Annotated in this window: 45 protein-coding genes, 1 tRNA gene, 3 rRNA genes, 1 pseudogene and 1 riboswitch (1 of these 51 only partly in view); of the genes and pseudogenes, 29 read left to right on the plus strand and 21 right to left on the minus strand. The window is 55.7% G+C overall.

All coding sequences use genetic code 11. The features are described from left to right. From NNL38_RS01450 to metA, 6 genes are all read left to right on the plus strand, one after another. Positions 1-2,048 (plus strand): 23S ribosomal RNA (locus tag NNL38_RS01450) (it extends 847 nt beyond the left edge of the window). A 127-nt stretch (positions 2,049-2,175) separates the two neighbouring features. After that, positions 2,176-2,291: ribosomal RNA gene (gene rrf / locus NNL38_RS01455) — 5S ribosomal RNA — on the plus strand. Positions 2,292-2,453: 162 nt separating this feature from the next. Continuing rightward, a tRNA-Thr gene (locus NNL38_RS01460) sits at positions 2,454-2,529 on the plus strand. A gap of 8 nt (positions 2,530-2,537) precedes the next feature. Further along, positions 2,538-2,653: ribosomal RNA gene (gene rrf / locus NNL38_RS01465) — 5S ribosomal RNA — on the plus strand. Positions 2,654-3,255: 602 nt separating this feature from the next. Then, positions 3,256-4,548 (plus strand): group II intron reverse transcriptase/maturase, encoded by a 1,293-nt coding sequence (gene ltrA / locus NNL38_RS01470; protein ID WP_369414610.1) that lies wholly within the window; start codon positions 3,256-3,258, stop codon positions 4,546-4,548. Positions 4,549-4,794: 246 nt separating this feature from the next. Continuing rightward, positions 4,795-5,736 carry a homoserine O-acetyltransferase MetA gene (gene metA / locus NNL38_RS01475; protein WP_255389269.1) on the plus strand — a complete coding sequence of 314 codons (942 nt, stop codon included), beginning with the start codon at positions 4,795-4,797 and terminating at the stop codon, positions 5,734-5,736. Positions 5,737-5,809: 73 nt separating this feature from the next. On the opposite strand, the gene NNL38_RS01480 is transcribed toward metA, so the two are convergent. Next, positions 5,810-7,090, minus strand: coding sequence for a cation:proton antiporter (locus tag NNL38_RS01480; protein ID WP_255389270.1), 1,281 nt, complete (start codon positions 7,088-7,090; stop codon positions 5,810-5,812). A 199-nt stretch (positions 7,091-7,289) separates the two neighbouring features. Here NNL38_RS01480 and metH point away from each other — a divergent pair, with 199 nt between their 5' ends. Then, the gene (gene metH / locus NNL38_RS01485; RefSeq protein ID WP_255389271.1) at positions 7,290-10,967 is read left to right on the plus strand and encodes a methionine synthase; all 3,678 of its coding nucleotides are present in this window, start codon (positions 7,290-7,292) and stop codon (positions 10,965-10,967) included. A gap of 77 nt (positions 10,968-11,044) precedes the next feature. Here metH and lysC read toward each other — a convergent pair whose 3' ends face one another. Beyond that, positions 11,045-12,415 carry a lysine-sensitive aspartokinase 3 gene (gene lysC / locus NNL38_RS01490; protein WP_439651364.1) on the minus strand — a complete coding sequence of 457 codons (1,371 nt, stop codon included), beginning with the start codon at positions 12,413-12,415 and terminating at the stop codon, positions 11,045-11,047. Positions 12,416-12,527: 112 nt separating this feature from the next. Further along, a riboswitch (Lysine riboswitch) is annotated at positions 12,528-12,706 on the minus strand. A gap of 270 nt (positions 12,707-12,976) precedes the next feature. On the opposite strand from lysC, the gene NNL38_RS01495 reads away from it, so the two are divergent. Further along, a complete protein-coding gene (locus NNL38_RS01495) occupies positions 12,977-14,095 on the plus strand; it encodes a pyridoxal-phosphate-dependent aminotransferase family protein (RefSeq protein WP_255389272.1) in 1,119 nt (372 codons plus the stop codon). Between the two features lie 147 nt (positions 14,096-14,242). Here NNL38_RS01495 and NNL38_RS01500 read toward each other — a convergent pair whose 3' ends face one another. Next, positions 14,243-16,021 carry a PglL family O-oligosaccharyltransferase gene (locus NNL38_RS01500; RefSeq protein WP_255389273.1) on the minus strand — a complete coding sequence of 593 codons (1,779 nt, stop codon included), beginning with the start codon at positions 16,019-16,021 and terminating at the stop codon, positions 14,243-14,245. A gap of 70 nt (positions 16,022-16,091) precedes the next feature. After that, entirely contained in the window at positions 16,092-18,950 is a 2,859-nt protein-coding gene (gene uvrA, locus NNL38_RS01505; RefSeq protein WP_255389274.1) for an excinuclease ABC subunit UvrA, read from the minus strand. 331 nt (positions 18,951-19,281) lie between these two features. On the opposite strand from uvrA, the gene NNL38_RS01510 reads away from it, so the two are divergent. After that, complete coding sequence (locus tag NNL38_RS01510; RefSeq protein WP_255389275.1) at positions 19,282-19,830, plus strand: single-stranded DNA-binding protein; 549 nt, start codon at positions 19,282-19,284, stop codon at positions 19,828-19,830. A gap of 625 nt (positions 19,831-20,455) precedes the next feature. Then, positions 20,456-21,748, plus strand: coding sequence for a group II intron reverse transcriptase/maturase (gene ltrA, locus NNL38_RS01515; protein WP_369414611.1), 1,293 nt, complete (start codon positions 20,456-20,458; stop codon positions 21,746-21,748). Positions 21,749-21,818: 70 nt separating this feature from the next. Here the strand turns inward: ltrA (NNL38_RS01515) and NNL38_RS01520 are convergent, their stop codons facing one another. Then, a complete protein-coding gene (locus tag NNL38_RS01520; protein WP_255389276.1) occupies positions 21,819-22,700 on the minus strand; it encodes a LysR family transcriptional regulator in 882 nt (293 codons plus the stop codon). A 263-nt stretch (positions 22,701-22,963) separates the two neighbouring features. Between NNL38_RS01520 and csrD the strand changes: the two genes are divergently transcribed. The 10 genes and pseudogenes from csrD (at position 22,964) to tldD (ending at position 36,051) form a co-directional block, all read left to right on the plus strand. Next, complete coding sequence (csrD, locus tag NNL38_RS01525; protein ID WP_255389277.1) at positions 22,964-24,892, plus strand: RNase E specificity factor CsrD; 1,929 nt, start codon at positions 22,964-22,966, stop codon at positions 24,890-24,892. Between the two features lie 107 nt (positions 24,893-24,999). Continuing rightward, positions 25,000-25,131 (plus strand): annotated as a pseudogene (locus NNL38_RS01530) (hypothetical protein); the annotation flags it as partial. 134 nt (positions 25,132-25,265) lie between these two features. Next, positions 25,266-26,309, plus strand: coding sequence for a rod shape-determining protein MreB (gene mreB / locus NNL38_RS01535; RefSeq protein ID WP_005303629.1), 1,044 nt, complete (start codon positions 25,266-25,268; stop codon positions 26,307-26,309). A gap of 40 nt (positions 26,310-26,349) precedes the next feature. Beyond that, the gene (gene mreC / locus NNL38_RS01540; RefSeq protein ID WP_255389279.1) at positions 26,350-27,198 is read left to right on the plus strand and encodes a rod shape-determining protein MreC; all 849 of its coding nucleotides are present in this window, start codon (positions 26,350-26,352) and stop codon (positions 27,196-27,198) included. A gap of 5 nt (positions 27,199-27,203) precedes the next feature. Further along, entirely contained in the window at positions 27,204-27,686 is a 483-nt protein-coding gene (gene mreD / locus NNL38_RS01545; protein ID WP_255390533.1) for a rod shape-determining protein MreD, read from the plus strand. 90 nt (positions 27,687-27,776) lie between these two features. Next, on the plus strand, positions 27,777-28,355 hold the full coding sequence (locus NNL38_RS01550) for a Maf family protein (RefSeq protein ID WP_255389280.1): 579 nt from the start codon (positions 27,777-27,779) through the stop codon (positions 28,353-28,355). A gap of 8 nt (positions 28,356-28,363) precedes the next feature. After that, positions 28,364-29,833 (plus strand): ribonuclease G, encoded by a 1,470-nt coding sequence (gene rng / locus NNL38_RS01555; RefSeq protein WP_255389281.1) that lies wholly within the window; start codon positions 28,364-28,366, stop codon positions 29,831-29,833. A gap of 20 nt (positions 29,834-29,853) precedes the next feature. Continuing rightward, the gene (locus tag NNL38_RS01560; RefSeq protein WP_255389282.1) at positions 29,854-33,720 is read left to right on the plus strand and encodes a YhdP family protein; all 3,867 of its coding nucleotides are present in this window, start codon (positions 29,854-29,856) and stop codon (positions 33,718-33,720) included. Between the two features lie 46 nt (positions 33,721-33,766). Further along, positions 33,767-34,609, plus strand: a complete 843-nt coding sequence (locus NNL38_RS01565) for a carbon-nitrogen hydrolase family protein (RefSeq protein WP_255390534.1) — start codon at positions 33,767-33,769, stop codon at positions 34,607-34,609. After that, positions 34,606-36,051, plus strand: coding sequence for a metalloprotease TldD (gene tldD / locus NNL38_RS01570; RefSeq protein ID WP_255389283.1), 1,446 nt, complete (start codon positions 34,606-34,608; stop codon positions 36,049-36,051). The genes NNL38_RS01565 and tldD overlap by 4 nt, the downstream gene beginning before the upstream one ends. A gap of 84 nt (positions 36,052-36,135) precedes the next feature. Here the strand turns inward: tldD and yjgA are convergent, their stop codons facing one another. Continuing rightward, positions 36,136-36,660, minus strand: a complete 525-nt coding sequence (yjgA, locus tag NNL38_RS01575) for a ribosome biogenesis factor YjgA (RefSeq protein WP_255389284.1) — start codon at positions 36,658-36,660, stop codon at positions 36,136-36,138. A 225-nt stretch (positions 36,661-36,885) separates the two neighbouring features. Between yjgA and pmbA the strand changes: the two genes are divergently transcribed. Beyond that, entirely contained in the window at positions 36,886-38,229 is a 1,344-nt protein-coding gene (pmbA, locus tag NNL38_RS01580) for a metalloprotease PmbA (RefSeq protein WP_255389285.1), read from the plus strand. A 100-nt stretch (positions 38,230-38,329) separates the two neighbouring features. On the opposite strand, the gene mgtE is transcribed toward pmbA, so the two are convergent. The 12 genes from mgtE to NNL38_RS01640 all read right to left on the minus strand — a co-directional run bounded on the left by mgtE (position 38,330) and on the right by NNL38_RS01640 (position 47,812). Beyond that, on the minus strand, positions 38,330-39,688 hold the full coding sequence (mgtE, locus tag NNL38_RS01585) for a magnesium transporter (RefSeq protein WP_255389286.1): 1,359 nt from the start codon (positions 39,686-39,688) through the stop codon (positions 38,330-38,332). Positions 39,689-40,002: 314 nt separating this feature from the next. Beyond that, positions 40,003-40,278, minus strand: a complete 276-nt coding sequence (locus NNL38_RS01590) for an HPr family phosphocarrier protein (RefSeq protein ID WP_255389287.1) — start codon at positions 40,276-40,278, stop codon at positions 40,003-40,005. Then, on the minus strand, positions 40,275-41,126 hold the full coding sequence (rapZ, locus tag NNL38_RS01595; RefSeq protein WP_255389288.1) for an RNase adapter RapZ: 852 nt from the start codon (positions 41,124-41,126) through the stop codon (positions 40,275-40,277). The genes NNL38_RS01590 and rapZ overlap by 4 nt, the downstream gene beginning before the upstream one ends. A 43-nt stretch (positions 41,127-41,169) precedes the next feature. After that, positions 41,170-41,619 carry a PTS IIA-like nitrogen regulatory protein PtsN gene (gene ptsN, locus NNL38_RS01600; RefSeq protein ID WP_255389289.1) on the minus strand — a complete coding sequence of 150 codons (450 nt, stop codon included), beginning with the start codon at positions 41,617-41,619 and terminating at the stop codon, positions 41,170-41,172. 2 nt (positions 41,620-41,621) lie between these two features. After that, a complete protein-coding gene (gene hpf, locus NNL38_RS01605) occupies positions 41,622-41,909 on the minus strand; it encodes a ribosome hibernation promoting factor (RefSeq protein ID WP_075762396.1) in 288 nt (95 codons plus the stop codon). Between the two features lie 30 nt (positions 41,910-41,939). Continuing rightward, complete coding sequence (gene rpoN / locus NNL38_RS01610) at positions 41,940-43,415, minus strand: RNA polymerase factor sigma-54 (RefSeq protein WP_255389290.1); 1,476 nt, start codon at positions 43,413-43,415, stop codon at positions 41,940-41,942. Positions 43,416-43,528: 113 nt separating this feature from the next. Then, positions 43,529-44,254: an LPS export ABC transporter ATP-binding protein gene (gene lptB / locus NNL38_RS01615; protein WP_255389291.1), complete on the minus strand. Its 726-nt coding sequence runs from the start codon at positions 44,252-44,254 to the stop codon at positions 43,529-43,531. Positions 44,255-44,265: 11 nt separating this feature from the next. Then, positions 44,266-44,769 (minus strand): lipopolysaccharide transport periplasmic protein LptA, encoded by a 504-nt coding sequence (lptA, locus tag NNL38_RS01620; RefSeq protein ID WP_255389292.1) that lies wholly within the window; start codon positions 44,767-44,769, stop codon positions 44,266-44,268. Continuing rightward, positions 44,750-45,313, minus strand: coding sequence for an LPS export ABC transporter periplasmic protein LptC (lptC, locus tag NNL38_RS01625; protein ID WP_255389293.1), 564 nt, complete (start codon positions 45,311-45,313; stop codon positions 44,750-44,752). Before lptC ends, lptA begins: the two co-directional genes overlap by 20 nt. Beyond that, complete coding sequence (kdsC, locus tag NNL38_RS01630; RefSeq protein WP_255389294.1) at positions 45,310-45,861, minus strand: 3-deoxy-manno-octulosonate-8-phosphatase KdsC; 552 nt, start codon at positions 45,859-45,861, stop codon at positions 45,310-45,312. The genes lptC and kdsC overlap by 4 nt, the downstream gene beginning before the upstream one ends. Continuing rightward, entirely contained in the window at positions 45,861-46,832 is a 972-nt protein-coding gene (locus tag NNL38_RS01635; protein WP_255389295.1) for a KpsF/GutQ family sugar-phosphate isomerase, read from the minus strand. Before NNL38_RS01635 ends, kdsC begins: the two co-directional genes overlap by 1 nt. A 14-nt stretch (positions 46,833-46,846) precedes the next feature. Further along, the gene (locus tag NNL38_RS01640; RefSeq protein WP_255389296.1) at positions 46,847-47,812 is read right to left on the minus strand and encodes a calcium/sodium antiporter; all 966 of its coding nucleotides are present in this window, start codon (positions 47,810-47,812) and stop codon (positions 46,847-46,849) included. 332 nt (positions 47,813-48,144) lie between these two features. On the opposite strand from NNL38_RS01640, the gene mlaF reads away from it, so the two are divergent. The 7 genes from mlaF (at position 48,145) to murA (ending at position 52,842) form a co-directional block, all read left to right on the plus strand. Then, positions 48,145-48,957, plus strand: a complete 813-nt coding sequence (gene mlaF, locus NNL38_RS01645; RefSeq protein WP_439651383.1) for a phospholipid ABC transporter ATP-binding protein MlaF — start codon at positions 48,145-48,147, stop codon at positions 48,955-48,957. A gap of 80 nt (positions 48,958-49,037) precedes the next feature. Further along, the gene (mlaE, locus tag NNL38_RS01650) at positions 49,038-49,820 is read left to right on the plus strand and encodes a lipid asymmetry maintenance ABC transporter permease subunit MlaE (protein ID WP_255389297.1); all 783 of its coding nucleotides are present in this window, start codon (positions 49,038-49,040) and stop codon (positions 49,818-49,820) included. 40 nt (positions 49,821-49,860) lie between these two features. After that, entirely contained in the window at positions 49,861-50,337 is a 477-nt protein-coding gene (gene mlaD / locus NNL38_RS01655) for an outer membrane lipid asymmetry maintenance protein MlaD (protein WP_255389298.1), read from the plus strand. A gap of 11 nt (positions 50,338-50,348) precedes the next feature. Beyond that, positions 50,349-50,993: a phospholipid-binding protein MlaC gene (mlaC, locus tag NNL38_RS01660; RefSeq protein ID WP_255389299.1), complete on the plus strand. Its 645-nt coding sequence runs from the start codon at positions 50,349-50,351 to the stop codon at positions 50,991-50,993. Beyond that, positions 50,986-51,297, plus strand: a complete 312-nt coding sequence (locus NNL38_RS01665; RefSeq protein ID WP_255389300.1) for an STAS domain-containing protein — start codon at positions 50,986-50,988, stop codon at positions 51,295-51,297. Before mlaC ends, NNL38_RS01665 begins: the two co-directional genes overlap by 8 nt. A gap of 19 nt (positions 51,298-51,316) precedes the next feature. Then, on the plus strand, positions 51,317-51,574 hold the full coding sequence (ibaG, locus tag NNL38_RS01670; protein WP_255389301.1) for a BolA family iron metabolism protein IbaG: 258 nt from the start codon (positions 51,317-51,319) through the stop codon (positions 51,572-51,574). Between the two features lie 11 nt (positions 51,575-51,585). Continuing rightward, the gene (gene murA, locus NNL38_RS01675; RefSeq protein WP_255389302.1) at positions 51,586-52,842 is read left to right on the plus strand and encodes a UDP-N-acetylglucosamine 1-carboxyvinyltransferase; all 1,257 of its coding nucleotides are present in this window, start codon (positions 51,586-51,588) and stop codon (positions 52,840-52,842) included. A 75-nt stretch (positions 52,843-52,917) separates the two neighbouring features. Here murA and degS read toward each other — a convergent pair whose 3' ends face one another. The 3 genes from degS to zapG all read right to left on the minus strand — a co-directional run bounded on the left by degS (position 52,918) and on the right by zapG (position 56,096). Continuing rightward, positions 52,918-53,985: an outer membrane-stress sensor serine endopeptidase DegS gene (gene degS, locus NNL38_RS01680; protein WP_255389303.1), complete on the minus strand. Its 1,068-nt coding sequence runs from the start codon at positions 53,983-53,985 to the stop codon at positions 52,918-52,920. Between the two features lie 176 nt (positions 53,986-54,161). Beyond that, the gene (locus NNL38_RS01685) at positions 54,162-55,529 is read right to left on the minus strand and encodes a Do family serine endopeptidase (protein ID WP_255389304.1); all 1,368 of its coding nucleotides are present in this window, start codon (positions 55,527-55,529) and stop codon (positions 54,162-54,164) included. 129 nt (positions 55,530-55,658) lie between these two features. Beyond that, positions 55,659-56,096, minus strand: coding sequence for a Z-ring associated protein ZapG (gene zapG, locus NNL38_RS01690; RefSeq protein WP_255389305.1), 438 nt, complete (start codon positions 56,094-56,096; stop codon positions 55,659-55,661). Between the two features lie 236 nt (positions 56,097-56,332). Between zapG and zapE the strand changes: the two genes are divergently transcribed. After that, a complete protein-coding gene (gene zapE / locus NNL38_RS01695; protein WP_255390536.1) occupies positions 56,333-57,436 on the plus strand; it encodes a cell division protein ZapE in 1,104 nt (367 codons plus the stop codon). Positions 57,437-57,671 lie beyond the last annotated feature (235 nt).

A 57,671-nucleotide genomic window follows, 5' to 3' on the forward strand; every position in this document is an offset into this window, starting at 1 on the left:
AGAGCACTGTTAAGGCTAGGGGGTCATCCCGACTTACCAACCCTTTGCAAACTCCGAATACCAGTAAGTACTATCCGGGAGACACACGGCGGGTGCTAACGTCCGTCGTGGAGAGGGAAACAACCCAGACCGCCAGCTAAGGTCCCAAAGTTATCGCTAAGTGGGAAACGATGTGGGAAGGCTCAGACAGCCAGGATGTTGGCTTAGAAGCAGCCATCATTTAAAGAAAGCGTAATAGCTCACTGGTCGAGTCGGCCTGCGCGGAAGATTTAACGGGGCTAAGCGATACACCGAAGCTGCGGCAATGCATTTTATGTATTGGGTAGGGGAGCGTTCTGTAAGCCGTTGAAGGTGTGCTGTAAGGCATGCTGGAGGTATCAGAAGTGCGAATGCTGACATGAGTAACGATAAAGGGGGTGAAAAACCTCCTCGCCGGAAGACCAAGGGTTCCTGTCCAACGTTAATCGGGGCAGGGTGAGTCGACCCCTAAGGCGAGGCCGAAAGGCGTAGTCGATGGGAAACGGGTTAATATTCCCGTACTTCTTGCTATTGCGATGGGGGGACGGAGAAGGCTAGGTGGGCCTGGCGACGGTTGTCCAGGTTCAAGGGTGTAGGCTGGTGATCTTAGGCAAATCCGAGACGCCTTTTACAAAGAGGCTGAGACCTGATGTCGAGCCGCTACGGCGGTGAAGTCATTGATGCCATGCTTCCGGGAAAAGCCTCTAAGCTTCAGATAGCAAGGAATCGTACCCCAAACCGACACAGGTGGTCGGGTAGAGAATACCAAGGCGCTTGAGAGAACTCGGGTGAAGGAACTAGGCAAAATGGTACCGTAACTTCGGGAGAAGGTACGCTGCCGGCGGTAAAGAGACTTGCTCTTGGCGCTGCTGGCAGTCGCAGATACCAGGTGGCTGCAACTGTTTATTAAAAACACAGCACTGTGCAAAATCGAAAGATGACGTATACGGTGTGACGCCTGCCCGGTGCCGGAAGGTTAATTGATGGGGTTATCTTCGGAGAAGCTCTTGATCGAAGCCCCGGTAAACGGCGGCCGTAACTATAACGGTCCTAAGGTAGCGAAATTCCTTGTCGGGTAAGTTCCGACCTGCACGAATGGCGTAATGATGGCCACGCTGTCTCCACCCGAGACTCAGTGAAATTGAAATCGCAGTGAAGATGCTGTGTACCCGCGGCTAGACGGAAAGACCCCGTGAACCTTTACTACAGCTTGGCACTGAACATTGACCCTACATGTGTAGGATAGGTGGGAGGCTTCGAAGCAGGTACGCCAGTATCTGTGGAGCCGTCCTTGAAATACCACCCTTGTAGTGTTGATGTTCTAACGTCGGCCCCTTATCGGGGTTGCGGACAGTGCCTGGTGGGTAGTTTGACTGGGGCGGTCTCCTCCCAAAGCGTAACGGAGGAGCACGAAGGTGGGCTAATCACGGTCGGACATCGTGAGGTTAGTGCAATGGCATAAGCCCGCTTGACTGCGAGAATGACGGTTCGAGCAGGTGCGAAAGCAGGTCATAGTGATCCGGTGGTTCTGAATGGAAGGGCCATCGCTCAACGGATAAAAGGTACTCCGGGGATAACAGGCTGATACCGCCCAAGAGTTCATATCGACGGCGGTGTTTGGCACCTCGATGTCGGCTCATCACATCCTGGGGCTGAAGTCGGTCCCAAGGGTATGGCTGTTCGCCATTTAAAGTGGTACGCGAGCTGGGTTTAGAACGTCGTGAGACAGTTCGGTCCCTATCTGCCGTGGGCGTTGGATGATTGAGAGGGGCTGCTCCTAGTACGAGAGGACCGGAGTGGACGAACCGCTGGTGTTCGGGTTGTGTCGCCAGACGCATTGCCCGGTAGCTAAGTTCGGAATCGATAACCGCTGAAAGCATCTAAGCGGGAAGCGAGCCTCAAGATGAGTCATCCCTAAGGCTTTAAGCCTTCTGAAGGGTTGTCGTAGACTACGACGTTGATAGGCAGGGTGTGTAAGCGCTGTGAGGCGTTGAGCTAACCTGTACTAATTGCCCGTGCGGCTTAACCATACAACACCCAAGGGGTTTTGTTTACGAAGTACGGACTCCGCAAGCACTTGAATGACGTGTTTGAGAATACTGGTCAGATTTTCCGAGATTGTATCTTCCGCCGAAGGCGCAAGATAAACAGAATTTGCTTGGCGACCATAGCGTTATGGACCCACCTGATCCCATGCCGAACTCAGCAGTGAAACGTAACAGCGCCGATGGTAGTGTGGGGCCTCCCCATGTGAGAGTAGGACATCGCCAGGCTTGATTTGCCTATCTTGGTTATTGCCTGCATCTTTTGATACTTGCGATGCTCATGTGCTAACGCACACTGCGCTTCTCAGGTCAAAGTCTGCATCGCATAACACAAGATATCCTAAACAAAGCACTGAAGGGTAAGACTTTGTTTGGCACACAGAATTGCGTGCTGGTATAGCTCAGTTGGTAGAGCGCACCCTTGGTAAGGGTGAGGTCCCCAGTTCAAATCTGGGTACTAGCACCACTATTTTGTTCAGCGACAACAGCGCAATGGTACCACCTGATCCCATGCCGAACTCAGAAGTGAAACGTTGTAGCGCCGATGGTAGTGTGGGGCCTCCCCATGTGAGAGTAGGACATTGCTGAACACCTATTTTTAAACCCAGCCGAAAGGCTGGGTTTTTTCGTTGTGCGCCGAGCATGGCGTTGTTCTAGGAGGTGAAAGTCCTCTACGGGCTCAGTCGAGCGAGAACCGTTAGCCTATGCAAGGGTGCCCACCGTGAGGTGGGATCTGAAGGAAGCAAACGGCAAAACTTGGGTGTGACGAACAGAAACCTGATAGTAGGCCAGTACAACTTGGGTAACCTAGCAATATATAGAACAGCCCAATGCCTCGACGGGAAGTGTGTACGGGTAAATCAGGCACAGCCAAGGGAAAGAACAACGTCTTACCTCGGGAGATCTTACGACCTGTCTCGGATGAGACTAATACAACAGTGATGTTGTGTGACGGGGAATAAGAAGTCAGCAGAAGGCATAGTACCTTGGGGAAGTACAACCCAAGGGAAGGCCGGAACTGAATATATCAAGAAGCAGTCACTAGACACTCAATCATGTGGGGTCATAGCAAGATGAACAACATCTCTACGTACTACTGGGCAACACCGCAAGTGACGCTCATGGCCACGAAGAATGACAAGCATGATCGACGTAGACAGGAGGACGAGTCTTGGTGACCTCAACTCAGTTGATGGAGCGGATCTGCTCCTCAACAAATCTGAACCAAGCCCTGAGAAGAGTGAAGAAGAACAAGGGATGTGCTGGGGTTGATAAACTCGACATAACAGCGACTATCTCGATGCTTCGGCAGTCTTCTAATGGGCAAGCGCTCCGCCAGAGCCTTCTGGACGGGAGCTACCAACCCCAACCCGTTCTGGGTGTAGAAATTCCCAAACCTAGCGGGGGAGTGAGGCAGCTAGGTATCCCAACTGTACTTGATAGGGTAGTCCAACAGGCCATTACCTCAGTACTGACAGATATCTACGAACCTCAGTTTTCAAGCAACAGTTATGGGTTCAGGCCTAACCGCAGTGCCCACCATGCATTGGTGGCAGCAAGCCACTACATCAGGGAGGGGCGGGGTTATGTAGTCGACATAGACCTGGCGAAATACTTCGATACTGTGAACCACGATAGACTGATGCACAGGCTATCGGAGGACATCACAGATAAACGGGTCCTGAAGCTGGTCAGGTCATACCTACAGGCAGGCATAATGCGAAACGGGTTAGTTGAGCAGAGGCAACGAGGGACGCCACAGGGTGGACCATTATCTCCGCTGCTATCAAATATCGTATTAGATGAGTTGGATAAAGAGCTTGAGCGAAGAGGGCATAAGTTCTGCCGATATGCAGACGACTGCCAAATCTACGTGCACAGTGAGGAAGCCGCCAATCGAGTAAAAGCCTCAATCACGGAGTTCTTGGAGCAGAAACTGAAACTCAGGGTTAACCGTGAGAAAAGTGCGGCAACGAGAGTGACAGAGCGGACTTACCTAGGCCATCGCTTTCAACGAGATGGAAGCATCCATATCTCGAAGACAGCACAAACTCAGATGAAGAAGCGAGTGCGTCAAATAACGAAGCGGAATCGAGGGCGAGAGTTGAAGACAGTCATAGTCGAACTCACTCAATACCTAAGAGGTTGGCAACACTACTTCAAGCTTGCCATACGGAAAAGCGCGATGCAGCGCTTGGATGAATGGATAAGGCGGCGCTTACGGTGCTATCGCCTCAAGCAGCGCAAGCGCAGATACAGCATAGCGACATGGTTACGCCAAGAGGGTGTAAGCGAACGCAATGCGTGGAAGCTGGCGATGTCAGATAAAGGGTGGTGGCACTTGGCTTTATCGCCCCAGCTCAATCAGGCCATGCCAATGAAATGGTTCAAGGAGATGGGTCTGTACTCGTTGCGAGATGGGTACGAGTCACTGAAAATATATTCGGAACCGCCGTATGCGACCCACGCTTGTACGGTGGTGTGAGAGGACGGAGGCCGTGAGGCCTCCTCCTACTCGATTTCAGAGCAACAACTTTATGAGAATTTCTCAACATCCCTCCTTTTCGCTCAATTCTTTTTAACTGCTTTTCCTTGCGCCTTGGCTAAATTTTATATAGTTTTATTTAGAAATCTGGACGTCTAAACATCCTGGCTGTGTATAAAACCATAGAAGTGGTAGCATGAAAAAGACGCCAGGTCGTTCGGTATAACGTTGAAGGAGCAAACCAAGATGCCGATAAAAATTCCTGACCAACTCCCTGCAACGGACATTTTGCGCAGCGAGAACATTTTCGTGATGTCTGAGGCGCGTGCGGCGAGCCAGGAAATACGTCCCCTGAAAGTGCTGTTATTGAACCTGATGCCAAAGAAGATCGAGACGGAAACTCAGTTTCTTCGCTTGCTGTCGAATAGCCCACTTCAGGTGGATGTTGAGCTGCTGCGAATTGACAACCGTCCGACCAAGAATACCCCGACGGAACATTTAGATACCTTTTACCGCCAGTTTGATATGGTGAAGGGGCGCAACTTTGATGGCCTGATTGTTACCGGGGCGCCATTAGGGTTAGTTCAGTTTGAAGATGTGCTGTATTGGGAAGAGATCCAGACCATTATGAACTGGGCCAAAGCACACGTGACCTCCACCCTGTTCGTCTGCTGGGCGGCACAGGCGGGGCTCAAGCTGCTGTATGATTTGCCGAAACGAACCCGTAAAGAGAAGCTGTCCGGGGTGTATTATCATCAGATCCACGATTGTCACCACCCGATGCTGCGCGGCTTTGACGATACCTTTCTTGCTCCGCATTCTCGTTACGCCGACTTTTCACCGGAGTATTTGGCCGAGCATACGGATCTCGATATCCTGGCAACTTCAGAACAAGCCGGGGTGTATCTGGCGGCGACCAAAGATAAGCGGAACGTGTTTGTCACCGGGCATCCCGAGTATGATGTCAACACTCTGCATCACGAGTATTTAAGAGATTTAGGTGAAGGCATGGAGCCGAATATCCCGGTGAACTACTACCCCGGGGATAATCCGGAGAATCCACCGGTCGCCAGTTGGCGCAGCCATGGTCATTTACTGTTTTCCAATTGGTTGAACTATTGTGTCTACCAGCAAACGCCTTACGATTTGGAGCATTTCTCGGAAGATAACTTTACCCGGGATGATTAGTATCAGCGCATCAAAAGACCTGCCTTGGCAGGTCTTTTGGTTTTTGTGTTTCGGAGAGGGGGGGAAGAGCGGCTTATTTGTTTTCGGCTTCCCACTGTTTGGCTTTTTGGATCATCGGGGTAATGGTTGAGCCCTGGATCAGGATGGAGAACACCACCACTGCATAGGTCATGACCAGGATCATTTCCCGAACATCAATATTTTTTTCCGGGATCACGATGATGCCGGCCGGAATAGCCATCGCCATCGCCAATGCCAGCCCGCCACGCAGGCCACCCCAGGTCAGGATCTTTACTGAGTGCGGGTTATAGTCACGATAGCGCTGGAAGCCGAAGTAGGACAACTGGATGCTCAGGAAGCGGCTGAGCAGGACGAGCGGTACGGCGATGACCATCAGGATCCAGTCTTCTTCGTGGAAGCTGAACTGTAGCATGCTCAGGCCAATCAACAGGAATAGCACCCCATTGAGGAACTCATCGACCAGCTCCCAGAAATGGTCCAGATGATCTTCACTCTCTTTCGAAAAGCCGATAAAACGGGTCCAGTTGCCAATCATGATCCCGGAGACCACCATCGCCAGCGGACCGGAGACATGGATCAGATCGGCAAAGACATAACCGGCTGTTGGGACACCAATGGTCAGCAGTAGCTCCATGGAGTGATCGTCTGTGGCACTGATGAGGTAATGGAACAGTAACCCGAGGAAGAACCCGTAGGCGATGCCGCCAATGGCTTCCTGGATAAACAGCTGGCCGACGCCTAACACGGTTGGTGCTTCGTTACCGAAGGCGATGGTGAACAAGGTGACGAAAATGACCAGGCCAAAGCCATCATTGAAGAGGGACTCGCCTTCAATCTGGGTGGAAATACGGCGCGGTGCATTGAGCTTTTTCACGATGGCCAGAACGGCGATGGGGTCGGTCGGGGAGATAAGGGAGCCGAAAATCAGGCAGTAGATGAGGTCAAAATCAATCCCGATCAACTGGCACATGCCCCAAAGTGAGAAACCGATGAAGAAGGTGGAGAACAGTGTAGCGGCCAGGGCCAGGACGGTGATTTCCCACTTTTGATCTTCCAGGTTGGGGAGCTTGATCCCGAGCCCGCCGGCGAACAGCAAAAAGCCTAAAATCCCTTTGAGCAAAAATGATTCGAAGTTGATTTCACCCAGCTGGCTGGCTGCGATTTCTTCTAAATGAAACCATCCGTTTTGACCGGCGATCACGATGCCTAAAGACAAAATCAGTGCGCCGGCCGTGATTGCAATTGTTGTTTGCATTTTCCCTATTTTGCTGTTGATAAATGCAATAATCATTGCAGCAGCAGCAAGAAAGCAAAGGGTGCTATAAACGGACATCCATGAACCTCGATATAAGCTGAAAAGTAAAGCGACAAATTGTGTCAAAATATAAAGCCATCATGCGTTGATAGCTACTGAAAACTTGTCAATATTGAGCCTTACCCTGGAAACAATAATTCTTTTGGACGTCTAGATTTCCATCTAACCTGTGGTAGGATGTTATTCAGCTGTAAAAATGAGATAAGGAAGTAGTGCGGTGGGAAAGGGCAAGGAATTATTACAAGCGCAGTTGGCGCAGCAAATCCTGATCATTGACGGCGGGATGGGCACAATGATCCAGGGGTACAAACTGGATGAAGCAGATTATCGTGGTGAACGGTTTGCTGACTGGCATTCTGACCTCAAGGGCAATAATGATTTATTGGTGCTCACTCAGCCTCAGCTGATCCGGGATATTCACAGTGCTTACTTGGAAGCGGGCGCCGATATTCTGGAAACTAATACCTTTAACGCCACGACGATTGCCATGGCCGATTACGACATGGAATCGCTCAGTGCCGAGATCAACCGTGAAGCAGCCCGGCTGGCACGCCAGGTGGCCGATGAATGGACAGCAAAAACACCGGACAAGCCGCGCTTTGTTGCCGGGGTGCTCGGCCCGACCAACCGCACTTGCTCAATTTCACCGGATGTGAACGATCCGGGTTACCGGAACGTTACTTTTGATCAGTTGGTTGAAGCCTATGCCGAGTCGACGCATGCCCTGATTGAAGGCGGCGCCGATATCATCCTGATTGAAACCATTTTTGATACCCTGAATGCCAAGGCGTGTGCTTTTGCCGTCGACCAGGTGTTTGACGAACTGGGGATCACCCTGCCGGTGATGATCTCCGGGACCATCACCGATGCTTCCGGACGGACCCTCTCCGGCCAGACGACCGAGGCTTTCTATAATTCCCTGCGCCATGTCCGGCCAATCTCGTTCGGCCTGAACTGTGCCCTCGGTCCGGATGAGTTTCGCCAGTATGTGGAAGAGCTGTCACGTATTTCTGAGTGCGCGGTTTCTGCCCACCCCAATGCCGGCTTGCCGAATGCTTTCGGAGAATATGATTTATCACCAGAGGATATGGCTGAGCATATTGCAGAATGGGCCGAGTCTGGTTTTCTGAACTTGGTCGGCGGCTGTTGCGGAACTACGCCGGAGCATATTCGCCAGATGGCCGAAGTGACAGCAGCAGTGAAACCGCGTCCGTTGCCGGAGCTGCCGGTGGCCTGCCGGTTGTCGGGGCTGGAGCCGCTGAGCATCGAGAAAGACACGCTGTTTGTCAACGTGGGTGAGCGGACTAACGTCACCGGCTCAGCCCGGTTTAAGCGACTGATTAAAGAGGAGCTGTATGACGAAGCCCTGGAAGTGGCCCGTCAGCAGGTGGAAAACGGTGCCCAGATCATCGATATCAATATGGATGAAGGGATGCTTGATGCCGAAGCCTGCATGGTGCGCTTCCTGAATTTGTGTGCCTCTGAGCCGGAAATTTCCAAAGTACCGATCATGGTCGACTCCTCAAAGTGGGAAGTGATTGAAGCCGGCCTGAAATGCATCCAGGGCAAGGGGATCGTCAACTCGATCTCGCTTAAGGAAGGCAAAGACAAGTTTATTGAGCAGGCTAAGCTGATCCGCCGCTACGGCGCAGCGGTGATTGTGATGGCCTTCGATGAAGTTGGCCAGGCGGATACTCGCGAGCGCAAGCTGGAGATCTGTACCAACGCTTATCAGATCCTGGTTGATGAAGTCGGCTTCCCGCCGGAAGACATTATTTTTGACCCGAATATCTTCGCCGTCGCGACCGGGATTGATGAACACAACAACTATGCGGTTGACTTTATCGAAGCGGTGGGAGACATCAAGCGGGATCTGCCTCATGCGATGATCTCCGGTGGGGTGTCGAATGTGTCCTTCTCCTTCCGCGGTAATAACTATGTCCGTGAAGCGATCCACGCCGTGTTCCTTTACCACTGTTTTAAGCGCGGCATGGATATGGGGATCGTCAATGCCGGTCAGCTGGAAATTTATGACAATGTGCCGGAGAAACTGCGTGAAGCGGTGGAAGATGTGGTCCTGAACCGCCGGGATGATGCGACCGAGCGCTTGCTGGATATGGCTGCGGAATATGCCAATAAAGGCGTTGGTAAAGAGGAAGATGCTTCAGCACTGGAGTGGCGTACCTGGCCGGTGGCGAAAAGGTTGGAGCATGCGCTGGTCAAAGGGATCACCGAGTTCATTATTGAGGATACCGAAGAAGCGCGCGCTAATGCCAGCAAGCCGCTGGAAGTGATTGAAGGGCCGCTGATGGACGGGATGAACGTGGTCGGCGATCTGTTCGGCGAAGGGAAAATGTTCCTGCCCCAGGTCGTGAAATCCGCCCGGGTGATGAAACAGGCGGTGGCATACCTCGAACCGTACATCAATGCCGAAAAGCAGGTCGGAAGTTCAAACGGTAAGATCCTGCTGGCAACGGTCAAAGGAGATGTTCACGATATCGGCAAGAACATTGTCGGGGTGGTTCTGCAATGTAATAACTACGAGATCATCGATCTCGGGGTGATGGTGCCGTGCGAGCAGATCCTCAAGGTTGCCAAGGAAGAAAACGTCGATATTATCGGGCTGTCTGGCCTGATCACCCCGTCGCTGGATGAAATGGTCCATGTGGCCAAGGAAATGGAACGTCAGGGCTTTGACCTGCCACTATTGATTGGCGGTGCCACCACCTCGAAAGCGCACACGGCGGTGAAAATTGAGCAGAATTACCACCAGCCGGTGGTGTATGTGAATAATGCCTCGCGGGCGGTGGGGGTGTGTACCTCGCTGCTCTCTGATGAGCTGCGTCCGGCCTTTGTCGAAAAACTTGATGCTGATTATGTGCGGGTGCGGGAGCAGCACAGCCGCAAAAAGCCGCGTACCAAACCTGTCACTTTAGCGCGGGCAAGAGCCAACAAAGTGGTGATTGACTGGGCGAACTATACGCCGCCAGTTCCGGCGAAACCGGGTACTCATGTGTTTGATGATTTTGAGGTAGCCACCCTGCGTCAATACATCGACTGGACGCCGTTCTTTATGACCTGGTCGCTGATGGGCAAATATCCGGCGATATTGGAGCACGAAGAAGTGGGCGAGGAAGCGCGCCGCTTGTTTGCTGATGCCAATGACTGGCTGGATCGGATTGAGCAGCAAGGGCTGATGAAAGCGCGCGGTATGTGTGCCCTGTTCCCGGCCAACAGCATCGGGGACGATATAGAAGTCTATACCGATGAGTCCCGCACTCAGGTTGCCCAGGTGCTCCACAACCTGCGTCAGCAGACGGAGAAGCCGAAGGGATACAACTACTGCCTATCGGACTACATTGCGCCGAAAGACAGTGGCAAGCCGGACTGGATTGGCGCCTTTGCCGTCACCGGCGGGATTGGTGAGCGGGAGCTGGCCGATGCGTTTAAAGCCAAAGGGGACGATTACAACGCGATCATGGTGCAGGCGGTCGCCGACCGGCTGGCAGAGGCCTTTGCCGAATACCTGCATGAGCGGGTGCGCAAGGAGATCTGGGGCTATTCGCCGGAGGAAGATTTGTCGAATGATGATCTGATCCGGGAGAAATACCAGGGGATCCGCCCGGCACCGGGGTATCCGGCCTGTCCGGAACACACCGAGAAAGGCACCCTGTGGGAGCTGCTGAAGGTGGAAGAAACGATCGGGATGTCGCTGACAACCAGCTACGCCATGTGGCCGGGCGCCTCGGTGTCGGGTTGGTACTTCTCCCACCCGGACGCCCGCTACTTTGCAGTCGCCCAGATCCAGGAAGATCAGCGTGACAGCTATGCCGAACGGAAAGGCTGGGATCTGATTGAAGCGGAGAAATGGCTGGGGCCGAACCTGTCGGCTTAATCCCATCTTTGAAAGGACCACTATAAACAAGGGCGCCTCAGGGGCGCCCTTGTTGTTTCTGTCATTTATTGCGAGGCTCAGGCTTCCAGGATCTGGCGGTGCAGCGACTGGACCACCGACTTGGCATCCTGCTCCTGAACCAGAAAGCAGAGGTTATGTGGGCTGGCGCCGTAGCAGATCATGCGCAGGTTGTAGTCATCCAGCGAGCCGAAGATTTCCTTGGCGGAACCCTTGGTTTGGCTCATCCGGTTGCCGATCAGCGCCACCAGACACAGGCCCTGTTCGACCTCGACCCGGCACAGCTGGCTGAGTGCTTCAACAGCCGCTTCAGGCAGTTGCGGCGCGCCACCGCCGGTATTGGTTTGATCCAGGGTCAGGGACACGCTGACTTCGGAGGTGGTGATCAGATCAACCGAGATCTTGTGCTCGGCCAGGATCCGGAATACTTCTGCCAGAAAGCCGTAGGCATGGAACATGTTCAGGCTGGTGAGGGTGACCATGGTCTGGTTACAGCGCAGGGCCAGGGCGCGGAACAGCGGCGCGTCGCTGACCCGGTCGCGGATCCAGGTTCCGCCTTGCTCCGGCGCCCGGGAAGAGCCGATAAATACCGGGATCTGCTGGCGGATCGCCGGAACCAGGGTGGACGGATGGAGGATTTTGGCACCGAAGTTAGCCATCTCGGAGGCTTCGCTGAAACTGATCTCCCGGATCGGTTGTGCGGCTGCTGTGATCCGCGGATCTGTGGTGTACATGCCCGGGACATCGGTCCAGATCTCCAGGGTGGAGGCCCGGATTGCTTCGGCCACCAGCGCTGCGCTGTAGTCGCTGCCGCCACGGCCCAGGGTGGTGGTGTTCCCGTGCTGATCGGCGCCGATAAAGCCCTGGCTGACCACCACTTGCTGAGTCAGCAGCGGCTCAAGATGTTTTGTTGCCAGCGCGCGTATGCTGTCCGGTTGCGGGATGGCTTTGCCGAACTGGCTGTCGGTACGCATGATATCGCGGATATCGATGCGCACCGCGTTTACCCCCAGCTCACAGAGGATCTGGGTAAACAGGTAGGTCGAGAGGAGTTCGCCATTGGCAACCAGTTGATCGGTTAGCTGAGCGCCGGGCTGGGTAGCCGCCTGCGCTGCCAGGGTTGCAACGCTGTCCAGCAGGGCATTGATCGCCGGCGTGATCGGGTCCGGTGCATCCAACTCATTGAGCACGGCGTAGTGGATATCGTTCAGCTGGGTGAGCAACTGCTGGCGGCGGGCTGGATCCGGCACTCCGCCGGCCAGCTCGACCAGTAAGTTCGTCACTCCTGAACATGCGCTGATCAGCACCACCCGGGCCGCCGGGTTATGTTTGATGATCATCGCACTGCGGTGCATGGCGGTAAAGTCAGCGACGCTGGTGCCGCCAAATTTGGCGACGGTGAGGGCGGCAGCGTTATCTACAGGGTTCAAAGCAAGTCTCCCAATATCAGTAATAGTGATGAACGTAGGGATTGACTCGGGAGGTTCATTCCCGACATCCAATAGTCAGGAGAGCAAATCGGTGAGACGGATAGATCGCGCTACAACCAGAAGCTCCCCACCTTTCGCAATGAAAGGTGACAGCCAGAAGGATTCAGCCTTGCTGGCCGACACTGCCGATCCCCTGTCCGGCAGTATCTCGGCGTTACTCCCCCTTGCCAGGATGCCTTGGGGTGGGGCCCCGCATCCTGGTTACCTGGGTAACGCTCCTCTTCTGTTTTTTCCTAATGACAGTTTGATCATCAGGGTGAACAAAAAACGTTCTTCATTGAAGCGGATTTAACGGTGGCTTGTCAATGGCCGAATGAAAAATTATGCGGGGAAAATGCAATTGCTGTCGCCGAAAGGTGGCAGGGTTGCGTCCGGGAGCAATTCCCTGAATACTGGGCTATTCCCTGACGCTGCCCGTTTCCGGTGGACGGTTTTTGACAACCGTGAGAGGTTGCGGGTACTGCTCAGAGAGTCATGAACGCTTACCCAGGAGATATAATAATGACAATTGGTAGTTTTTACCCACCACAACGTACCCTGATGGGCCCGGGCCCGTCGGATATCTACCCGCAGGTATTGCAGGCGCTGAGCCGCCCAACCGTCGGTCACTTGGATCCCTTGTTCATCGGCATGATGGATGAGCTGAAACAGCTGCTGCAGTATGCCTTCCAGACCCAGAACCCGTTTACCATTGCCGTCTCCGCGCCGGGGAGTGCCGGGATGGAAGCCTGTTTTGTCAACCTGGTCGAGCCGGGCGAGAAAGTGATCGTCTGCCGTAATGGCGTGTTTGGCGATCGGATGCGGGAAAATGTTGAGCGTTGCGGTGGTGAAGCCGTCATGGTCGAGAATGCCTGGGGTGAGCCGGTCGACCCGCAGCTGGTGGCTCAGGCTCTGGAAGCCAACCCGGATGCCAAAATCGTGGCTTTTGTACACGCCGAAACCTCGACCGGGGCCTTGAGCGATGCAGAGGCGATTGCCAAGCTGGCCCGCCAGCATGATTGCCTGACGATCGTTGATGCGGTGACCTCGCTTGGCGGAGTGCCGCTGCTGGTGGATGAGTGGCAACTGGATGCTGTGTATTCGGGCAGCCAGAAGTGCCTGTCTTGTGTGCCGGGTCTTTCCCCGTTGACTTTTTCTGAGCGTGCGGTCGCGAAAATTCAGCAGCGTCAAAGCAAGGTCCAAAGTTGGTTCCTCGATCAGAGCCTGGTGCTGGGGTACTGGAGCGGAGAAGGCAAGCGCAGCTATCACCATACCGCGCCGGTCAACAGCCTGTATGCCCTACATGAGGCGCTGGTACTGCTGAAAAATGAAGGGCTGGAAAGTGCCTGGCAGCGCCACCGGGATGCGCACCGTGAGCTGCGTGACGGGCTGGAGAAGCTCGGGATTGAATTTGTGGTCGATGAAGCCTACCGCTTGCCGCAGCTCAATGCGGTGTATATCCCAGAAGGTGTCGATGATACACAGGTGCGCCAGACCTTGCTGGAGCGTTATAACCTGGAAATCGGCGCCGGGCTGGGTGCCCTGGCCGGCAAAGCGTGGCGGATCGGCCTGATGGGCTATGCGGCGCGCAGTGAAAATGTGGCGTTGTGCCTGAAAGCCCTGGAATCGACACTCAAGTAAGTTAATCCTAAGGCGGCGCATTATCGCAGTATCAAAAAACGGCTACCTCGGTAGCCGTTTTTTGTTGGCAACTTTTTACGGCATCGGCCCGGCTTATTGTACGATTTCCTCAAGTCACCCATGCATCAACACTCGCTCAGGCACACATTAAGGTCGGGCTGGCGTGGCCGTCAGACTCTGGCTGACCGACTGCCAGTTGGCCTCGAAAATAGGCTCGAGGGTGGTCTGGCTGAAATCATGGGCTGGAAACAGGTATGCGGCTTCCTGGCGGATGTGCTCTGCCTGGACAGGATTGTCCAGCAGCTGGTAAGCAGCGATCAGATTCTGGTAAAGCGCTGGCCGTAGCCATTTCCGGGCCTTGGTATTGGCCCAGTCGATATAGTGCTGGATCTGGACCGGGTTGTTGGTTGCCGCGCCCAGATGCAGCTGGGTAACCGCTACATCCCATTCAAAGCGGTTTTCCCAGGCCCACGGGTTGTTGACGCGCTGCAGGTAGCTGATCTCCAGCGGGCGCGAGGTCTCGAACTGGGTCAGCCAGTAACCCGAATAGAGCGTGGTGATCATATAAGTACTGATTAGCAGCGGCAGTAACAGCGTGCTCAGCCGAAGTGCCAGGACATACTGGAGTTTCCGCTTATAGTACTTGGCGGTGAGGTTGTCGACCCAGTAGATCAGGATGATAAAAATCACCCAATGGACGAGCGAGTGATAGAAGGGGTACTCGAGCTGGGTGTGCAGGGTGAGGGGGAAGAATAGCCCGACCAGGGCCAGTCGGGTGCCCGGCGGTGCTTTGCGCACTTTCAGGAATACGGCAGCTGCCGCGAGCAGCAGGCCGAACAATGGCAGGGTGCCGCCTTCGACGGCCCAGAACAAGAGTTCATTATGCGGGTGATCCAGCGCCGCCAAGCCGTGCGGTTGGGTCGGGTCGGTATGATGCCAGCGGGCGGTTTCGGTGAGGTAGGCCGATTCAAAATTGCCGTAACCATAGCCGAGCAGCGGGGCTTTCTGATACATCTCCCAAGCCTGTGGCAGATGGATACTGCGCGCGCTCTGCAGGCTGACGCGATCCTCGGCCGGAGCCCAATGAGCGGTGGTACTTAAGTACCAGGACAGGCTCAGGCCGAGGGCAACCATCAACAGCCACATCCGTGACTGTGCTTTGGCGGCAAAACGGCACAGATAGGGCAGGATTAGCACAGTGCCGATGAATGCGCCTAGCCATCCGGTCCGCGAGCTGACGAATACCAGGATTGGGATGGTAACCACCGGGGTGAGCAGCAATCCGGCTTGGCGGAGGGACCATTGGCCCCGGTACATCGGCAGGCGGGCGAGCAGGTAAGCCGACAGGACCAAGCCGGTCGCGAGGAAGCTGGCCATCACATTCGGTTGCTGGAAAATGCCGTATGGGCGGTTGGCGACGGTGTCGTAGCCGATGGGGTTGTCAGCCTCCAGGCCGAAGAACTGATACCAGCCCAGCAGAGCCTGGAGCCAGACGGCAGTGAGGATCAGCCACAGTAGGTGCTGGCGTTGCTGGAGGCTGAACGAAAATTGCTGCAGGGCAACAAAGAAAAGAAATCCGGCCCACAGCCCCAGTAACCGGCCTGCTGCGGCACTGCCTTCGGCATTCGGATAGAGCACGGGCAGGGTGAGTAACACGCAGCAGGCAAACAGCAGCAGGGTTAACCGCGAATAGCGCCAGATCTTCTGTCGGCAGATCTCAAACAGGCCGAAGGCAATCGCGAAACTGAGCGGGATCCAGCTGGCCACGTTGAAAGAGAGCGCCAGCCCGGACCCTCCCGGGTTGTGCTGGAAGTAGTGCATGGCAAAAAGGAACAACACGCTGAGCGTGGTCATAAAGGGCTTGATCACCGGCTTACTGATGGTTGCTTGGGCCAGCCGGGTGCCTTGTACATGTAACAATGTCATGGTTGTTTTCCGCCTGTTGCGCTGCTCGCCTGATGTGGCGCCGGCTGAGCGCACTCGGCCGGCGCTGGGATTACCTGGTCTGGGCCAGCTCAGCCTTATTGACGGCTGGTAACAGTGGCTTGAGGAAGCGCGCGGTATGGGAGCCGTCGACCAGAGCCACCTGCTCCGGGGTCCCGGTGGCAATGATCTCACCGCCGCCGCTGCCGCCTTCCGGCCCGAGATCGATGATCCAGTCTGCGGTTTTGATCACATCCAGGTTGTGCTCAATTACTACGATAGTGTTGCCGTGATCCCGCAACCGGTGCAAGACGGTCAAGAGCTGCTGGATATCGTGGAAGTGCAGACCTGTGGTCGGCTCATCCAGAATATACAGGGTCTTGCCGGTATCGCGCTTGGACAACTCACGCGCCAGTTTGACCCGCTGGGCCTCGCCGCCGGACAGGGTGGTCGCGGCCTGGCCCAGTCGGATATAAGATAAGCCAACATCCATTAGGGTTTGCAGTTTTCTCGCAATTGCGGGAACTGCATCAAAAAATTCCCGGGCATCTTCGACTGTCAGTGCCAGCACTTCATCAATGCTCTTGCCTTTATAACGGATCTCCAGGGTTTCGCGGTTATAGCGCTTCCCTTTACAGGCATCACAGGGCACGTAGACATCCGGCAGGAAGTGCATCTCGACCTTGAGTACCCCGTCACCCTGGCAGGCTTCACAGCGCCCGCCCTTGACGTTGAAACTGAAGCGGCCCGGCTTGTAGCCACGGGAGCGGGACTCCTGGGTGCCGGCAAACAGCTCGCGGATCGGGGTAAAGATGCCGGTATAAGTGGCCGGGTTGGAGCGCGGTGTGCGGCCAATCGGGCTCTGGTCGATATCGATCACCTTGTCACAGTGCTCCAGATTACGGATCTCGCGATAAGGGGCGGCATCACCGGCCGTCGCGCCGTTGAGCTGGTGGTGGGCGATCTTGAAGAAGGTATCGTTGATCAGGGTCGATTTCCCGGAGCCGGACACCCCGGTGACACAGGTCAGCAAGCCGACCGGAATGTCGACATCGACGCTTTTCAGGTTATTGCCGGTTGCCCCGAGTAGTTTGATGGTCCGTTCGGGATCCATGGCGTTCCGTTGCTCCGGCACCGCGATCATTTTCTTGCCGCTGAGGTACTGGCCGGTCAGCGAGGTTTCTGTGGCCAGGATATCTTCCAGGGTGCCTTCGGCAATCACGTTGCCGCCGTGGACTCCGGCCCCCGGGCCGATATCGATCACATGATCGGCGGTGCGGATGGCATCTTCATCATGCTCAACCACGATCACCGTGTTGCCGAGATCCCGCAGATGAGTCAGGGTATTGAGCAGGCGTTCGTTATCGCGCTGGTGGAGGCCGATTGACGGCTCATCGAGCACATACATCACCCCGACCAGGCCGGCCCCAATCTGGCTGGCCAGACGGATCCGCTGGGCTTCGCCGCCGGACAGGGTCTCGGCGCTGCGCGACAGGTTGAGGTAGTTGAGGCCTACATTGACCAGAAAATGCAAGCGATCGGAGATCTCTTTCAGGACTTTCTCCGCAATCTTGGCCCGCTGGCCGACCAGCGACAGGCTGCTGAAGAAGGTCAGCGCCTCGTTGATACTCATTTCGCTGATCTGCGGCAAGGTGGTATCGGCAACATAGACGTGACGGGCTTCCAGGCGCAGGCGCGAGCCGTGACAGCTGCTGCAGGGCTTGGTTGAAATAAACTTCATCAGCTCTTCGCGCACCGAGTTGGACTCAGTTTCGCGGTAACGGCGCTCCATGTTGTTGAGGATCCCCTCAAACGGGTGGCGACGGACCGTGATATCGCCGCGGTCATTGATATATTTGAATTCGATTTCCTGCTTTCCGGAGCCTTTGAGGATCACCTGCTGGGTTTTCTTCGGCAGGCTGTTGAACGGCGCTTCGACGTCAAAATCATAGTGCTCAGCCATCGATTTGAGCATCTGGAAATAGTAGAAGTTGCGCTTGTCCCAGCCGCGAATCGCACCGCCGGCCAGGCTCAAGGTGTCATTCTGGACCACCCGCTCTGGATCGAAATACTGTTGTACGCCAAGGCCATCACAGGTGCCGCAGGCACCGGCCGGGTTGTTGAAGGAGAACAGGCGCGGTTCGAGTTCCTGCATGCTGTAGCCACAATGGGGGCAGGCGAAGTTGGCAGAGAAGATAATCTCTTCGTGCTCGCCGTCGGTCATCGGGCTGACGACCACAGTGCCGCCGGACAGTTCCAGCGCAGTTTCGAATGATTCAGCCAGGCGTTGCTGCAGATCGTCACGGACCTTGAATCGATCGACAACGACTTCAATCGTGTGTTTCTTGTGCAGTTCCAGCGTTGGTGGATCAGACAGATCACAGACTTCGCCGTCGATCCGGGCGCGGATATAGCCTTGGGCAGCCAGGTTTGCCAGGGTCTTGACGTGCTCCCCCTTGCGCTCTTTGACAATCGGTGCCAGCAACATCATTTTGCTGCCTTCGGGCAGGGTCAGGACCTGATCCACCATCTGGCTGATGGTCTGCGCCGCCAGGGCAACGTTGTGGGTCGGACAGCGCGGCTCGCCGACCCGGGCATAGAGCAGCCGCAGGTAATCATAGACTTCGGTGATGGTGCCGACGGTCGAGCGCGGATTATGGGAAGTTGACTTCTGTTCAATGGAGATGGCCGGAGACAAGCCTTCAATGTGGTCGACATCCGGTTTTTCCATCAATGACAGAAACTGCCGGGCATAGGCCGAGAGCGATTCGACATAGCGACGCTGGCCTTCGGCGTAGAGCGTATCGAAAGCCAGGGAGGATTTCCCCGAGCCGGACAGGCCGGTGATCACAATCAGTTTGTCACGCGGCAGAGTGAGGCTGATGTTTTTGAGGTTATGGGTCCGGGCACCCCTGACTTCGATTTGATCCATAGTATGTGAGCTTATGACTGACCAATAGGGGCCTCATTATCACACAAGGTGAAAAAGCTTGAAAGTGTAAACTGTATAAAGATACAGTGTTTGGGGTGATTGTTGAGCGCTTTTGTCTGTCACTGAAGCCGGACCACAATCGTGGGAAATTTGCCGGTGGGAGATTTCGGAATGGGGATGGTGTTGGCGGTGGAGAAAAATTGCGTTGAATGACACAGTCCCACCCTGTTCCGCAGCCGGGCAGCATGGTAGACTGCGCGATTAAGTATAAACTTTGAGTAGCAACCGCTGTATCTGATATACAGCCCAGCGATCAGATCTGGAGTGAATTATGGCCAGTCGTGGCGTCAATAAAGTTATCCTGGTGGGTAACCTAGGAAATGATCCGGAAATCCGTTACATGCCAAGTGGTGGTGCAGTAGCAAATATTACCGTTGCTACTTCTGAGTCATGGCGTGATAAGAATACCGGTGAACAACGTGAAAAAACCGAATGGCACCGGGTGGCGCTGTTTGGCAAAGTTGCAGAAGTAGCCGGTGAGTACCTGCGTAAAGGCTCACAAGTCTACATCGAAGGTCAACTGCAAACCCGTAAATGGCAAGATCAAAATGGTCAGGACCGTTACACGACTGAAGTCGTGGTTCAGGGGTTCAACGGCACGATGCAGATGCTGGGTGGCCGTCAGGGCGGCGGTCAGGGCATGGGTGCCCCGATGGGTGGTCAGCAGCAAGGTGGCTGGGGTCAGCCGCAGCAGCCGGCAGCCGCACCGCAGCAGAATTTTGCGCCGCAGCAATCTGCACCTCAGCAACAAACGCCGCAACAGCCGCAGCAGCAGTATAATGAGCCGCCGATGGATTTCGACGACGACATTCCGTTCTAAGGCCGACAGGTCTGAGCAACGGTTGATGAAAAAAGCAGCGCCTGGCGCTGCTTTTTTATTGGTTGTGCGCCGAGCATGGCGTTGTTCTAGGAGGTGAAAGTCCTCTACGGGCTCAGTCGAGCGAGAACCGTTAGCCTATGCAAGGGTGCCCACCGTGAGGTGGGATCTGAAGGAAGCAAACGGCAAAACTTGGGTGTGACGAACAGAAACCTGATAGTAGGCCAGTACAACTTGGGTAACCTAGCAATATATAGAACAGCCCAATGCCTCGACGGGAAGTGTGTACGGGTAAATCAGGCACAGCCAAGGGAAAGAACAACGTCTTACCTCGGGAGATCTTACGACCTGTCTCGGATGAGACTAATACAACAGTGATGTTGTGTGACGGGTAATAAGAAGTCAGCAGAAGGCATAGTACCTTGGGGAAGTACAACCCAAGGGAAGGCCGGAACTGAATATATCAAGAAGCAGTCACTAGACACTCAATCATGTGGGGTCATAGCAAGATGAACAACATCTCTACGTACTACTGGGCAACACCGCAAGTGACGCTCATGGCCACGAAGAATGACAAGCATGATCGGCGTAGACAGGAGGACGAGTCTTGGTGACCTCAACTCAGTTGATGGAGCGGATCTGCTCCTCAACAAATCTGAACCAAGCCCTGAGAAGAGTGAAGAAGAACAAGGGATGTGCTGGGGTTGATAAACTCGACATAACAGCGACTATCTCGATGCTTCGGCAGTCTTCTAATGGGCAAGCGCTCCGCCAGAGCCTTCTGGACGGGAGCTACCAACCGCAACCCGTTCTGGGTGTAGAAATTCCCAAACCTAGCGGGGGAGTGAGGCAGCTAGGTATCCCAACTGTACTTGATAGGGTAGTCCAACAGGCCATTACCTCAGTACTGACAGATATCTACGAACCTCAGTTTTCAAGCAACAGTTATGGGTTCAGGCCTAACCGCAGTGCCCACCATGCATTGGTGGCAGCAAGCCACTACATCAGGGAGGGGCGGGGTTATGTAGTCGACATAGACCTGGCGAAATACTTCGATACTGTGAACCACGATAGACTGATGCACAGGCTATCGGAGGACATCACAGATAAACGGGTCCTGAAACTGGTCAGGTCATACCTACAGGCAGGCATAATGCGAAACGGGTTAGTTGAGCAGAGGCAACGAGGGACGCCACAGGGTGGACCATTATCTCCGCTGCTATCAAATATCGTATTAGATGAGTTGGATAAAGAGCTTGAGCGAAGAGGGCATAAGTTCTGCCGATATGCAGACGACTGCCAAATCTACGTGCACAGTGAGGAAGCCGCCAATCGAGTAAAAGCCTCAATCACGGAGTTCTTGGAGCAGAAACTGAAACTCAGGGTTAACCGTGAGAAAAGTGCGGCAACGAGAGTGACAGAGCGGACTTACCTAGGCCATCGCTTTCAACGAGATGGAAGCATCCATATCTCGAAGACAGCACAAACTCAGATGAAGAAGCGAGTGCGTCAAATAACGAAGCGGAATCGAGGGCGAGAGTTGAAGACAGTCCTAGTCGAACTCACTCAATACCTAAGAGGTTGGCAACACTATTTCAAGCTTGCCATACGGAAAAGCGCGATGCAGCGCTTGGATGAATGGATAAGGCGGCGCTTACGGTGCTATCGCCTCAAGCAGCGCAAGCGCAGATACAGCATAGCGACATGGTTACGCCAAGAGGGTGTAAGCGAACGCAATGCGTGGAAGCTGGCGATGTCAGATAAAGGGTGGTGGCACTTGGCTTTATCGCCCCAGCTCAATCAGGCCATGCCAATGAAATGGTTCAAGGAGATGGGTCTGTACTCGTTGCGAGATGGGTACGAGTCACTGAAAATATATTCGGAACCGCCGTATGCGACCCACGCTTGTACGGTGGTGTGAGAGGACGGAGGCCGTGAGGCCTCCTCCTACTCGATTGGTTTTATCGGCCGCTTGAAATGGGAGGGGGCGTTTACTCGGCGTTGGCTTTTTGCTTGATAAAGTCGATAAACAACTTGGTTTTGACATGGTTGTATTCGAGCTTGGGGTAATAGGCAAATGCCGCGCTGATTGGTTGTTTCAGGGCCGGCAGTACCGGGACCAGCAGGCCTTTGCACAACTCGCGCTGGACCATTTTCTCCCCGGTCAGGATGATCCCCATACCGGCGACGGCGGCAGAGACCAGGGCTTCGGGGTTCTGGGTGGTGAAGTTGCCGCGCAGGCGCAGGCGGACGTTGTTTTCAAACACATGCTCCTGCTCATGGCCATGAGTACCGAACAGCAGGCAGTTATGTTGTGACAGTTGCTCCGGGCTGCTGATGTGCGGTTTGCTGTCCAGATAACCCGGCGCGGCGTAAAAGCCGGGCTGGAAGGTGAACAGCCGGGTCGCGATATAGCTTGCCGAGTTGAAGTCGGTCAGCTCACGGCTGATAAAGACATCCAGGTTATGATCCGGTAACTGGCCGGGTGTGACGGTATGCAGTTCGACCTGGATGTTGGGATAGGTCTCGATAAATTCGGCCAGGTAGTGTACCAGCAGGCGGCTGCCAGTGGCCAGCGGGGCACCGATCCGCAACACGCCGCTGACTTCGCCATAGGTCGAGGTGGTCTCGGCCAGCATTTGCTGCCAATCTTCCAGCAGGCGGGCACTGCGCTGGTAGAACAGTTTGCCGGCATCGGTGACGGCCAGACTGCGGGTGGTCCGTTTGAGCAGTTGCACGCCCAGTTGTTGCTCCAGCCAGGTCAGCCGTTTGGACAGCGCGGAGCTGGAGGTATTGAGTTTGGTTGCGGCCTGGGCCAGGGAGCCATGGTCGACAACGGTGACAAAACTGTTGGTGCAGGTGATCCAATCCATTTATTTATCCGCGGGCAGTAACGGTAACCAGTGGACCCATCATATCAAAATGTCGGTCTCTGCTCATTTTACGGCGACGGCAGGCCGTTGAGCGGGCATCGCAGCAGCTGTTGGGATCAGCTTCAAAAGGTCAAGATTAACAAATTGTTAAACTGTCGACTCACACACTGACCTGGCGGGGCCAGGAGTGTTACTTTGCAACTTGCTTCGGTGAACGGGTCGCCGGGGCCGCTATCAATAATAACGAGTTCAATTGGATCCTTATGAGAAAAGCCTCAGGGATGAAGCTGACCAACCGCCTGGTGGCGTTTGTGACGCTCATTGTGATTTGTGCCATTTTTGTCATTTTTATTGGCGGTGCCGTCAGCTTTCGTAAGCTGGGGCAGGATTATCTGACTCATTACCTGGACGGGATGGTTGAGGTGATCGATCAGGAACTGGCTGATCCGCAGGGGGCCAAGTCCCTGTCGCGCTGGCTGCCCAAGCTGCTCAAAGCCAGTAATGTGGTCGAGCTGGAGATTGGCAGTCCGTCCGGGGTGATGTATGCCTATCAAGGACTGCAGCCGATCAATGACCCGGCTGTCCTGCATCAGGGCAGTTATACCCTGAGCCACAACCCCGGCTTTACGGTTAAGCTGAAGTCGATCCCGCCGTATACCGAATTTACCTACTCTATCGGGGCGATGTCTTCGATTACTCTGGCGGTGGTGATCATTATCCTCGGTCTGATGTGGGGGATGAACTGGTTGCGTCAGCAACTCTACGGCTCAGAATTGCTCGAGCATCGTGGGCGGATGATTCTGGCCGGCAAAGTGGACGATCATGCGGTGGGCGATGAGCAGGAGTGGCCGGCGACAGCCAGCCTGGCGTTGGATCAGATGATTGCTGAGCTCAAAGATGCCCGCCAGGAGCGCAGCCGCTTTGACACCTTTATCCGTACCCACACTTTTCTCGATCAGCTCACCGGTGCTGCCAACCGGGTCTTGTTTGACAGCCGGCTGCAATCATTGGTGCAGGAGCCGGAAACCCATGGCGCAGTGCTGATGATCCGGATTTCGGACTGGGACGAGTTGCTGGCCGAACGGGGCAAAGCCGTGGCGGATGAGCTGATTCAGGATGTCGGGATGATCCTCTCCAACCTGATCCAGCGTTATCCTGATACCGTCCTGTCGCGCTATTTTGATGCCGAGTTTGCCATCTTGTTGCCGCAGCAGCCAGCCAAAGAGGTGAAGCAGTTTACCCATCAGTTGCTCAAAGCGCTGGATCGGCTGGCCCCCCCGTCGCCGCTGCAACCGGATAACTGGTGCCACATCGGGGTGACCTACTGTGCCAGCGGCGATCGCCGGGGGCGGATCATGGATGCTGCAGAGATGGCGCTGCGCAGCGCGCAACTGCAGGGTTCTAATAGCTGGGATACTTATCAGAAAGCACCGCAGCTTGAAGAGGGCCGGGGTAGTGTCCGCTGGCGGAGCCTGCTGGATCAGGCGTTTGGCAACAGCGCTGTAGTACTCTATCAGCAACCGGCGCTGACGTTGGATCAGCAGGTGATCCACCGTGAGCTGTTGGCCCGAATTCCTGATGAGCAAGGTAAGCTGATCAAAGCGTCTCATTTCTTAAGTGCCGTTACTCAGGTCGGCTATCACACCAAAATGGACAAGGCTGTGGTGGCGCAGGCGCTTGCGATGCTCAAAAATGGGCCGGTCGGAGATGCCCTCTCCGTGAATGTCAGTGTTGAAGCGCTGTTAGAGAAGGCGTTTGTACGCTGGTTGCGTGATGAGTTGCTGCAGACCCCAAGAACCGTGCTGAACCGGCTGTCATTTGAAATTGCGGAGAGCAGTCTGGTGAAGCATCTCGATGCCATTCGCCCGGTGACCCGGATGCTGGTGGGACTGGGTTGTAAGCTGGTGGTTGATCAGGCTGGTCGCACGATTGTCAGTACCCATTACATCAAAGATGTGAAGGCCGATTACATCAAACTGCACCGGGGGTTGCTGCGGGATATTCATCAACGACAGGAGAACCAGCTGTTTGTCCGTAGTATGCTGGGCGCCTGTGCCAACTCGGCGGCAAAAGTGATTGCGGTTGGGGTTGAAAATGAGCAGGAATGGCGGGTATTGCAACAACTTGGGGTTCAGGGCGGCCAAGGGCGTTATTTCACCAGCGAGCTGCCGTGTGGTGCGAAAGAGAGCTGAGCCCTGTCTATTAAAGGGCTGAAAAAAGTTGCAGGCGTGGCAGTAGGTTGTATCTGCGAGCTTGGCTATTTGCCGGTTTGGTTACCGTTTGGCGCGAAATGCCTCCCGGAACTGTCGAATCGCAGCCTTGGTTGCTGTATAACTGGCGGGACAAAGGCGGTGAAAATCCCTCGGCGTTGGTGACCTTCGGCGCCTATCGCGGCAACGATCGGGTTATCTATCGCGGGGAAAAAGGTATCAATATCCTGCTCAACGAAAGAAAATGCGGATCTGTGGCAGGTTTGACAAAGCTTGCCTTGTCTCGATCCGTGCCCCCTGTTACATTTAGCGCAATTTAACGATTTTGTAAGCTTGCAGGAATTAGCCGAAGACTATGTTTAAAAAACTTCGTGGCATGTTTTCTAATGACCTGTCTATTGACTTGGGTACAGCCAATACCCTGATTTATGTCAAAGGCCAGGGCATCGTACTTGATGAACCATCCGTTGTCGCCATTCGCCAGGATCGTGCGGGCGCTACCAAAAGTGTTGCCGCCGTTGGCCATGATGCCAAGCAAATGCTGGGTCGAACACCGGGGAATATTGCCGCGATCCGTCCGATGAAGGACGGAGTGATCGCTGATTTCTACGTCACTGAAAAAATGCTGCAGCACTTTATTAAGCAAGTGCATGACAACAGTATCCTGCGCCCGAGCCCGCGTGTGCTGGTGGCCGTGCCATGCGGCTCAACCCAGGTTGAGCGTCGTGCGATCCGTGAATCGGCCCAGGGGGCCGGTGCCCGCGAAGTGTACCTGATTGATGAGCCGATGGCCGCTGCCATTGGTGCCGGCATGCCGGTGTCGGAAGCAACCGGCTCGATGGTGATCGATATCGGTGGCGGGACTACGGAAGTGGCCGTGATCTCCCTGAACGGCGTGGTGTACTCTTCTTCTGTTCGCATTGGTGGTGACCGCTTTGACGAGGCCATCATTAACTATGTGCGCCGCAACTACGGTAGCCTGATCGGTGAAGCGACAGCAGAGCGGATCAAGCATGAAATCGGCTCGGCCTATCCGGGTGACGAAGTACGCGAAATCGAAGTCCGCGGTCGCAACCTGGCTGAAGGTGTGCCGCGGAGCTTTACCCTCAATTCCAACGAAATCCTGGAAGCGCTGCAAGAGCCGCTGACCGGGATTGTCTCTGCCGTGATGGTCGCTCTGGAGCAGTGTCCGCCGGAGCTGGCGTCTGATATTTCCGAGCGTGGTATGGTGCTGACCGGTGGTGGTGCCCTGCTGCGCGATCTGGATCGCCTGCTGACCGAAGAAACCGGGATCCCGGTGGTCGTGGCTGAAGATCCCCTGACCTGTGTGGCCCGTGGTGGCGGCAAGGCGCTGGAAATGATCGACATGCATGGTGGTGATCTCTTCAGCGAAGAATAATGCCATTTCTGGCAATCAATCAAACAGGTTATAGCGTTAGATGAAACCTATATTTGGCAGAGGTCCATCCCTGCAATTACGCCTGTTTCTTGCCATCTTACTGTCAGTCAGCCTGATGCTGGCTGACAGTCGCCTGGATGCCTTCGCCAATGTCCGTTATCTGCTGAATTCTGCCATTGCTCCGCTGCAATACGCGGCAAACCTGCCTCGTGAGTTGCTGGAAGGCATGTCGGGACAACTCAGCTCTCATCAGCGACTATTGGCTGAAAACAAAGCACTGAAGCGCGATTTACTGGTCAAGCAGAGTGATATTCTGTTGCTGGACCAGCTACAGCAGGAAAATCAGCGTTTGCGGGATCTGTTGGGTTCACCATTCGTCCGTGATGAGAAAAAGCTGATTGCGGAAGTGATGGCGGTGGATTCCGATCCGTACAGCCATCAGGTGATGATAGACAAGGGGCGGGTTGACGGCGTTTACGAAGGTCAGCCGGTGATCAACGAAAAGGGGGTGGTCGGTCAGGTCTCGTACGTTGGTGCCCATAACAGCCGGGTGCTGCTGTTGATCGACGCCACGCATGCGTTGCCGGTCCAGGTGGTGCGCAATGATATCCGGGTGATTGCTTCGGGTAGCGGTCATATCGATCAGGTCCAGCTTGAACATGTGCCGAGCAGTACCGATATTGAAGTCGGCGATCTGCTGGTCACTTCGGGGTTGGGCGGGCGTTACCCGGAAGGCTATCCGGTCGGGTACGTGACCGAGTTTTCGTTTGATAACAAGCGGCCGTTTGCCCAAATTAAGGCCAAACCGACAGTGCAGTTTGACCGCTTGCGTTATTTGTTGCTGGTGTGGCCGACACCACGGGAAACCCTCATTGTAGGAGATCAATAGTGGCAATGAGTCAATCCAATGGCCGCTTGCTGATCTGGCTGTCGTTTATTGTCGCCCTGATCTTACAGGCCGCCCCCTGGCCGGGGGAATTTGAACTGTTTCGCCCATCCTGGGTGTTGCTGGTTGCCTTTTACTGGGTGCTGGCCCTGCCGCATCGGGTGAACGTGGGCACCGCGTTGTTCCTGGGGCTATTATGGGATTTGATGCTGGGCTCGACCCTCGGGGTTCGCGGCCTGATGATGGCGCTGCTCTGCTATATCGTGGCATTGAATTTCCAGTTGATCCGAAATCTGTCGCTGTGGCAGCAGGCCATTCTGGTGGCTTGCCTGACGCTCGTTGGCAAGCTGATTGAATTCTGGGCGGAATATCTGGTTTCCGTCGTTGCGTTTGAGCCGGAGCGCCTGTGGGCGGTGGCCTTAAACTGTCTGCTGTGGCCCTGGCTGTTTTTACTGCTGCGGCGAATGCGTCGCAAGTTCTCAATTCGTTAAATTATTTTTTCAAACAAGTTCCGTTCGGTGTTAGGTTTTAGAACATGATATCGAACGGATCTTTTTGATAATTCAGTAAATGGTATCATCATGTCTGCATTACAACTGTATCTGGCATCGGGCTCCCCACGTCGCAAGGAGCTTCTGGCACAACTGGGTTACCGCTTCGAGCGGGTGGTTGTCGATGTGGAAGAGTGCCACCGTCCGGGAGAAACACCCTCCCAATATGTTCAGCGCCTGGCTCAGGACAAAGCGCAGGCCGGCGTGCAGGCCACCGATGGCAGTCTCCCGGTGCTGGGGTCGGATACGATCGTAGTGGTTGATGATGAAATCCTTGAAAAGCCGAAAGACTTTGCTGATGCCCAGCGGATGCTGCGACTGCTTTCCGGTCGCGAACACCAGGTGATGACTGCGGTCACCCTGGCGACGGCAACGCGTCAGGAAACCCGTCTGGTGATCACCAACGTGTGGTTCAAGCCGTTGTCCGAACAAGAAATCGAAGCCTACTGGGAAAGCGGTGAGCCTCAGGATAAAGCTGGTAGTTACGGGATCCAGGGGATCGGGGGCAAATTTATTGAGCGTATCGATGGCAGTTATTACGCTGTGGTGGGGTTACCCTTAATGGAGACCGACATCATGGTTCAGGACTTTTTAAGTTTACCAATTTAGAGGCAACCATGAGCACAGAGCTGCTGATTAACGTAACGCCAAGTGAGACACGCGTGGCGATGATTGAAGGAGGGAGCCTTCAGGAAATACATATTGAACGGGAATCCAAACGCGGGATTGTCGGGAATATCTACAAAGGCCGGGTGAGCCGGGTATTGCCGGGGATGCAGGCGGCATTTGTTGATATCGGGCTGGAAAAAGCCGCGTTCTTGCATGCCTCCGATATTGTTCCCCATACCGAGTGTGTGGCGGAAAATGAAAAACAGCAATTCCAGGTGCGGGACATTTCCGAGCTGGTCCGTCAGGGCCAGGATCTGGTGGTGCAGGTGGTCAAAGATCCGCTCGGCACCAAAGGCGCTCGCCTGACCACAGATGTTACCCTGCCTTCCCGCTATCTGGTCTTTATGCCCGGCGCTGGCCATGTCGGTGTGTCGCAGCGCATTGAAAGCGAAAGCGAGCGCGAGCGGCTGAAAAAGATTGTCGGCGATTATTGTGATGAGCTGGGTGGCTTTATTATCCGGACTGCCGCTGAAGGGGCGACGGCCGAAGAGATGGCACAAGATGCAGCGTTTCTCAAACACTTGTGGCGCAAGGTGCTCGAGCGCCGGGCCAAGCATAAGCCCAAATCCATGCTATACGGTGAGTTGGGGCTGGCGCAGCGGATCCTGCGCGACTTTGTTGGTACCGAGCTGGATTCGATTTTGGTCGACTCACGTCTGGGCTATGAAAAACTCAAGGAATTTACCGACGAGTTTGTGCCCGAGCTCAGCGAGAAGCTGGAGTATTATGCTGGTGAGCAGCCTATATTTGATCTGTATGACACCGAAAGTGAAATCCAGCGTTCGCTGGAGCGCAAGGTGGAGCTGAAATCGGGCGGTTATCTGATCATCGATCAGACCGAAGCCATGACCACGATTGATATCAACACCGGTGCGTTTGTCGGTCGCCGCAACCTCGAAGAGACCATCTTCAACACCAACATTGAAGCGACCAAGGCGATCGCCCGTCAGTTGCGGCTGCGCAACCTCGGCGGCATTATCATTATCGACTTTATCGATATGGCGGTGGAGGATCACCGGCGCCGGGTGCTGCTCGCACTGGAGCAGGCACTGTCCTACGATCGGGTCAAAACCAATATTAACGGCTTCACCCAGCTCGGGCTGGTTGAAATGACCCGCAAGCGGACCCGCGAGAGCATTGAGCATGTGTTGTGCGGCACCTGCCCGACGTGTGAAGGGCGCGGGACGGTGAAAACGGTGGAAAGTGTCTGCTATGAGATCCTGCGGGAGATCACCCGGGTCAACCGGGCCTATGATGCCGATCGCTTTGTGGTCTATGTCTCCCCGGCCGTTGCCGAAGTGCTGGCCGGCGATGAATATCACGCCCTGGCGGAGCTGGAAGTCTTTATCGGCAAGCAGGTCAAGGTGAAAGCCGAGCCATTATATGTCCAGGAACAATTTGACGTCGTTATGATGTAAACACGATGCGAGGATATTGAGTGACCACAGTTCCGGTTCGTCTGGCACGGGGCGTCATGTGGCTGGCCCTGATCATCTTGGTGCTGGCCGCATTTGCTATCAGTGGCTTACGTTTTTTTCTGCCGCACCTGAATGAGTATCGCGAACCGATCCGGCAGTGGGTCTCCCAGCAGGCCGAGATGCGACTGGAAGTGGCGCGTGTCGAAGGCCACTGGCGCAACCGTGGTCCGTCGCTGGTGCTGCAAGGCGTTGAGATCGCCGCGTCGGACAAACTGGCCTCGATTGTTCATGTCGGGGATGTTGAGATGCAGCTCGATATTCCGGGCTCGCTCTGGGCATGGCAGCCGGTCTTTAAGGATGTCCGGCTCAGTCGGCTCAGCCTGGACCTGACCCAGTTGCCGGCATCGATTTTCCCCCCGCTCAGTGAGCCGGCACCGGCGACCAGCGCTGATGCCGATTCAGCCGAGTTGATTGCCCGGCTGGAAACGCTGTTTTTTGTCCAGTTGGGGAAATTCTCCCTTAAAGATTCCCACGTCACGTTGATCTCGCCGGCCGGTCAGCCGTTGCGGGTTGATATCAATGCCCTGAAGTGGGATGCCACCGGTGTTCAACACCGGGCGGAAGGGGTGATCAGCGTGGCGGATACCCATTTCAGTCAGCTGCAGGTGATCGCTAATTTATCAGCCAGCCACTCGTTCCCGGATCTGTCCGGCCGCGTTTATGTTCAGGCCCGTAATCTCTCCGTGACGCCATGGCTGGACAAGCAGCTCGGCAATGCCGAGGTCACCGGCAGCAACCTCAATGCAGCGCTGTGGCTTAATTTACAGGACGGCAAGCTGGCCGATAGCCTGCTGCGCCTGGAAAACAGCGCTCTGCGCTGGCAGCGCGATGGCCAGTCGCACCAGTTTCAGATCCAGCACGGGCTGCTGGCGCTTAAACCGCAAACCGAGCGCGGTGAGCCGGGCTGGCGCATCGACAGCGAGCCGATTGTGTTGCAGACCGATGGCCAGCCGTGGCCGGCGTTTACCATTGCCGGTCAGTGGCATCCTTCAGACTGGCAATTGGCGATTAGCCGCCTGCCGCTGGCCCCGATCTTACCGTTTGCCAGTTTTCTGCCGCCCGACAGTCAGTCCGCTGCAGCGCTCGATGCCCTGCAGCCCAGTGGCCAGTTGCAGGATATCCGGCTCGCTGCCGCATCCGGGCAGTCCCCGCGCTTTTCGGCACAGTTGGAACAGCTCGGGCTGAAGCAGTGGTCCCTGCTGCCGGAAGTTCACAAACTCGATGCGACGGTGGCCGGGACGCTCAACGCAGGCAAAGCGGTGCTGTCGCTGCAAGATGATGAGCTGCCGTACGGTGATGTTTTCCAGGCCCCGCTGCCGATTGAAAAAGGCGACGTGACCGCATACTGGCAGGTGGGCGAGGACGGTTGGCGACTGTGGAGTGATCACCTGGCGGTTACGACCCCCGACGCCCGTGCCAAGGGGCAGTTCCGGCTCGATTTCCCGGCGGATGCCCCGGCATGGCTGTCTTTTTACGGTGAGGCTGCGGTGCATCATGCCGGTGAAGCCTGGCGCTATCTGCCGACCCGGGCATTGGGACGGGAGCTGACCGATTATCTGTCGGCGGCGATCCGCGGCGGGACCACCGATCAGGCGCAGTTGATGTGGTATGGCGAGCTGGCGGATTTTCCGTATCAGCGCCATGAAGGGATCTTCCAGGTACAGGTGCCGCTGGAGCAGGGGCGGTTCAGTTTTGATACCCATTGGCCGGAGCTGACGGACCTGGCACTGGATCTGAGCTTTGAAAATGATCGGATGTTGATTGCCGCCAGCCAGGCCCGGACCATGGGGGCGATGGCATCGCGGGTGCGCGGTGAAGCCGAGCTGGCTCCCGATGGTCACCTGCGGCTCACTCTGGATGTGGCGGCAGAAGGTCAGGCCATCCGGGATTATATGCTGGCGACGCCGCTGGTGGACACGGTCGGCGCGGCACTAACCACGGTGCAGGTCAGCGGTCCGGTCACTTCGCGCTTTGCGTTGGATATCCCGTTTGACGGCAGTGAAGTGCGGGCCTGGGGCCAGGCTGAGCTGGCGGGCAATACCATTGTCATGGACACGCCGCCGCTGCAACTGGCGCAGGTCAGCGGGGCCCTGAGCTTTGATAACGATCAAGTGCAAGCCGAAGGCATTCAGGGCATGTTACTGGCGCAGCCGGTATCGGTCAGTTTTACCGGCCGCCAGGCGGAAGCCGGGTACCAGGTTGGGATTGATGTGGACGGCCACTGGTCGGTAGCTGCTTTGCAGCGGCAGGTTCGCGATCCGCTGCTTGAGCGGGTTGAGGGATTAAGCCGCTGGCAGGCGAATATCGGGGTTGATTTGCACGACACCGGGTTTACCTATCAGGTGAAGGCCAAAGCTGATTTGAATGATGTTCATAGCGAGCTGCCTTACCCGCTGGCCCTGGTGCGTGGCAACCGGCAGTCGGCCACCCTGTCGGCCCGGGGCAATGCCGAGCAGCTGGAGGCAACGCTGCGGGTGCCGAAGGCGGCTTACCGCACCCGGATCGAACTGGGTGCTCCGCTGAGCATCACCGCCAGTCATTTATCGGTCGGAGCGGGTCAGCTGCGCGGACTGCAGGCGGGTAAGCACCGGGTGGATTGGGTGAGCCGATCGCTGGACGCTGATCGCTGGATCGCGCTGGGTGAGGAAATCGCCGCGCGCGAAAGCGAAGGGGACTCCGGGATGCCGGCGCTCCCGTTGCCGACAGAAGTCAACGCCCAGCTCAAAAAGCTTAAGCTGGCGACCCTCAATTGGCATGAGGTGGATCTGGCGGTGCGCAAGCAACCGACGCGGTGGCGCTTATTGTTAGACAGCCGTGAGATGAGCGGCGAGGGGATCTGGCCGAACGGCAAGCCGTTGCAACTGGCGTTGGATCAATTGCATCTCAATCTGCCGATGTTGGAAACAGAGGAAACCTCTGTCCCGGCGCCGTATGTGCCGCAGCGGGTAATTCCGGCGGCGACAGACTTTGATCGTGCCTTGATGGCCAACTTGCCGGAAGTTGACCTGCAACTGGCTGACGCTTGGTTGCAGGGCTACCGGCTGGGTGAGGTGTCGGGCAAATTGCGCCGCGAGGGCACTACGCTGGCCTTGCAGAACTTCCAGGTCGCTTCTGACGCCACCCTGTTGAGTCTCGATGGTCACTGGACGTTGGACGGTGATCAGAACGAAACTCAAATCGCCTTTGATATTGAAGGGGAAAACAGCTCCGAGCTGATGGCACGGCTGGGGATTTCCGGCGGGATCCAAGGGGCAGAATTCAGCAGTTATGCGTCGATTCAGTGGCGTGGCGCGCCCTGGTCGATGCACCGCGAGACCCTCAGTGGCGAAGTGAAAACCGAAACCGGGAAAGGGGTGATCAGTGAAATCGGCGGTGCCGGCCGGATCCTCGGTCTGTTCAGTCTCGATTCGATTATTCGCAAAATGCAGCTCGACTTCTCCGGGGTGTTTGATGATGGCCTGGCGTTTAACTATATTCGCGGCTCCGGGACGCTGGAAAATGGTCGCTTCGAAACCGATGATATTCAGATGCAAGCGCTGGCGGGGGATATGTATATTACCGGAAGTGCTAATCTTGTAAGTGAAACCGTCGATGCAAAAGTTCAGTTTTTCCCTGATTTTACCTCGGGGATCCCGGTGCTGACGGCTTTCGCTGTGGCACCGCAGACGGCAATTCTGGTGTTTGCAATTTCAACCGCTTTATCGCCGGTACTGGATGTATTTACCCAGGTGAACTATGAAGTGAAGGGACCGATTGAGGCGCCGGTGGTGACGGAAAAATCCCGCTTTACCGGTGAGTATACCGTCCCGGATGATATCAGGGAGTAAGACTGCGCGTTTGCCAGCAACCCCCGGTCACAATAAGGAAGTCATGATGACAAAAGTGGGTGTGGTACAAATGAACTCCGGGGCTGATCCGGAGATGAATCTGAAGCAGCTGAAGAAAAAGCTCCAGGGGTTGCAGCTCCAGGGCGCCCGGTTGGTGGTCACGCCGGAAAATTGTCTGGTGTTTGGCACCCGGGCCGATTATCAGCGTCATGCCGAGCCGCTGGGCGCGGGGCCGCTGCAGGCCGAGCTGGCGGTGATCACCAGGCAGCTCGGGATCTGGCTGCTGGTTGGCTCCATGCCGATCCGCCAGGCTGATGGATCGGTGACAACCACCTCACTGCTGTTTGACAGCGAAGGTCAGTGCCAGGCCCATTATGATAAGCTGCATATGTTTGATGTTGAGGTCGCGGATGCGCACCAGAGTTACCGCGAGTCGGATACCTTTCGTCCCGGCCGGGACATTAAAGTGGTGCCGACACCATTTGGCAATATTGGTCTGTCAATCTGTTATGATGTTCGGTTCCCGCAGCTGTATAGCGCGCTGAGAGCGCAAGGGGCGGATATCATCGTGGTGCCGGCAGCATTTACCAAAGTGACTGGCAAAGCGCATTGGGACGTATTATTGCGGGCTCGGGCCGTCGAAACCCAATGCTGGATCGTCGCCGCCGCGCAATGGGGCGAGCATAACGAAGGTCGGGAGACCTGGGGCCATTCGATGGTGATCGACCCCTGGGGACAAGTGGTTGCCTGCCAGAAGCTGGGAACCGGGGTACTGACCGCCGATCTGGACCTGAACCTGAGCCAGACGATCAGGACAAATATGCCGCTGATGCAACACGCCCGGTTTGGGGTGCATCCGCGCAGCACTAATGAAGAGCAAATTGAATGACGCTGGAAACTGTAGAAAATACCATGCTGGCCCAATCGGGGCTGGGGCGTGAAGAGTTAAGCCAAACTCTGGGGCTGATTGCCGCCCGGGATGTCGACTATGCCGATATTTATTTCCAGTCCTGCTGGCATGAATCGCTGGTGCTGGAAGACAGTATCATCAAAGACGGCTCATTTAACATCGACCGCGGGGTGGGAGTACGGGCAGTCGCCGGCGAGAAAACCGGGTTTGCCTATTCCGATCAGATCAATACCCTGGCGCTGAACCAGAGTGCCAAAGCGGCCCGCGGCATTGTGCGCAGTGGTCGCCAGGGCAAGGTTCAGGCCTTTATCCCGACCATGCCGGATGCGGTGTATGCGCCGATCACCCCGCTCGAGAGTCTGGATAAGCACCAGAAAATCGCCTTGCTGGAAGAGATTGACCGCTATATCCGTACCAAAGAGCCGATGGTGAAAGAGGTGTCGGTCAGCATCAACGGGGTCTATGAGCAAGTACTGGTGGCTGCGCTGGATGGCACCTATGCAGCAGATATTCGCCCGCTGGTACGTCTGTCGATCAGTGTGCTGGTGGAAAAAAACGGCCGTCGCGAGCACGGCAGTGCCGGGGGCGGTGGCCGCTTCGGCTATGAATACTTCCTCGGTGATGAAAATGGTAAGACGGTGGCGCTGAACTATGCCGATGAAGCCCTGCGCCAGGCGCTGGTGAATCTTGAAGCGGGCGATGCGCCGGCCGGGACCATGCCGGTGGTGCTTGGTGCCGGCTGGCCGGGCGTGTTGCTGCATGAAGCGGTGGGCCATGGTCTGGAAGGGGATTTCAACCGTAAGGGCTCGTCGATGTTTACCGGCCAGATGGGGCAGCAGGTCACTTCCCCGCTGTGTACCATTGTCGATGACGGGACCCTGGCTGATCGCCGCGGCTCGCTTAATATCGATGATGAAGGGGTACCAGGCCAGTATAACGTATTGGTGGAAGGCGGTAAGCTCAAGGGCTATATGCAAGATAAGCTCAATGCGCGTCTGATGGGGGTGCCCCCGACCGGGAATGGTCGCCGAGAGTCGTATGCCCACTTGCCGATGCCGCGGATGACCAATACTTATATGCTGCCGGGTCAGCACACACCGGAAGAGATCATCGCCAGCGTCAAGCAGGGGATCTATGCCCCGAACTTCGGCGGCGGCCAAGTCGATATTACCTCGGGTAAATTTGTGTTCTCGGCCTCGGAAGCCTACCTGATCGAGAATGGTAAAGTGACCCGGCCGATCAAGGGCGCGACCCTGATTGGCAGCGGCATCGAAGCGATGCAGCAGGTGTCGATGGTCGGCAATGATCTCGACATTGACCGTGGGGTCGGGGTTTGTGGCAAAGCCGGTCAGAGTGTGCCGGTGGGCGTTGGCCAGCCAACACTGAAGATTGATTCGATGACGGTGGGCGGCACCCAGTAAGACTGAATGCCTGTCCCTGCTCAAAAAATGCCAGCGCTGCTCGAACAAGCTCGCTGGCATTTTTGATTTTCGGCCTGCACGCGCTTAGTCGTTCAGATATAGCTCTTTGAGGTACTGGAAGATTTCGCGGTAGGCTTTGGCCGGTTTGTTCTGGGCTTTTTCCTTGTTGGCCTGGCGGACCAGCTGGCGCAGGCGCTGGCGATCGGCATCCGGGTGCTCGGCGATGATCTCGTTGATCATGCAGTCGCCGTTGTCGATCAGAGCATCGCGCTTTTGCTCCAGCTTGTGCAGCTGAGCCGTTGCCTGCGAGTGCTTGTTGCGCAGCATGTCCAGGGCGGCCTGGATCGGCTCGATGTCCACCTGGCGCATCAGCTTGCCGATGTACTGCAGCTGGCGGCGGCGCGCTTCGTTTTTGAAACGCTGTGCATCATGAATGGCGTCCAGCATTTCTTCATCGAGCGGGATCTTGGCCAGGGCGTTTGGCTTGAGACTGACCAACTCTTCGCCAATTTTCTGTAGCGCTTCCATGTCGCGCTTCATCTCGGTCTTGCTGACCCAGATAATTTCCTCTTCCTCTTCCCAGGGGGCTTTTTGGTTTTTACGGCTCATAACAGGCTCACTCAAAAGTTAACGGGGCCATTTTACCAGTTTAATCAAGATTTGGGGGCGCAAATTCCGCACCGGCAGTGTTATGCTATAAGTAATACGCATAGATACAGGTTGGTCGAGACCGGTATTGTGCTCATCGATAATGAATTTCCCCGTTTGATGCCGCGTTCGCCCCAAGGCGGGCCCGAGGATGAAATGGGGATTATTTTCTGAGAATGTGAACGTATGGATGTAAAAGAACAGGTTGCCGGGCAGCGTATGGAGCTGGAAGCCGCAGTTGCGAAAGCACTGGAGCTGGCCGGGCGCCAGGCGGACGCAGCTGAAGTGGCGATCAACAAAACCACCGGGATCAGCGTCTCGACCCGGATGTGCGAGGTGGAAAATGTCGAATTCAACAGCGATGGTGCGTTGGGGATCACGGTGTACCGCGGCCAGCACAAAGGCAGTGCATCTACGTCTGATCTGAGCGAGTCCGCCATTGCCCAGACCGTCGCCGCCGCGCTGGATATTGCCCGCTACACCTCGGAAGATCCTTTTGCCGGACCGGGTCCGAAAGAGCTGATGGCGACTGAGATCCCGGATCTGGATTTGTTCCATCCCGATGAGCCGGAGCCGGATCATGCGGCATCGATTGCCATTCGGGCGGAACAGGCGGCGCTGGATTATGATCCGCGGATCAAACAGAGCGACGGCGCCAGCTATGACAGTCACTACGGCATCCGGGTGTACGGCAACAGCCACGGGATGCTGGCCAGCTACGCTTCCAGCCGCCACAGTACCAGCTGCTGTGTGATAGCCGAAGGCAAAAGCGGTGACATGGAGCGGGACTACAGCTATACCACGGCGCGTCACACGGATGATTTGTGGACCCCGGAGCGGGTTGGCCGCCATGCAGCCGAGCGCACCGTGGGCCGGATTGATCCGCAAAAGCTGTCGACCCGTCAGGCGCCAATCATGTTTGCTGCTGATATCGCCACCGGCCTGTTTGGCCATCTGGTGATGGCGATCAGCGGCTCGAACCTGTACCGTAAGTCTTCGTTCCTGCTCGATAAGCTTGATGAGCAGGTTTATCCGTCCTGGATGAACATCAGCGAGCGTCCGCATGTCCTGCGCGGGATGGCGAGTACGCCGTTCGATAGCGAGGGGCTGGCGACGCATGATCGGGAAATTATTCAGGACGGGGTGCTGAAAACCTATCTGATGACCAGCTATGCAGCCCGTAAACTGGGCCGCCAGCCGACCGGCCATGCCGGCGGGATCCACAACTGGCTGGTGAAATCGACCGGTGAGAGTTTCGAGCAGATGCTGAAGCAAATGGATCGCGGCCTGTTGGTGACCGAGCTGATGGGCCAGGGGGTGAATATCGTCACCGGTGACTATTCCCGCGGCGCGGCCGGTTTCTGGGTCGAGAACGGTGAAATTCAGTTTCCGGTCAGTGAAGTGACGATTGCCGGTAACCTCAAAGACATGATGCAGAACATTGTGGCGGTCGGGACGGATACCGAAACGCGCAGCCAGATCCAGACCGGCTCGGTGCTGCTCGATACGATGAAAATCGCCGGCGAGTGATCAGTGTATTGTATTACCTGGAAACGAAACGAGAGCCATCCGGCTCTCGTTTTTGTTGGCGGTGCTGAAGTGTTGATGCAGGGCCGCCCGCGTTACCCCGTTAAACCAGAAAGAGGGTTGCCAGGCCGAGGAAAACGGACAGGCCGATAATATCGGTTATCGTAGTGAGCGCCATGCCGCCGGCCAGGGCCGGATCGATATTGAGCTTTTTCAGCAGGATCGGGACGCACACCCCGGCAATCCCGGCAACCAGCAAGTTGGTGAGCATGGCGCCGGCGATGATGATGCCCAGCAGCAGGTTTTGTTTCCAGATCACCACCACACCGCCGATGATCAGGGCCCAGAGTATCCCGTTGATCAGGCCGACCCGGGCTTCTTTGCTCAGCAGCCAGCGGGTGTTGGTTTCCCCGATGTGGCCGACGGCCAGGCCGCGGATCACCAGCGCCACCGTCTGGTTACCGGCCACCCCGCCCATCGACGGGACGATGGTCATCAAAATCGCAATCGCGGCCATTTTGTCCAGGGTGTCTTCGAACATGTTGGAGACTGAGGCGGCTGCCAGCGCTGCCAGTACATTGACTCCGAGCCAGATGCTCCGGCGCCGGGCCGACTTCATCACCGGGGCAAAGGTATCCTCGTCATCATCCATCCCCGCCATACTCATCATCGAGTGCTCGGCATCCTCACGGATAATATCGACTACGTCATCAATGGTGATCCGCCCGACCAGGTGGTTGTCGGCGTCAATCACCGGTGCCGAGAGCCAGTTGCGGCGCTCGAACAGGGTGGCGACTTCCCCGTCATCCATATCGACAGCAATGGCCTCGTCGGCATCGTCCATGACTTCTTCGATTTTGGTGTCCGGTTGGGTCGTGATCAGGGTCGCCAGCGACAGATGGCCGATCAGGCGCTCTTCCTGGTCAATCACATAGAGAGAATCCGTTGCTTCCGGCAGTTCGCCTTTCATCCGTAAATATCGCAAAACCACATCAGCCGTGACATCACTGCGAATGGTGATGAAATCGGTACTCATGATCCCGCCGGCGGTCTCTTCCGGGTAGGCGAGGGCTTTTTCGACCCGGTGGCGGTCAATGGCGTCCATCTGCGCCAGCACTTCTTGATATTTGTCATCAGGCAGGCTGCGCAGGACGTAGGCGACATCATCCGACTCCATTCCCTCGGTGACCGCAGCCAGTTTATCCGGCGCCATCTGGGCGACGATACCGTCTTTGACGTCTTCTGACAGCTCATCAAGGATATCGCCCTGCTCTTCGGGATCGGTCAGTTGCCACAGGACATGACGTTCTTTGGGGGGCGAGGCTTCGAGCAGGTGGGCGATATCTTCCGGCTCCATTTCCTGGAGCATGCGGCGGACATGAACAAACATGCCTTTTTCAAGCGCCTGATTGACTTCCTGTAGCGTTTGATGCGTCTGGTCTTGCTCTAATACATCCGCCATATGTGTACCCCAAATGTTTGTAATGCCGGCTGCCATACCGTTGGACAGGGAAAAGGGGGAGGCAGATAAATACCCTGCGGGTATGAAAAACTGCAAAGTGAGATCTGTCGGGAGCGGTGATGGCGCAATAAGTTGAATTTTAACGCAATAGTGAGGCGCTTGTCTCACCAGATCTGAGAGGAAATAAAGATTTCATCTGCCCCCGGCGGGGCGGGTGGTGCTGGCTTGAGCGCCGAAATCTGCGGTTTACCGCAGATAGCAGCAAGAAGGTGGCCAGACTCAGAGGATAGCGGCGGTTGAGGTGGTCGGGGTCTTTAACATTCCTCGTCAAAACCGGCTTCGATGAGTGCGGTGACGGCAGTTAATGCTGCTTCGGCATCATGCCCTTCGGCACTGACGCAGATCTGCTGGCCCTGGGCGGATTCGAGCATCAGCAGTCCCATCACACTGTCGGCGGTGGCACTTTTCTCCTCGTTGCTGATGGTAATGGTGGCCTCAAAGCTCTGTGCCAGTTCAACGAGTTTAATGGCCGCCCGGGCATGGAGACCAAGGCGGTTTTTGATGAACAGCTCACGACACACGCGACTCATGGCTGACCTTCCAGGGTGCGGTGACGGACTTGGATTTGATGGCCCTGATCGCGAAAATGCTCAGCCAGTTGCTGGGCAATAAAGACCGAGCGATGCTGGCCGCCAGTGCAGCCGATGGCCACCGTCAGATAACTGCGGTTGTTTTTCTCCAGCAGCGGCAGCCAGGTGTCGATGAAGTTCCGGATCTGGTAGATCAGCTGATTCACTTCCGGGTAGCCGGCAAAAAACTCCTGCACGCCGCGGTCAAGACCGGTCAGCGGCTTGAGCTCCGGGACCCAATGCGGATTGGGCAGGAAGCGGACGTCAAAAACATAGTCGGCATCGCTCGGCAGGCCGTGTTTGAAACCAAAGGATTCGAACACCATGATCAGCTCACGGGCATCGCGGCCCAGCAGGCGGGCGCGGACGGTTTCGCTGAGATCATGAATTGACTTCTTGGTCGTATCGATCACCAGATCCGCTTGCTCTTTGAGCACGCTCAGGCGGGCGCTTTCCGATTGGATCGCCTGCTCCAGGCTCATGTTATCGCGCGAGAGCGGGTGGAGGCGGCGGGTTTCGCTGTAGCGTTTGATTAGCTCTTTGTCTTCGGCATCCAGGAAGATGACGTTCACATCCAGGGTATCGCTGAGCTTGCTCAGGGTCTCGCGGATCTCATCCGGATCGTCGGGCATATTGCGCACATCGATACTGACGGCAATATCCTGCTGTTGATTGTCGACGGTGCTGACCAGTTGGGGCAGCAGGTTGACCGGCAGGTTATCGACACAGTAGTAGCCAAGATCTTCAAGGACGCGCAGGGCAACGGACTTGCCTGAGCCGGAGCGGCCGCTTACAACCATTAACATCATGCTTGCTTACCTTTACAGATCAGAGTGGCGAGTGTGATGTTCATTATGAATCACTGGTGAGGATTTGATAAAGCTCTTCGTCACTTTTTGCGGTCCGCAGTTGTTTGCAAACCTGTTTGTTACTGAGCTTTTCCGCCATGCTGGCCAGGGTTTTGAGATGCTCTTTACACTGGGCATCCGGGACCAGCAGGGCAAAGAGTAAATCGACGGGCTGGTTGTCAATGGCATCGAACTGGATTGGGGACTGGCACTGGATCAGCACGGCGATGGCTTGCTCACTATCGAAGATGCGACCATGGGGGATCGCGATACCGTTCCCGATCCCGGTACTGCCCATTTTTTCGCGGTTGAGCATGCACTCAAACAGCGGTTGTGGATTCTGGTCCAGGTGCTTGGCTGCGACTTCGCTGATAATTTCCAGCGCGCGCTTTTTGCTGGAGCAAGGGACTGCACTCTTGGTGCAGTCCAGGCTCAATACATTACTCAGTTGCATGATCAGTGGCTATTGAGTTTATCTTTGTGTTTATTCAGTTGACGCACCAGTTTATCAGTTAATGCGTCAATTGCAGCATACATATTTTCCGAATCCGCTTTGGCGTGGATTTCTCCGGCATTAATATGCAAGGTCGCCTCGGCCACCTGTTGTAATTTCTCGACGTTGAGGATCACATGGACGTTATTGATTTTATCAAAGAAGCGCTCGAGCTTGTCGAACTTGGTGTTGACGTAATCACGCAGGGATGGAGTAATTTCGACATGGTGTCCTGTGAGATTGATTTGCATAGACATCTTCCTCCTGTTGGCGCCTGCCGCTTATAGCAGGCGTTTACGTTGGTTCGATGGCGGGATCCCCAGCGATTCACGGTATTTGGCAATCGTGCGCCGGGCAACCATGATCCCTTGTTCCGCCAGTAATGTCGCAATTTTGCTATCGCTGAGCGGCTTGGCCTGATTCTCAGCGGCAACCAGTTTTTTCACCAGGGCCCGGATTGCGGTCGAGGAGCACTCGCCGCCGTTATCCGTACTCACATGACTGGAGAAGAAATATTTCAGCTCAAAAATCCCCCGCGGGGTGTGCATGAACTTCTGGGTGGTGACCCGGGAAATGGTGGATTCATGCATGTCGACCGCCAGGGCGATATCGTTGAGTACCATCGGCTTCATCGCTTCTTCGCCGTATTCGAAGAAGTCTTGCTGATGCTCGACAATACAGCGCGCCACTTTCAATAGGGTTTCATTGCGGCTCTCCAGGCTCTTGATCAGCCATTTAGCATCTTGTAGATGGGAGCGAATGAACTGGCTGTCGGCGCTGTTGCGGGCATTTTTGCTCAGCGCCGCGTATTGCTGGTTGACCCGCAGCCGCGGCACGCTGTCGGGGTTGATGGTGACCACCCACTTGCCGTGATCTTTGAACACCGATACATCCGGAATGACATATTCGGTTTCGCTGCTTACCACCCGGTTACCGGGACGTGGCTCCAGGCTGTGGATCAGCTGCATGACGGATTTGAGCTCCGGCTCCTTGAGCTTGGTTTCCCGCATCAGCTGGCGGTAGTCGCGGTTGGCCAGCAGATCGATATAGTCGTTGAGCAGGGTCTTAGCCTCGGCCAGCCAGGGGGTGTCCTCCGGGTAGGTGGCCAGTTGCAGTAACAGGCATTCCTGCAGGTTGCGCGAGGCCACGCCCAGCGGGTCGAACTGCTGGACCCGCTTCAGCACGGCTTCGACTTCGTCCAGCTCCACCTCGTCGATGCCGAGGCTGTCGAGGATGTCATCGCTCGAGCAGGTGAGGTAGCCTTTCTCGTCGATGGCATCAATGATGGCGGTGGCGATGGTCAGGTCGGTATCGCTGAACGGGGTCAGCTGCACCTGCCACATCAGGTAATCCTGCAGGCTTTCGGTGGTTTCGCCCTGATAAACCGGCATGTCATCGTCCATGGCAATCCCGGTGCTGCCGGTACCGGCGCTGTAGACATCATCCCAGGTGGTATCGACTGGAAGATCTTCCGGCATCTCGCGCTGCTCGATGGCATCTGAGGTGTCAAAATCGTCTGGCTCGCTGCTGTCGGTACTGTCGGTTTTGCTGTCTGTAGCGTCATTGTGATCCGAAGCGGTTTCCGAGACGTTCTCATTGAGGTTCTCGTCCAGCTCCAGCAGGGGGTTTGCATCCAGGGCTTCCTGGATTTCCTGCTGCAGATCCAGGGTAGATAACTGCAGCAAACGGATGGCTTGCTGCAATTGTGGCGTCATTGCCAGTTGTTGACCTAGTTTGAGCTGGAGCGAGGTTTTCATATAAGTCTGTGCACCTTATTTTTATCTTTGGTAACGGGCGCCAAATACGGCTTCAACTTCGGCTGGTGGTTCGTGCAGTCAACCGGGCGACATCCCAGTCGCCCATATTCTAACTATAGACGGAACTGGTCTCCCAGATAGACTCGTTTTACGTGCTCATCGTTGAGCACATCGCTCGGTGTGCCATGGGCGATCAGGTGTCCCTGGCTCACAATGTAGGCCTGTTCGCAGACATCCAATGTCTCCCGGACATTATGATCGGTGATCAGGACACCCAGGCCACGATCGCGCAAATGCTCGATGATCTTTTTGATGTCGATCACAGAGATCGGATCGACCCCGGCAAATGGCTCATCCAGCAAGATAAATTTCGGGTTGGCGGCCAGGGCGCGGGCAATTTCTACCCGGCGACGCTCCCCCCCCGATAGTGCCATACCCAGGCTGTTGCGAATGTGCTGAATGTTAAATTCATCCAACAATTCTTCGAGTTTGTCCTGGCGCTCGGTCTTGCTCAGCTCTTTGCGGGTCTGCAACACTGCCATCAGGTTGTCGTGCACCGAGAGCTTGCGGAAGATCGAGGCTTCCTGGGGCAGATACCCGATCCCCATCCGGGAGCGGTTATGCATCGGCTGCAGGCTGATATCGTTGCCGTCAATGGTAATGGTGCCTTCATCGCGGGCCACCAGGCCGACGATCATGTAAAAGGAGGTGGTTTTCCCGGCCCCGTTCGGGCCGAGCAGGCCGACAATCTTGCCCGACTGAACCTCCAGACTGACATCGGAGACAACCTTACGGCCGTTGTAGCTTTTCGCCAGATGTTCTGCTTTTAGCGTTGCCATAATTGTCCGCTTTATTTCTTGTTGCTGTTAAGCTGGTTCGGTTGCAGGATGGTGGTTACCCGCTTTTTCTTGCCGCTTTCGGCAACCAGCTTCTGCTCGTCAATTTTGTAACTGATCACCTTGCCCTGAATTTCGCTGCCTTCCTGGATCAGGATGGCTTCATCGGTCATTTTCAGGAACTCGGTCGCCGTGTCATAGCGCATCCGGTGGGCAGCGCCGTCAATCGGTTTGCCGTTATCCATCACCTGATGGAAGGTCGCAGGCTTGCCGTAAGCGTCAATGATCTCTTTGCCGTCACCGCCGGTTTGGCGGGTGACCACCAGCTTGTCGGCACGAATATCAATACTGCCCTGACGAAGGATCACATTCCCGGTAAAGGTCACGATATTCTTCTGGATATCGAGCTCCTGGTTATCCGAGTTGATGTAGATCGGTTGCTCTGTATCATTACTGAGTGCCCAGCTTGATGCACTGAGACAAAGGCAGAGCAAGGTACTAATGTTTAAAAGCTTCATATCTACCTTTTACATTCTCTAATAGGGTCGCCACGCTGCGGTCCATGTTTCCTTTCATCCCGGTGCCTTCATTCTGGAAGCTGCTGCCGGTGATAAGCACATGATCCGGGGTGTCAAAATCTTTGTTGATCAGATCAAGCCTCAGGCTGTCGGTCTGGATCACCTTGATCGCAGATTCCGGTAACAGGTTAAAGATGCGAACGTTGCCGTTCATCTGTAACACCTGGTTCTTATCCAGAATGGCGGTGCTGGCACTGATCCGCCACTCAGTCTCAGTTCCGTCGCGGTATATCCACAGCACCGGGTCAACGAAATTGGTGTCTCCGCTGGCGCTGAAGTGTTCCAGATACTCCGAGTCGATCTGGTAGCTGCGCAGACCGGCGGCGTTGTAGGAGGTATTGACCACCGTATTGCCGGTAAAGAGCGGTTTTTCTGCGTCCGGCTCGACCTGGATATCCTCTTGCCAGCGGTTGTTCAGCAAATAGTAACCGGTCCAGCCACACACCACGACCAGCAGCGCACAGAGCAGCCTCTGTAAGGTCATATGCTCAAGCCTTTATGTTTATCTAATTCACCCTTGGCTTCAAGGATCAGGTCACACATTTCCCGAACCGCGCCGTAGCCGCCCGGGATCCGGGTGACGTAGTCTGCCCGGCGCGCCAGCAGCGGGTGGCCGTCCGCGACACAAACGGACAGGCCGACTTTTTCCATCACCGGCCAGTCAATCAAATCATCGCCGATATAGGCGGTGTGGCGCGGGTCAATGCCCAGGGTACGCTCAATATCGGCATACGCTGCCAGTTTGTTGTCCTGGCCCTGATAGACGTGCCGGATCCCCAGCGCCGACATCCTGTTTTCCACGATCGCCGACTTGCGACCGGTAATAATGGCAATGTCCACGCCGGCACCCATCAGCGATTTAATGCCGTAGCCATCGCGGGTGTGAAAGGTTTTCAGCTCTTCGCCGTCATTGCCCATGTAGATCCGGCCATCGGAAAAAACGCCGTCCACATCGCAGATCAGCAGCCGGATGTCTTTGGCACGCTGATAGATGGTTTGACAGACCGGCCCATAAATAGTTTCGACTTGCATTACATCACTCCGGCTTTCAGCAGATCGTGCATGTTCAGAGCGCCGACCAGTTGATTGTTCTCGGTGACCAGCAGGCCGCTGATCTTGCGCTCTTCCATCAGCTTCAGCCCTTCTGCGGCCAACAGGTTGGGGGCAATGGTTGCCGGTTGGCGGGTCATCACCTCACCGATGGCGGTGGTATGAATATCAACTCGGTTATCGAGCAGGCGGCGGAGATCGCCGTCGGTAAACACGCCGAGCAGGTTCTGCCGGGCATCGACGACGGCGGTCATCCCCAACCCCTTGCGTGAGACTTCAAGCAGGGCGTCTTTGATGGTGTCTTGTTCACCGACCCTCGGCAGGCGCTCGCCGGTATGCATGATATCGGCAATACGCAGCAGCAGTTTGCGCCCCAGGGCGCCGCCCGGATGGGAGAGGGCAAAATCATCGGCGGTAAAGCCGCGTGATTCCATCAGCGCAATCGCCAGAGCGTCGCCCATCGCCAGGGTGGCAGTGGTGCTGGATGTTGGTGCCAGATTGAGCGGGCAGGCTTCCTGATCGACGGTGATCTGCAGGTGGATCTGAGCCATTTGGGCCATGCTGGATTCCGGTTTGCCGGTCATGCTGATCAGCGGGATCCCCAGACGTTTGATCACCGGCAGCAGCGTCAGGATTTCTGAGGCTTCGCCGGAGTTTGAAATTGCCAGAACTACATCGCCTTTGTTGATCATGCCCAAATCACCGTGGCTGGCTTCGCCCGGGTGGACAAAAAAGGCCGGGGTCCCGGTGCTGGCTAGGGTTGCCGCAATTTTATTGCCGATATGACCGGATTTCCCCATGCCCATCACAATCACTTTACCGGTGCAGGTCGCAATGAGCCGACACGCTTCGCTGAAGCTGCCGTTGATGTAGCGGGTCAGCTTTTGCAGGGCTTCTATTTCAATTTCAATAACTTTGCGACCATGGTCGCAATAATCAAACGTCTCTGACATGATTCGGATCTCCGTTAGGCCGCCAGATTATAAAACAGATAGGCCTGATAGGCGACAAAGCTGCAGACCAGAATTCCCCCTTCCAGTCGGTTGATTCGGCGGCGTTTTCCAAGCGCCATTAACAGCAGCATGACGGAAACCCCCAGCATGACGTAATAGTCGCGGCCCATGGCCAGCGGGCTGAGCACGGACGGGTTCAGCAGGCCCGGGAGCCCCATCACGGCCAGGATGTTGAACACGTTGGAGCCGATAATGTTGCCGACTGCCATGTCATCTTCGCCTTTGAAAATACTGGCAATGGAAGCGGCCAGCTCTGGCAGGCTGGTCCCGATGGCAATGATGGTCAGGCCGATCACCAAATCGCTCATGCCGTAGAATTTTGCAATGGTCACCGCGGAGTCGACCAGCATACTGGCGGCATACGGCAGCAGGACCAGGCCAATAACGACCCAAATCAGGGCAGCACGGTTGCTAACGCCCTCTGGAATTTCAGATTCTTGCTCATCGGCCAGGGGGTCGCCGTTATTTTTGCCATCGCGGCTGATCTTCAGCATCGCCAGCAAAAACAGGGCAAACAGCACGACCAGGGCCACGCCTTCCATAAAGCCCAGGTAGCTGTCCCATAGCAAGGCACCGGCCACCAGGGTGACGGCCATCATCAGCGGCAGTTCACGACGGATAATCCCGGAGCTGACGGCCAGCGGCTTGAAGAGTGCGGTCAGGCCGAGGATCAGGGCGATGTTGGCAATGTTCGAGCCGAGCACATTGCCCACCGCCGTATCGGTCTTGCCGTCCAGGGCCGCAGTGGCTGAAACCATCATTTCCGGCGCAGAGGAGCCCATGGCCAGAATGGTCATCCCGATCACCAGCGGGGTGACACCGAGATTTTTTGCCAGCGCGGCGGCACCAAACACAAGTCGATCTGCACTCCATACCAGCAAGGCTAAACCGATACAGAGCAACACAATGGCTTCGAGCATTCTTATCCCTTTTGTCGTTAATCATGAGAATCAAGTTTAAGGGAGCAATTTTGACGGTTCGGCAGGCAAAAGAAAAGGAAAAGCCGTGACATTTTGTGTCTCGGTGTATGAACGCAGGCGAAGTGGTGCCGGGGCAGCGCGGATGGATCTGTACGGGGCATTGCTGCTGAAGCTAAGCTGAAATTACACAGTTCTTACAGTTCATGGCTTGAGTTGGTTGCATAATGTACCTATGATCGGTAACTAGCTGTAAATTGATGAATAATACTGGTGATATCCTCCCCAAAGTCTGGAGGACGTCGAAGACCAAGGTAAGACTGTGGGCCGACGGGATGGCGATAGAGCAGACTGAAGCACTCGTTTCGATCAAAAATATGACGTTCTCGCGGGGAGACCGCAAGATATTTGATAATGTGACCCTGGAGGTGCCCAAAGGCAAGGTGACCGCCATCATGGGACCGTCAGGGATCGGAAAAACCACCTTGCTGCGCTTGATTGGCGGTCAGATCCAGCCGGATAGCGGTGACATCTGGTTTGAGCACTGGAATATTCCGGCATTGAGTCGCCGTGAGTTGTATCGTGCGCGCAACAGAATGAGCATGCTGTTCCAATCCGGAGCGCTGTTCACCGACATGAATGTGTTCGACAACGTGGCGTTTCCGCTGCGCGAACACACCGAGATTCCGGAAGATTTACTCCATACTCTGGTGTTGCTGAAGCTGGAGGCTGTCGGGTTACGCGGTGCCGCATCCCTGATGCCGAGCGAGCTTTCCGGCGGAATGGCCCGGCGGGCAGCCCTGGCGCGCGCCATTGCCCTGGATCCGGATTTGATTATGTATGATGAGCCGTTTGTCGGCCAGGATCCGATCAACATGGGGATGCTGGTGAAGCTGATCCGGGCATTGAATCAGGCGCTCGGGATCACCTCGATGATCGTCTCGCATGACGTCCCGGAAGTAATGAGCATAGCCGATCAGGTCTACTTGCTTTCCGGCGGCAAAGTGATCGGCCAGGGTTCGCCGGATGAGCTGCGGGCTAATCCTGACCCGCAGGTCCGGCAGTTCCTGGACGGGAAAGCCGATGGTCCTGTGCCGTTCCACTACCCGGCCCGGGAGCTGACCGAAGATATCTTTACCGGTGCCTGAAGTCATGGGTGATTGGTATGGCAGCCCTGCCGATGCTTCGGCAACGGCAATGACAGAATAACGAAAGGTAATCACGACTTATGATCGCGGATTTTATTGCCCGGCAGGGACGACGGGGGATCTCCCAGTGCCAGACAGTCGGGCGGGCGAGCCTGCTGCTTTATGGCGCGCTGGTAAGCAAACCCCAACCGAAAAAAATGTTCCCGCTGCTGATGAAGCAGCTCTACTCGGTGGGCGTGCTGTCGGTCGCCATTATCCTGGTATCGGGCCTGTTTATCGGCATGGTCCTGAGCCTGCAGGGCTATATCGTGCTGATTGATTTTGGCGCTGAAACCAGCCTGGGCCAGATGGTCGCGCTGTCGTTGCTGCGCGAGTTGGGGCCGGTGGTGACGGCATTGCTGTTTGCCGGGCGGGCCGGTTCGGCGCTGACGGCAGAGATCGGCCTGATGAAAGCCACCGAGCAACTCTCCAGTATGGAAATGATGGCGGTGGATCCGCTGCGCCGGGTGATTGCGCCGCGGTTCTGGGCCGGGGTGATTTCGATGCCGCTGCTTGCGATGCTGTTCTGTGCCGTCGGCATCTGGGGCGGCGAACTGGTCGGGGTGAATTGGAAAGGGATTGATCACGGCAGTTTCTGGTCGGTGATGCAGTCTTCAGTTGAACTGGGCTACGACATCGGCAATAGCATCATCAAGTCGGTGGTGTTTGCGATCACTGTGACCTGGATTGCAGTATTTAACGGGTATGACGCGGTCCCGACTTCGGAAGGGATTAGCCGCGCGACGACCAAAACGGTAGTGAATTCCTCACTGGCCGTTCTGGGATTGGATTTTGTGCTGACTGCCTTGATGTTTGGCAATTAAAACCGGTGCTCGGCATCGCATGTAACGTGGGAATAGACGGATGCAACAGATAAAGAAATTAGAGCTGTGGGTTGGAGGTTTCATGCTGGCCGGGTTTGCCGCCCTGCTGATGCTGATCTTCAAAGTCGCGGATGTCCAGAGCCTGGGGAACGGGGAGTCGTACACCCTCCAAGCACAATTTGACAATATCGGCGGCCTGAAAGTGCGCTCGCCAATCAAAGTCGGTGGGGTGACCGTGGGGAAAATTACTGCGATCACTTTAGATACCGAAACCTATGTCCCGGTGGTGACCCTGGCGATTGAGAAGCGCTTTGGCTACTTTCCAGAAACCAGTTCGGCTGCCATTCTTACATCAGGCTTGCTGGGCGAGCAGTATCTGGGCATTGAGCCGGGGTTTGTCGATGAAGGGATTGAAATGCTGGGTGATGGTGACCTGATCCAGGACACCAAGTCCGCGTTGGTCTTGGAAGATATGATTGGCCAGGTGCTGTACAGCATCGGCGGCGACAGTGAATAAAAGGGGTTAAGATGAAATTGTTTAGATATATGCTGGTTGTGTTGTTGGCACTGCCGCTGTTTGCCCAGGCTGCAACAGTGGATAAAACCGACCCTTACAAGTTGATCCAGGTAGTTTCGCAACAGACGTTTGATCGCCTGAAGGCACAGAAAGATCAGATCCAGCGTAACCCAGAGTTGCTGCGTGGCGTGGTCCGCCAGGAGCTGCTGCCTTATATCAATGCCCGCTACGCGGCGTATAAGGTGTTGGGGCCGAACCTGAAGAAAACAACGGCGGCACAGCGTAATCAATTTGTAAATGCTTTCACCGATTACCTGGTTGCCTCCTACGCCCAGGTACTGACTCAATACACGGATCAGGACATCCGGATTGAATCGGCAAAGTCGGTTCCGGCGGACCGGACGATTGTTTCGGTCCGGGTCGATATCCTCGATGACAAGCGCCCGCCAATTCGCCTCGACTTCAAGCTGCGCAAGAACAAAAAGAGCAATGAATGGCAGGCGTATGACATGGTGGCCGAAGGGGTGAGCATGATCTCGACCAAACAGAGTGAATGGAGCGGCCAGCTGCGCAACGAAGGGGTGGATGCCGTGACAGCAGACTTACGTGGACTTGCGGCGAAACCGATTCGCCGCGAGGAAGGTACGAATGAGTAAGCCAAAGATTGAGTGGCGGATTCAGGAAAATGGCCTTTATAGCTTGTCAGGAACGTTGGAACGTGACACAGTTCCAGCTTTTTGGCAGCAACGGCATGAATGGATGCCACAGGAGGCCAAGGTCCAGCTCGATCTGCGGGCAGTGACCCGGGTGGATTCTGCGGGCATGGTGATGCTGCTGCATATTTATCAACAGCTCAGCAGTCATGGGAGTGAACTGACGCTCCTGAATGTGCCGGAACAGCTGATGACTTTGCTCCGCCTGAGTCATGTCGAATCAATGTTAGCTGCGTGTATTGCTTAAGCGGCGAAGAGGATAGCTTGTGGAAATCTCTGAAATTAAAGAAATTCTGGAAAATGCTCTGGATCTTGATGAAATCATTGTCAAAGGTGAGGGCAGCCACTACGAAGTGATTGCTATCGGTGCGCTGTTTGAAGGCATGAGCCGGGTGAAGAAGCAGCAGACGATTTATGCACCGTTGATGGCCCGGATTGCGGCCAACGACATTCATGCGCTCAGTATCAAAACCTTTACGCCGGACGAGTGGGCACGCGATAAAAAGCTAATGTCGCTGTCTTAAGAGGGTTGATAATGGAGAAGTTTCGAATTCAGGGTGGTGGTCCGCTCAGCGGTGAGGTGACCATTTCCGGCGCAAAAAATGCGGCGCTGCCGATTCTGTTCGCGGCGTTGCTGGCCGAAGAGCCGGTAGAGGTGGCCAATGTGCCAAAACTGCGTGATATCGACACCACCATGGAGCTGCTGGGGCGCTTAGGTGCCAAAGTCAGTCGCAATGGCTCGGTTTATGTCGATGCCAGTGGTGTCAACCAGTACTGTGCGCCATATGAGTTGGTCAAAACCATGCGTGCGTCGATCTGGGCGCTGGGACCGCTGGTTGCCCGTTTCGGCGAAGGCCAGGTGTCTTTGCCGGGCGGCTGCGCCATTGGTGCCCGCCCGGTGGATCTGCATATTCACGGCCTGGAGCAACTGGGCGCTGAAATTGTCCTGGAAGAAGGGTATGTGAAGGCCACGGTTGATGGTCGTCTTCAAGGCGCCCACATTGTGATGGATAAAGTCAGTGTCGGGGCGACGGTGACGATTATGTCGGCTGCGACGCTGGCCGAAGGCACCACAGTGATCGAGAATGCTGCCCGGGAGCCGGAAATTGTCGACACCGCCAATTTCCTCAATACGCTGGGCGCGAAAATTACCGGTGCCGGCACTGATACGATTACCATTGAAGGCGTGACGCGCCTTGGTGGCGGCTATCACGAAGTGGTGGCCGATCGCATTGAGACCGGTACTTTCCTGGTCGCTGCTGCGGTTTCCGGCGGTAAGATCACCTGCCGTAAGACCAAGCCTTCATTGCTGGAGGCGGCGTTGGCCAAACTGGAAGAAGCCGGGGCTGCGATTGAGACCGGGGAGGACTGGATCAGTCTGGACATGACGGGACGCGAGCTCAAAGCTGTGAATATTCGTACCGCGCCGCATCCGGGTTTTCCGACCGATATGCAGGCCCAGTTCTCACTGCTGAACCTGGTGGCCAAAGGCACCGGGATCATTACTGAGACGATCTTTGAAAACCGTTTTATGCACATTCCTGAGTTGATCCGGATGGGCGCGCATGCGGAGATTGAAGGCAATACGGTGATTTGCGGGGACACAGAGGGCCTGAGCGGCGCTCAGGTGATGGCAACCGATCTGCGGGCGTCGGCCAGTCTGGTGATTGCCGGCAGCATTGCCCATGGTGAAACCATTGTCGACCGGATTTATCATATCGACCGCGGCTATGAGCGGATTGAAGACAAGTTCAGTGCGCTGGGGATGCAGATCGAGCGTTTCAGCGAGTAAGGCACAGCCTCGATCCTAAAAAAACCAGCCATGTGGCTGGTTTTTTTGTATACGGGTACGGGGGCAGATCTGGGATTAGTAAACGTTGGGCTCGTCGGCGATCAGCACAGACAGGGTCAGCGGCGCGCCGTTGCGCAGCACTTTCATTTCGACCTGATTGCCCGGTCGCAGTTCGGTGACAATATCAAGCACGTTGCGCCGGTCGGTAACCTTCTTGCCATCAATTTCGATTAGGATGTCCTGGACCTGAAAGCCGGCTTGCGCAGCCGGTCCGGTCGGATCCATGCCGGTGACAATGATGCCGCTAATCTGATCGGCATCATAGAGCCGCGCCATAACCGGATTGACATCGCGGGCCTCAATCCCGATGTAGCCGCGGATCACCCGGCCATCGGCAATCAGCTTGTTCATGATTTTCCAGGTGAGCTGATAAGGGATCGCGAAGGAAATACCGTAGGTTTCGATATCTGTTGCCTGCTGGAAAGACGCGGTGTTTATTCCGACCAGCTCACCCTGGGTATTGACCAGAGCGCCACCGGAGTTGCCCTCGTTGATCGCCGCATCGGTTTGGAGAAAGTCCTGGCGCCCATAAAAGCTCATCCCGGAGCGGCCGGTGGCGGAAATGATCCCGTAGGTGGTGGTCTGTCCCAGGTTATAGGGATTACCGATAGCCAGTACCACGTCACCGACTGCCGGCTGGTAGCTGTCATTGAGCGGGATAACCGGGAGGTTCTCGGCCTGGATTTTTAATACCGCCAGATCAGTCCGGCGATCTTTGCCGATCAGCTGTGCGGTAAAAATCCGGCCGTCCTGCAACGCGGCAATGACTTGGTCGGCTTCGGCCACCACATGGTAATTGGTGACGATATAGCCCTTGTTACTCATAATCACGCCGGAGCCCAGGCCTTGGGTACTCAGTTTGAGGCGATCGGAGGCGTTGTAACGACGGTTGTAAATATTGACCACCGCAGGCGATGCCCGCCGCACGGCGTAATTATAGGAAAGCTGTGCCTGGCCGGTTTCAATCGGGGTCAAGGTGGCCGGGGGCGGGAGCATCCGGGTGCGCAGATCCGGAAACATAACAAGCAACGCAATAGCTGTGACGACGCCAAGTAAAATGGATCGACGAAAAAAAGCCAGCATGCCTGCTCCCTAAAACCAAAAAGCGCCACGGCGCAGTGAAGTACGAGTGATTCGGTCGAGGATATCATTACCGGCAGCAGATACCAAACCGAAGCCGCCTGAGCGGCACGCAGGTGGTTGAATGGAAGGGCTTTGAAGCGGGAAAATGGGGCGGGCCGTTGCCGGCCCGACCGGGGTTAACGGATGATCAGGTACAGCACGTTATTGCCGCGTTTGACTTCCAGAGCGAGGACGTTCGGATTCTTCTCAAGTGCCTTGCGCAGCTCACCCAGATTGCGGATAGGCTGACGATTGAGCCCGAGAATGATGTCGCCCTGCTCCAGGCCGTAGCGGGCTGCCATGGATTGCTCCTCCAGGCGGGTGACTTTCACCCCTTTGACGCCATCATCGGCCGAGGTATTGGCAAACTCAGCCCCGGCGAGGCGTTCGTGAAGGCTCTCAGCCTTAACCTTGCTCTGGCTGGCCGCCTGAAGGACCACATCGACGGTCCGTGATTCCCCGTCGCGAACAATCCCCAGCGCCGCTTTCTTACCGGCACCCAGGGTGGCAATTTTCGCCCTGAGTTCACTGAAGGTACGAATTTGTTTGCCGTTGACCGAGACAATAATGTCGCCGGCTTTCAGCCCGGCTTTCTCGGCCGCTGAATCCGGGATCACCTGGTTAATAAACGCGCCGTGGTTGGTTTCATAGCCAAAGGCTTCGGCCAGCTCGGAGGTGAGCTCACCGCCCAGCACGCCCAGCACACCCCGCTTGACTTCGCCATACTCCAGAATTTGCTCAGTCAGGCTTTTGACCATGTTGACCGGAATGGCAAAGCCAATGCCGACGTTGCCGCCGTTCGGGCCGAGAATGGCGGTGTTGATCCCAACCAGCTCACCGTTGAGGTTGACCAGGGCGCCGCCGGAGTTACCGCTGTTAATTGCGGCATCGGTCTGGATAAAGTTTTCGAAGTTCTCAATATTCAGGCCACTGCGCCCCAAGGCGGAGATGATCCCGGAAGTCACGGTCTGGCCGAGGCCGAAGGGGTTGCCGATGGCAACGGCGAAATCGCCGACTCGCAGGCTATCTGAGTTGGCCAGTTTGATTGCGGTCAGGTTTTTGGTTTTTTCGATTTTCAGCAACGCAATATCAGACATCTCGTCGCTGCCGATCAACTCGGCGCTAACCTCTCTGCCATCATAGAGCTGGACGGCGATCTTATCGGCGCCGTTGATCACATGATGGTTGGTGACGATATAGCCTTGGTCGGCATCAATGATCACCCCGGAGCCCAAGCCGCGGAACGGGCGCTCACGCAATTGCTCGGTCGGGAATTCAGGGCCGAAGAAAAAACGGAAAGTTTCAGGCAGGCGCTGCCTGGAGACCTGGCGGCCTTCAATGGCAATACTGACCACGGCTGGCGTAACATTTTCCAGCATTGGTGCCAGGCTGGGTAGCTGCTGGTTACTGACCGCCTGGGGCAGTGCGGCGGTGGCAGCCACCGGGGTAAGCACAGAACTGATACTTAATGCGATTGCACTCAATACAAGCAAAGGTTTTTTCATTATGACTAAACTCCGGTTTACAAGTAGAAGTACCATTCCATAGTGACTATAAACAGTTATGAATCAATCACCAACCTTTGGAACCAGTATTTGCTCTGACTTGAAAACCGGGGTTTAGTTCCGGAAAAACTAGCCCGCTTTGGTGGCTTCGAGTTTCTCTGGGGGGGCGACAGGCTCCGGCTCACCTTTCAACAGGCCGCTGGCACCATTGGCGTAGTCACGGGGTGGCGCCGTTGTTTCACCACTGTCGGTCACTGGGGTCAGGGTGCTGATCCGGCGGGCAAAGGGATTATCCTGCTCCGGCAGATTCGGCATCAGCTCGGCTGAAGTCTTGGCCATATGTTCATACAGCTTGCTGTAATCCTTGGCGATGTTATCCAGTAATTCTGAGCTACGGGCGAAGTGGTCGACCAGCTCCTGGCGGAACTGCTCAAGTTCGTATTTTGACTTATCCAGGTCTTTTTTCAGCTCTTTTTGCTGCTTCAGGCTTTTGTTGCCCAGCCGTGCTGCAAACCCGCCGACAATGGCGCCGGCGGCGAAAATCAGAAGCGCATAAATCCAAGCCATGGAAAACTCCTTGTGATTACAATCAATACCAGGTTATGGCACCGACCTCTGTCGACGAGCGAGGCATGATCGTCAAACAGGCCGGCACGCGGGTTGTTGTTATTGTCGTCGCTGGGGTTGAACCGCTGCTGAGCCACTAATCAATAACCCTGTTTCATCTAGTTACTATACATGCACAAACCGGGGCATGGTACTATCGGGTGCCAAAGATGGGATCAAAAGAGTTACAGAAACGGATGACACCACAGCAAAAATACCAGCAAGACCTCCAACGTGAAGATTTCATCGCCGATCCGGCGCAGGCCATGGCAGTTCGGCACCTGGATGACCTGTTTCACCGGATGCAGGCCCCCAAGCCCGAGCCGGGTAAACCATCCTTGCTTTCCCGTTGGCTCAAACGGCCTGCACCACAGGTCGCGACACCGGTGAAAGGGTTGTATTTCTGGGGCGGTGTGGGGCGGGGTAAAACTTACCTTGTGGATACTTTTTTTGAGTGTCTGCCGACCGAACGCAAGATGCGGGTTCACTTCCATCGCTTCATGCACCGGGTGCACCAGGAACTCAAGCAGCTTGGCGCTCAGGAAAACCCGCTGGAGCACGTCGCTGATCGTTTTCAGGCTGAAACGGACATTATCTGCTTTGATGAGTTTTTCGTCTCCGATATTACTGATGCGATGATCCTCGGAACCTTGTTCGAGGCCCTGTTCCGGCGCGGGATCACCTTGGTGGCAACCTCCAATATTCCGCCGCAGGAGCTCTATCGCAACGGCCTGCAGCGGGTCCGTTTCCTGCCGGCAATTGCGCTGATCGAGCAACATTGCGAGGTGGTGAATGTGGACTCTGGGGTCGATTACCGCCTGCGAACCTTGGAGCAGGCGGAGATTTTCCATTATCCCCTTGATGCACAGGCCGAGCAGAATCTGAATCAGTATTTTCACCAGCTCAGTGTCGAGCCCCGCACTGAAGGGAAGGCGATTGAAATCAACAACCGGACGCTGCCGACCCGGCATGAAGCTGACGGGGTGGTGCATTTTACGTTCCAGACCCTGTGCCAGACCGCGCGCAGCCAGAACGATTACATGGAAATTGCCCGGATTTACCATACCGTGCTGGTCTCCGATGTGATCCAGATGGGGGAAAAGGAAGACGATTCGGCCCGGCGTTTTATTGCCATGGTCGACGAATTTTATGAGCGTAACGTCAAGCTGATCATGTCAGCCGAAACTGAGTTGTCGCAGCTCTATCAGCACGGTCGGCTGACGTTTGAGTTCAAACGCTGTTGTTCGCGCTTAATCGAGATGCAGAGCCATGAATACCTGGCGCGCCCGCACCTGGCGTAACCAGATAAGTCGCGGGGATTTAGCCCCAAACGATGCCGTTTGGTGGTCACAATCCCCGGTTGCGGCGAGAGTGATAAAAAATCGCAATTTTTTTTGAAAAAAAGGTGATTTTTTCTCCACCCTTCCCTATAATCTTGCGACCCACCGTACCTGTAACGGCAAAAGCCGGGAGTGCCAACCACTCGAAGGGGTGATGACTGGGCTCTGTACAGAGGGAGCTATAGGCTCCTGTAAA

Source organism: Photobacterium atrarenae (assembly GCF_024380015.1).
Taxonomy (GTDB): domain Bacteria; phylum Pseudomonadota; class Gammaproteobacteria; order Enterobacterales; family Vibrionaceae; genus Photobacterium; species Photobacterium atrarenae.

Excerpts from the sequence above, each read along its gene's own strand:
- ltrA (WP_369414610.1), top strand. The coding sequence starts at position 3,256 with ATGGAGCGGATCTGCTCCTCAACAAATCTGAACCAAGCCCTGAGAAGA.
- metA (WP_255389269.1), top strand. The coding sequence starts at position 4,795 with ATGCCGATAAAAATTCCTGACCAACTCCCTGCAACGGACATTTTGCGC.
- NNL38_RS01480 (WP_255389270.1), bottom strand. The coding sequence starts at position 7,090 with ATGTCCGTTTATAGCACCCTTTGCTTTCTTGCTGCTGCTGCAATGATT.
- NNL38_RS01495 (WP_255389272.1), top strand. The coding sequence starts at position 12,977 with ATGACAATTGGTAGTTTTTACCCACCACAACGTACCCTGATGGGCCCG.
- NNL38_RS01500 (WP_255389273.1), bottom strand. The coding sequence starts at position 16,021 with ATGACATTGTTACATGTACAAGGCACCCGGCTGGCCCAAGCAACCATC.
- uvrA (WP_255389274.1), bottom strand. The coding sequence starts at position 18,950 with ATGGATCAAATCGAAGTCAGGGGTGCCCGGACCCATAACCTCAAAAAC.
- NNL38_RS01510 (WP_255389275.1), top strand. The coding sequence starts at position 19,282 with ATGGCCAGTCGTGGCGTCAATAAAGTTATCCTGGTGGGTAACCTAGGA.
- ltrA (WP_369414611.1), top strand. The coding sequence starts at position 20,456 with ATGGAGCGGATCTGCTCCTCAACAAATCTGAACCAAGCCCTGAGAAGA.
- NNL38_RS01520 (WP_255389276.1), bottom strand. The coding sequence starts at position 22,700 with ATGGATTGGATCACCTGCACCAACAGTTTTGTCACCGTTGTCGACCAT.
- csrD (WP_255389277.1), top strand. The coding sequence starts at position 22,964 with ATGAGAAAAGCCTCAGGGATGAAGCTGACCAACCGCCTGGTGGCGTTT.
- mreB (WP_005303629.1), top strand. The coding sequence starts at position 25,266 with ATGTTTAAAAAACTTCGTGGCATGTTTTCTAATGACCTGTCTATTGAC.
- mreC (WP_255389279.1), top strand. The coding sequence starts at position 26,350 with ATGAAACCTATATTTGGCAGAGGTCCATCCCTGCAATTACGCCTGTTT.
- mreD (WP_255390533.1), top strand. The coding sequence starts at position 27,204 with ATGAGTCAATCCAATGGCCGCTTGCTGATCTGGCTGTCGTTTATTGTC.
- NNL38_RS01550 (WP_255389280.1), top strand. The coding sequence starts at position 27,777 with ATGTCTGCATTACAACTGTATCTGGCATCGGGCTCCCCACGTCGCAAG.
- rng (WP_255389281.1), top strand. The coding sequence starts at position 28,364 with ATGAGCACAGAGCTGCTGATTAACGTAACGCCAAGTGAGACACGCGTG.
- NNL38_RS01565 (WP_255390534.1), top strand. The coding sequence starts at position 33,767 with ATGACAAAAGTGGGTGTGGTACAAATGAACTCCGGGGCTGATCCGGAG.
- tldD (WP_255389283.1), top strand. The coding sequence starts at position 34,606 with ATGACGCTGGAAACTGTAGAAAATACCATGCTGGCCCAATCGGGGCTG.
- yjgA (WP_255389284.1), bottom strand. The coding sequence starts at position 36,660 with ATGAGCCGTAAAAACCAAAAAGCCCCCTGGGAAGAGGAAGAGGAAATT.
- pmbA (WP_255389285.1), top strand. The coding sequence starts at position 36,886 with ATGGATGTAAAAGAACAGGTTGCCGGGCAGCGTATGGAGCTGGAAGCC.
- mgtE (WP_255389286.1), bottom strand. The coding sequence starts at position 39,688 with ATGGCGGATGTATTAGAGCAAGACCAGACGCATCAAACGCTACAGGAA.
- NNL38_RS01590 (WP_255389287.1), bottom strand. The coding sequence starts at position 40,278 with ATGAGTCGCGTGTGTCGTGAGCTGTTCATCAAAAACCGCCTTGGTCTC.
- rapZ (WP_255389288.1), bottom strand. The coding sequence starts at position 41,126 with ATGATGTTAATGGTTGTAAGCGGCCGCTCCGGCTCAGGCAAGTCCGTT.
- ptsN (WP_255389289.1), bottom strand. The coding sequence starts at position 41,619 with ATGCAACTGAGTAATGTATTGAGCCTGGACTGCACCAAGAGTGCAGTC.
- hpf (WP_075762396.1), bottom strand. The coding sequence starts at position 41,909 with ATGCAAATCAATCTCACAGGACACCATGTCGAAATTACTCCATCCCTG.
- rpoN (WP_255389290.1), bottom strand. The coding sequence starts at position 43,415 with ATGAAAACCTCGCTCCAGCTCAAACTAGGTCAACAACTGGCAATGACG.
- lptB (WP_255389291.1), bottom strand. The coding sequence starts at position 44,254 with ATGGCAACGCTAAAAGCAGAACATCTGGCGAAAAGCTACAACGGCCGT.
- lptA (WP_255389292.1), bottom strand. The coding sequence starts at position 44,769 with ATGAAGCTTTTAAACATTAGTACCTTGCTCTGCCTTTGTCTCAGTGCA.
- lptC (WP_255389293.1), bottom strand. The coding sequence starts at position 45,313 with ATGACCTTACAGAGGCTGCTCTGTGCGCTGCTGGTCGTGGTGTGTGGC.
- kdsC (WP_255389294.1), bottom strand. The coding sequence starts at position 45,861 with ATGCAAGTCGAAACTATTTATGGGCCGGTCTGTCAAACCATCTATCAG.
- NNL38_RS01635 (WP_255389295.1), bottom strand. The coding sequence starts at position 46,832 with ATGTCAGAGACGTTTGATTATTGCGACCATGGTCGCAAAGTTATTGAA.
- NNL38_RS01640 (WP_255389296.1), bottom strand. The coding sequence starts at position 47,812 with ATGCTCGAAGCCATTGTGTTGCTCTGTATCGGTTTAGCCTTGCTGGTA.
- mlaF (WP_439651383.1), top strand. The coding sequence starts at position 48,145 with ATGGCGATAGAGCAGACTGAAGCACTCGTTTCGATCAAAAATATGACG.
- mlaE (WP_255389297.1), top strand. The coding sequence starts at position 49,038 with ATGATCGCGGATTTTATTGCCCGGCAGGGACGACGGGGGATCTCCCAG.
- mlaD (WP_255389298.1), top strand. The coding sequence starts at position 49,861 with ATGCAACAGATAAAGAAATTAGAGCTGTGGGTTGGAGGTTTCATGCTG.
- mlaC (WP_255389299.1), top strand. The coding sequence starts at position 50,349 with ATGAAATTGTTTAGATATATGCTGGTTGTGTTGTTGGCACTGCCGCTG.
- NNL38_RS01665 (WP_255389300.1), top strand. The coding sequence starts at position 50,986 with ATGAGTAAGCCAAAGATTGAGTGGCGGATTCAGGAAAATGGCCTTTAT.
- murA (WP_255389302.1), top strand. The coding sequence starts at position 51,586 with ATGGAGAAGTTTCGAATTCAGGGTGGTGGTCCGCTCAGCGGTGAGGTG.
- degS (WP_255389303.1), bottom strand. The coding sequence starts at position 53,985 with ATGCTGGCTTTTTTTCGTCGATCCATTTTACTTGGCGTCGTCACAGCT.
- NNL38_RS01685 (WP_255389304.1), bottom strand. The coding sequence starts at position 55,529 with ATGAAAAAACCTTTGCTTGTATTGAGTGCAATCGCATTAAGTATCAGT.
- zapG (WP_255389305.1), bottom strand. The coding sequence starts at position 56,096 with ATGGCTTGGATTTATGCGCTTCTGATTTTCGCCGCCGGCGCCATTGTC.
- zapE (WP_255390536.1), top strand. The coding sequence starts at position 56,333 with ATGACACCACAGCAAAAATACCAGCAAGACCTCCAACGTGAAGATTTC.